52 protein-coding genes and 5 tRNA genes (2 of these 57 only partly in view) are annotated in these 56518 nt (G+C 71.8%); 21 read left to right on the top strand and 36 right to left on the bottom strand.

Annotation, left to right across the window (positions count from 1 at the left end; genetic code table 11):
• From JNO44_RS29840 to JNO44_RS29830, 3 genes are all read left to right on the top strand, one after another.
• Positions 1-834 carry the 3' portion of a purine-cytosine permease family protein gene (locus JNO44_RS29840; protein WP_205366819.1) on the top strand. The gene continues 660 nt to the left of window position 1, outside the view, so 834 of the gene's 1494 nt are visible here — the last part of the coding sequence; its start codon lies beyond the left edge, outside the window; the stop codon is at positions 832-834.
• A gap of 92 nt (positions 835-926) precedes the next feature.
• Positions 927-1931, top strand: a complete 1005-nt coding sequence (locus tag JNO44_RS29835; protein ID WP_205366818.1) for an LLM class flavin-dependent oxidoreductase — start codon at positions 927-929, stop codon at positions 1929-1931.
• A 60-nt stretch (positions 1932-1991) separates the two neighbouring features.
• Positions 1992-3764, top strand: a complete 1773-nt coding sequence (locus JNO44_RS29830) for an ankyrin repeat domain-containing protein (RefSeq protein ID WP_205366817.1) — start codon at positions 1992-1994, stop codon at positions 3762-3764.
• Positions 3765-3861: 97 nt separating this feature from the next.
• On the opposite strand, the gene JNO44_RS29825 is transcribed toward JNO44_RS29830, so the two are convergent.
• From JNO44_RS29825 to JNO44_RS29810, 4 genes are all read right to left on the bottom strand, one after another.
• The gene (locus tag JNO44_RS29825; RefSeq protein WP_073447679.1) at positions 3862-5280 is read right to left on the bottom strand and encodes a sugar porter family MFS transporter; all 1419 of its coding nucleotides are present in this window, start codon (positions 5278-5280) and stop codon (positions 3862-3864) included.
• A 256-nt stretch (positions 5281-5536) separates the two neighbouring features.
• A complete protein-coding gene (locus JNO44_RS29820; protein ID WP_205366816.1) occupies positions 5537-9229 on the bottom strand; it encodes a chromosome segregation SMC family protein in 3693 nt (1230 codons plus the stop codon).
• A gap of 437 nt (positions 9230-9666) precedes the next feature.
• Positions 9667-9870: a hypothetical protein gene (locus tag JNO44_RS29815; RefSeq protein WP_039632428.1), complete on the bottom strand. Its 204-nt coding sequence runs from the start codon at positions 9868-9870 to the stop codon at positions 9667-9669.
• 382 nt (positions 9871-10252) lie between these two features.
• Positions 10253-10534: an acylphosphatase gene (locus tag JNO44_RS29810; RefSeq protein ID WP_205366815.1), complete on the bottom strand. Its 282-nt coding sequence runs from the start codon at positions 10532-10534 to the stop codon at positions 10253-10255.
• Positions 10535-10665: 131 nt separating this feature from the next.
• On the opposite strand from JNO44_RS29810, the gene JNO44_RS29805 reads away from it, so the two are divergent.
• The gene (locus tag JNO44_RS29805; protein WP_205366814.1) at positions 10666-11613 is read left to right on the top strand and encodes a CAP domain-containing protein; all 948 of its coding nucleotides are present in this window, start codon (positions 10666-10668) and stop codon (positions 11611-11613) included.
• A 28-nt stretch (positions 11614-11641) separates the two neighbouring features.
• Here the strand turns inward: JNO44_RS29805 and mutM are convergent, their stop codons facing one another.
• The 9 genes from mutM to JNO44_RS29760 all read right to left on the bottom strand — a co-directional run bounded on the left by mutM (position 11642) and on the right by JNO44_RS29760 (position 21836).
• Complete coding sequence (mutM, locus tag JNO44_RS29800; protein WP_039632434.1) at positions 11642-12589, bottom strand: bifunctional DNA-formamidopyrimidine glycosylase/DNA-(apurinic or apyrimidinic site) lyase; 948 nt, start codon at positions 12587-12589, stop codon at positions 11642-11644.
• Between the two features lie 122 nt (positions 12590-12711).
• The gene (gene rnc / locus JNO44_RS29795; RefSeq protein WP_205366813.1) at positions 12712-13560 is read right to left on the bottom strand and encodes a ribonuclease III; all 849 of its coding nucleotides are present in this window, start codon (positions 13558-13560) and stop codon (positions 12712-12714) included.
• 7 nt (positions 13561-13567) lie between these two features.
• Positions 13568-13741 (bottom strand): 50S ribosomal protein L32, encoded by a 174-nt coding sequence (gene rpmF / locus JNO44_RS29790; protein WP_016578620.1) that lies wholly within the window; start codon positions 13739-13741, stop codon positions 13568-13570.
• Between the two features lie 2 nt (positions 13742-13743).
• Positions 13744-14331 (bottom strand): YceD family protein, encoded by a 588-nt coding sequence (locus JNO44_RS29785; protein ID WP_229921331.1) that lies wholly within the window; start codon positions 14329-14331, stop codon positions 13744-13746.
• Between the two features lie 199 nt (positions 14332-14530).
• Complete coding sequence (locus JNO44_RS29780; protein ID WP_205366812.1) at positions 14531-15628, bottom strand: cell division initiation protein; 1098 nt, start codon at positions 15626-15628, stop codon at positions 14531-14533.
• Positions 15629-15756: 128 nt separating this feature from the next.
• Positions 15757-16269 (bottom strand): pantetheine-phosphate adenylyltransferase, encoded by a 513-nt coding sequence (gene coaD, locus JNO44_RS29775; RefSeq protein ID WP_039632444.1) that lies wholly within the window; start codon positions 16267-16269, stop codon positions 15757-15759.
• Positions 16266-16865 carry a 16S rRNA (guanine(966)-N(2))-methyltransferase RsmD gene (rsmD, locus tag JNO44_RS29770; protein ID WP_039632446.1) on the bottom strand — a complete coding sequence of 200 codons (600 nt, stop codon included), beginning with the start codon at positions 16863-16865 and terminating at the stop codon, positions 16266-16268. Before rsmD ends, coaD begins: the two co-directional genes overlap by 4 nt.
• 175 nt (positions 16866-17040) lie before the next feature.
• A complete protein-coding gene (locus JNO44_RS29765) occupies positions 17041-20028 on the bottom strand; it encodes a helicase-related protein (protein WP_205366811.1) in 2988 nt (995 codons plus the stop codon).
• A 107-nt stretch (positions 20029-20135) separates the two neighbouring features.
• Positions 20136-21836, bottom strand: a complete 1701-nt coding sequence (locus tag JNO44_RS29760; RefSeq protein WP_420882702.1) for a DAK2 domain-containing protein — start codon at positions 21834-21836, stop codon at positions 20136-20138.
• Positions 21837-22042: 206 nt separating this feature from the next.
• Here JNO44_RS29760 and rpmB point away from each other — a divergent pair, with 206 nt between their 5' ends.
• Positions 22043-22228, top strand: a complete 186-nt coding sequence (gene rpmB / locus JNO44_RS29755) for a 50S ribosomal protein L28 (protein ID WP_043266286.1) — start codon at positions 22043-22045, stop codon at positions 22226-22228.
• Positions 22229-22366: 138 nt separating this feature from the next.
• Here rpmB and thiD read toward each other — a convergent pair whose 3' ends face one another.
• Complete coding sequence (gene thiD / locus JNO44_RS29750; protein ID WP_205366810.1) at positions 22367-23185, bottom strand: bifunctional hydroxymethylpyrimidine kinase/phosphomethylpyrimidine kinase; 819 nt, start codon at positions 23183-23185, stop codon at positions 22367-22369.
• 9 nt (positions 23186-23194) lie between these two features.
• Positions 23195-24163, bottom strand: coding sequence for a thiamine-phosphate kinase (locus tag JNO44_RS29745; protein WP_073447670.1), 969 nt, complete (start codon positions 24161-24163; stop codon positions 23195-23197).
• Between the two features lie 157 nt (positions 24164-24320).
• Between JNO44_RS29745 and JNO44_RS29740 the strand changes: the two genes are divergently transcribed.
• Together JNO44_RS29740 and JNO44_RS29735 are read left to right on the top strand one after the other, a co-directional pair.
• Positions 24321-24554 (top strand): Lrp/AsnC family transcriptional regulator, encoded by a 234-nt coding sequence (locus JNO44_RS29740; RefSeq protein ID WP_039632455.1) that lies wholly within the window; start codon positions 24321-24323, stop codon positions 24552-24554.
• Positions 24555-24563: 9 nt separating this feature from the next.
• Positions 24564-25058, top strand: a complete 495-nt coding sequence (locus JNO44_RS29735; protein ID WP_205366809.1) for a DUF3515 domain-containing protein — start codon at positions 24564-24566, stop codon at positions 25056-25058.
• A gap of 201 nt (positions 25059-25259) precedes the next feature.
• Here the strand turns inward: JNO44_RS29735 and JNO44_RS29730 are convergent, their stop codons facing one another.
• From JNO44_RS29730 to JNO44_RS29720, 3 genes are all read right to left on the bottom strand, one after another.
• Complete coding sequence (locus JNO44_RS29730) at positions 25260-26396, bottom strand: D-alanine--D-alanine ligase family protein (protein ID WP_205366808.1); 1137 nt, start codon at positions 26394-26396, stop codon at positions 25260-25262.
• 94 nt (positions 26397-26490) lie between these two features.
• Positions 26491-27492, bottom strand: a complete 1002-nt coding sequence (locus tag JNO44_RS29725) for an NAD(P)H-dependent glycerol-3-phosphate dehydrogenase (RefSeq protein WP_073447667.1) — start codon at positions 27490-27492, stop codon at positions 26491-26493.
• Positions 27489-28355 carry a lysophospholipid acyltransferase family protein gene (locus tag JNO44_RS29720; protein WP_205366807.1) on the bottom strand — a complete coding sequence of 289 codons (867 nt, stop codon included), beginning with the start codon at positions 28353-28355 and terminating at the stop codon, positions 27489-27491. The genes JNO44_RS29725 and JNO44_RS29720 overlap by 4 nt, the downstream gene beginning before the upstream one ends.
• Positions 28356-28495: 140 nt before the next feature.
• Here JNO44_RS29720 and cofC point away from each other — a divergent pair, with 140 nt between their 5' ends.
• Positions 28496-29263 (top strand): 2-phospho-L-lactate guanylyltransferase, encoded by a 768-nt coding sequence (gene cofC / locus JNO44_RS29715; protein ID WP_328285870.1) that lies wholly within the window; start codon positions 28496-28498, stop codon positions 29261-29263.
• Here cofC and JNO44_RS29710 read toward each other — a convergent pair.
• The 5 genes from JNO44_RS29710 to leuC form a co-directional block, all read right to left on the bottom strand.
• Positions 29244-29447 (bottom strand): hypothetical protein, encoded by a 204-nt coding sequence (locus tag JNO44_RS29710; protein ID WP_039632464.1) that lies wholly within the window; start codon positions 29445-29447, stop codon positions 29244-29246. The two genes, cofC and JNO44_RS29710, sit on opposite strands and share 20 nt — an antisense overlap.
• 100 nt (positions 29448-29547) lie before the next feature.
• On the bottom strand, positions 29548-30207 hold the full coding sequence (locus tag JNO44_RS29705; RefSeq protein ID WP_067346674.1) for an HU family DNA-binding protein: 660 nt from the start codon (positions 30205-30207) through the stop codon (positions 29548-29550).
• Positions 30208-30332: 125 nt separating this feature from the next.
• Complete coding sequence (locus tag JNO44_RS29700; RefSeq protein ID WP_039632468.1) at positions 30333-30578, bottom strand: SCO5555 family protein; 246 nt, start codon at positions 30576-30578, stop codon at positions 30333-30335.
• 136 nt (positions 30579-30714) lie between these two features.
• The gene (gene leuD, locus JNO44_RS29695; protein WP_205366806.1) at positions 30715-31308 is read right to left on the bottom strand and encodes a 3-isopropylmalate dehydratase small subunit; all 594 of its coding nucleotides are present in this window, start codon (positions 31306-31308) and stop codon (positions 30715-30717) included.
• Between the two features lie 3 nt (positions 31309-31311).
• Positions 31312-32745: a 3-isopropylmalate dehydratase large subunit gene (leuC, locus tag JNO44_RS29690; RefSeq protein WP_205366805.1), complete on the bottom strand. Its 1434-nt coding sequence runs from the start codon at positions 32743-32745 to the stop codon at positions 31312-31314.
• A 173-nt stretch (positions 32746-32918) separates the two neighbouring features.
• On the opposite strand from leuC, the gene ndgR reads away from it, so the two are divergent.
• A complete protein-coding gene (ndgR, locus tag JNO44_RS29685) occupies positions 32919-33638 on the top strand; it encodes an IclR family transcriptional regulator NdgR (RefSeq protein ID WP_018541140.1) in 720 nt (239 codons plus the stop codon).
• A gap of 212 nt (positions 33639-33850) precedes the next feature.
• On the opposite strand, the gene JNO44_RS29680 is transcribed toward ndgR, so the two are convergent.
• From JNO44_RS29680 to JNO44_RS29640, 9 genes are all read right to left on the bottom strand, one after another.
• A tRNA-Glu gene (locus tag JNO44_RS29680) sits at positions 33851-33923 on the bottom strand.
• Positions 33924-33944: 21 nt separating this feature from the next.
• Positions 33945-34016 (bottom strand) — tRNA-Gln (locus JNO44_RS29675).
• 16 nt (positions 34017-34032) lie between these two features.
• Positions 34033-34105, bottom strand: a tRNA-Glu gene (locus JNO44_RS29670).
• A 62-nt stretch (positions 34106-34167) separates the two neighbouring features.
• Positions 34168-34240 (bottom strand) — tRNA-Glu (locus JNO44_RS29665).
• Positions 34241-34261: 21 nt separating this feature from the next.
• Positions 34262-34333, bottom strand: a tRNA-Gln gene (locus tag JNO44_RS29660).
• Between the two features lie 90 nt (positions 34334-34423).
• Positions 34424-35149 (bottom strand): HAD family hydrolase, encoded by a 726-nt coding sequence (locus JNO44_RS29655; protein WP_205366804.1) that lies wholly within the window; start codon positions 35147-35149, stop codon positions 34424-34426.
• A gap of 203 nt (positions 35150-35352) precedes the next feature.
• On the bottom strand, positions 35353-36843 hold the full coding sequence (gene gltX, locus JNO44_RS29650) for a glutamate--tRNA ligase (RefSeq protein ID WP_205366803.1): 1491 nt from the start codon (positions 36841-36843) through the stop codon (positions 35353-35355).
• The gene (locus JNO44_RS29645; protein WP_039632480.1) at positions 36836-37597 is read right to left on the bottom strand and encodes a fumarylacetoacetate hydrolase family protein; all 762 of its coding nucleotides are present in this window, start codon (positions 37595-37597) and stop codon (positions 36836-36838) included. Before JNO44_RS29645 ends, gltX begins: the two co-directional genes overlap by 8 nt.
• A gap of 81 nt (positions 37598-37678) precedes the next feature.
• On the bottom strand, positions 37679-37864 hold the full coding sequence (locus tag JNO44_RS29640) for a hypothetical protein (protein WP_039632482.1): 186 nt from the start codon (positions 37862-37864) through the stop codon (positions 37679-37681).
• A gap of 597 nt (positions 37865-38461) precedes the next feature.
• Between JNO44_RS29640 and JNO44_RS29635 the strand changes: the two genes are divergently transcribed.
• From JNO44_RS29635 to JNO44_RS29600, 8 genes are all read left to right on the top strand, one after another.
• On the top strand, positions 38462-42073 hold the full coding sequence (locus JNO44_RS29635; protein ID WP_205366802.1) for a sensor histidine kinase: 3612 nt from the start codon (positions 38462-38464) through the stop codon (positions 42071-42073).
• A 9-nt stretch (positions 42074-42082) separates the two neighbouring features.
• Complete coding sequence (locus JNO44_RS29630) at positions 42083-42496, top strand: roadblock/LC7 domain-containing protein (RefSeq protein ID WP_039632486.1); 414 nt, start codon at positions 42083-42085, stop codon at positions 42494-42496.
• A 113-nt stretch (positions 42497-42609) separates the two neighbouring features.
• The gene (locus JNO44_RS29625) at positions 42610-43020 is read left to right on the top strand and encodes a DUF742 domain-containing protein (protein ID WP_039632488.1); all 411 of its coding nucleotides are present in this window, start codon (positions 42610-42612) and stop codon (positions 43018-43020) included.
• Positions 43001-43594 carry a GTP-binding protein gene (locus tag JNO44_RS29620; RefSeq protein WP_205366801.1) on the top strand — a complete coding sequence of 198 codons (594 nt, stop codon included), beginning with the start codon at positions 43001-43003 and terminating at the stop codon, positions 43592-43594. Before JNO44_RS29625 ends, JNO44_RS29620 begins: the two co-directional genes overlap by 20 nt.
• 400 nt (positions 43595-43994) lie before the next feature.
• Positions 43995-47081 (top strand): sensor histidine kinase, encoded by a 3087-nt coding sequence (locus tag JNO44_RS29615; protein WP_205366800.1) that lies wholly within the window; start codon positions 43995-43997, stop codon positions 47079-47081.
• Positions 47082-47091: 10 nt separating this feature from the next.
• On the top strand, positions 47092-47505 hold the full coding sequence (locus JNO44_RS29610) for a roadblock/LC7 domain-containing protein (RefSeq protein WP_018542541.1): 414 nt from the start codon (positions 47092-47094) through the stop codon (positions 47503-47505).
• Positions 47506-47589: 84 nt separating this feature from the next.
• Complete coding sequence (locus JNO44_RS29605; protein ID WP_073447657.1) at positions 47590-48225, top strand: DUF742 domain-containing protein; 636 nt, start codon at positions 47590-47592, stop codon at positions 48223-48225.
• Positions 48206-48784 (top strand): GTP-binding protein, encoded by a 579-nt coding sequence (locus JNO44_RS29600; RefSeq protein WP_073447656.1) that lies wholly within the window; start codon positions 48206-48208, stop codon positions 48782-48784. The genes JNO44_RS29605 and JNO44_RS29600 overlap by 20 nt, the downstream gene beginning before the upstream one ends.
• A gap of 199 nt (positions 48785-48983) precedes the next feature.
• Here JNO44_RS29600 and JNO44_RS43780 read toward each other — a convergent pair whose 3' ends face one another.
• The gene (locus JNO44_RS43780; RefSeq protein ID WP_240167708.1) at positions 48984-49472 is read right to left on the bottom strand and encodes a DAK2 domain-containing protein; all 489 of its coding nucleotides are present in this window, start codon (positions 49470-49472) and stop codon (positions 48984-48986) included.
• Between the two features lie 145 nt (positions 49473-49617).
• On the opposite strand from JNO44_RS43780, the gene JNO44_RS29590 reads away from it, so the two are divergent.
• The gene (locus tag JNO44_RS29590; RefSeq protein WP_420882701.1) at positions 49618-50115 is read left to right on the top strand and encodes an MFS transporter; all 498 of its coding nucleotides are present in this window, start codon (positions 49618-49620) and stop codon (positions 50113-50115) included.
• Positions 50116-50216: 101 nt separating this feature from the next.
• On the opposite strand, the gene JNO44_RS29585 is transcribed toward JNO44_RS29590, so the two are convergent.
• From JNO44_RS29585 to JNO44_RS29575, 3 genes are all read right to left on the bottom strand, one after another.
• Positions 50217-50429, bottom strand: coding sequence for an acyl-CoA carboxylase epsilon subunit (locus JNO44_RS29585; RefSeq protein WP_073447655.1), 213 nt, complete (start codon positions 50427-50429; stop codon positions 50217-50219).
• A 44-nt stretch (positions 50430-50473) separates the two neighbouring features.
• Complete coding sequence (locus tag JNO44_RS29580) at positions 50474-52057, bottom strand: acyl-CoA carboxylase subunit beta (RefSeq protein WP_205366799.1); 1584 nt, start codon at positions 52055-52057, stop codon at positions 50474-50476.
• A gap of 217 nt (positions 52058-52274) precedes the next feature.
• Positions 52275-54710, bottom strand: a complete 2436-nt coding sequence (locus JNO44_RS29575; RefSeq protein ID WP_205366798.1) for a polysaccharide lyase 8 family protein — start codon at positions 54708-54710, stop codon at positions 52275-52277.
• A 257-nt stretch (positions 54711-54967) separates the two neighbouring features.
• Between JNO44_RS29575 and JNO44_RS29570 the strand changes: the two genes are divergently transcribed.
• The 3 genes from JNO44_RS29570 to JNO44_RS43770 form a co-directional block, all read left to right on the top strand.
• On the top strand, positions 54968-55591 hold the full coding sequence (locus JNO44_RS29570) for a YceI family protein (protein WP_205366797.1): 624 nt from the start codon (positions 54968-54970) through the stop codon (positions 55589-55591).
• Positions 55592-55811: 220 nt separating this feature from the next.
• On the top strand, positions 55812-56186 hold the full coding sequence (locus JNO44_RS43775) for a hypothetical protein (protein WP_240167707.1): 375 nt from the start codon (positions 55812-55814) through the stop codon (positions 56184-56186).
• Positions 56187-56239: 53 nt separating this feature from the next.
• A protein-coding gene (locus tag JNO44_RS43770) for a hypothetical protein (protein WP_240167706.1) crosses the window boundary here: on the top strand, positions 56240-56518 show its 5' portion. It continues 282 nt past the right edge of the window; 279 of the gene's 561 nt are visible here — the first part of the coding sequence; the start codon lies at positions 56240-56242; its stop codon lies beyond the right edge, outside the window.

Raw genomic sequence — 56518 nt, 5'->3', positions numbered from 1 at the left:
GCGGGCATCGGCACCATCGCGGCCGGCGGTCTCAGCTGGGTGCCCACCGGTCCGGACTTCGCGCGCTACCTGCCGCACTCCGCCTCCGGCAAGAAGATCGTCGGCACCACCGTCTCGGGTGCCGCCCTGGTGCTGGTCCCGATGGTGGTCATGGGCGGCGTGATGGCCGTCTCCAACCCGGAGCTGGCCAACCAGAACACCGACCCGATGTCCTTCCTGGGCCAGGTGCTGCCGTCGGCCATCGCGATCCCGTACCTGATCACCGCGCTGATCGGCATGATGCTGATCAACAGCCTGTCGATGTACTCCGCGGGCTTCACCGCGCAGACCATGGGCGTCAAGCTGCCGCGCGCCCTGGCGGTCAGCATCAACGCCGCGATCAGCCTGATCGGCGGGCTGTTCATGATGCTGGTGGCCAAGGACTTCGTGGGCCAGTTCATCGCCTTCCTGACGCTGCTCGCGGTCTCCTTCTCCGCCTGGATCGGCGTCTACGCCATCGACATGCTCCGCCGCCGCAAGAAGGCGGTCCGCTACCACGCGGAGAGCCTGATGAACATCGACCGGACCAGCCGCTACTGGTACAAGGGCGGCTTCTGCTGGCAGGCCATGACGGCCTGGGCGGTCGCGCTGGTCGCGGGCCTGTGCTTCACCAAGGTGCAGTGGTTCACCGGCCCGCTGGCCGGCACCTGGATCGGCGAGAACGGCCTGGGCTGGGCGGCCACCATCCTGATCGCCGCGGTGATCTTCGCGGTCCTGCCTGCCGCCCCGGAGACCCCCGCCGCGGCGCCGGCCCCCGAGGTCGACGAGGAGCCGGCGACCGTCGAGGTCGGCTGACCCGCGGCCGGTTCCCGACCATGAACCTGGCGGTCTGACGTATCGTCAGCTACGGTCCCCTTCGCCACCTGCTCTGGCGAAGGGGACCTGCCATGTCTGCCGGCACCACCGCACCCACCACGGTCCTGCGCATCAACCTCGCCGGACCACCGGCCGCGCCCGCGGACCTCTCCGCCCGCTACCGGGCCGCCGTCGAGATGGCCCGGTACGCCGACGAGCACGGCCTGGGCATGATCCAGACCGAGGAGCACCACGCCACCGACAACGGCTGGATGCCCTCCCCGCTCGCCTTCGCGGGCGCCGTCCTCGGCACCACCCGCCGGATCGGCGTCACCGTCTCCGCCCTGATCACCCCCCTGCACGACCCGCTGCGGCTGGCCGAGGACATCGCGGTGCTCGATCTGCTCGGCGGCGGCCGGCTGGTCACCGTCGCCGGTCTCGGTTACCGGCCCGAGGAGTACGCGGCACACGGCAAGGAGTGGCGCGACCGCGGCGCCCTCCAGGACGAGGTGCTGCAAACACTGCTCAACGCCTGGACCGGCGAACCGTTCACCTACCAGGGGCGCACGGTCCAGGTCACCCCGCGCCCGTACTCCCGGCCGCATCCGCCGCTGCTCGTCGGGGGCGCCTCGCGGCCCGCGGCCCGGCGCGCGGCCCGCTTGGGACTGCCGCTCTTCCCCAGCGCCCACCTGCCGGAGCTGGAGCGCTACTACCACGAGCAGTGCGCCGCCGCCGGCACCGACGGCTGGGTGCTCCAACCGCCGCCGCGCACCTGTCTGCTGCACATCTCCGAGGATCCGGACCGGAGTTGGGCCGAGCACGGCGACCACCTGCTGTACGAGGCGCAGCGGTACGCGGCGTGGCAGTCCACCGGGAGCCGCTCCGCGGTGCGCTCCGCCGCGCGGGACGCCGCGGCGCTGCGCGCGGAGGGCGTGTACCGGATCGTCACGCCGGACGACTGCGTCGAACTGGCCCAAGAGGACGGCGCCCGGGGCACGTTGATCCTGCATCCGCTGTGCGGCGGGATGCCCGTCGAGGAGGGATGGCGGTCGCTGCGGCTGTTCGCGGAGAAGGTGCTGCCGCGGCTGACGGAGTGACGCGCGCCGGGCGGCGCGCGCGGCACGCCGATTGTCAGTGCCGGGTGCCACGATCGATGCATGAGCTTCTTCGACGGTCTGCCCGCGTCCCCTCCCCCACCCGAACCCCCTGACGAGACCTTGGAGTTGCGCGCCTACGCGCCCGCGGAGGACGAGGAGTTCGCGCCCTCGCACTGGTTCGTCCCGGCGCGGCTCCCGCAGGTCGCCGAGGCCGGCGCCGGCCCGGACGTGCGGATCGTGCTCACCGGCTGGGAGGTCTGGCCGCGGTCGGTGACGATGCGGCTGTCGCTCTTCCTGCGACGGATCCGACCCGGCGGCCGGACCTCGCCGTACGGCGGGCCGCGCGACGGGGCGCTGCGCTGCGGACTGCTGCTGGCCGACGGGCGGAAGGTCACCACGCTCGACGGCGCGCCACTGCCGACGGCCGGGCCGCCGCACCCGACGCTGCGGCTGGGCGGCGGCTCCGGCGGCGCCTTCCACTACGAACTGGAGCTGCACCTCTCGCAGTTGCCGCCCGCCGGCGCCACCCAACTCGTGGTCGAGTGGCCGGACGAGCAGGTCCCCGAGACGGTGACGGTCTTCGACGCCGGGCCGCTGCGGGCGGCGGCCGGCGAGGCGCTGGAGATCTGGCCGGACGCCGCCCCACCGGCCCCACCTGCCCCACCTGCCCCACCTGCCCCACCTGCCCCACCTGCCCCACCGACGACGGGTGAGGAATCGCGGGGGTTCCTCACCGCCGGCCCGGGCCCGGCGGAGATCCTGGCCCCGCCGCCCGAGTCCGAGCCGCAGCCGTGGTCCCCGCCCGACCCGCACCCCGCGCGCGGCGACTGGGAGCTGCTGGCCCCGTTCCACTGGCGGGACACCGCGCTGGTGCTGGCCCGGCTGGCCAACGGCGCCGATCCGCAGGCCCTCGTGCCGGGCCACCCCCAGGAGACCCCGCTGCACCTGGCCGCGGCCCACGGCTCCCCCGAGTCCGTCGCCGCACTCCTCGACCGCGGCGCAGCGGTGGACGCACCGGACGCACAGGGCTGCACCCCGCTGTGGCACGCCGTCTGCCACGGCGCCGAGGAGAACGCCGCGCTGCTGCTGCAGGCCGGCGCCGACGCCTGGAGCCCGCAGGTCGCCGGCCGCTCCCCCGGCCGTCTGGCGCTGACCTGTGCCCTGGCCCCGCTGTTCGCCGGTCTGCCGGGAGCGGTGCCGCTGACGCCCGAGGAGCGCGCCGCGCAGCGGGCGGCGGACGAGCAGGCGGCGGTGTTCCGGGGAGCGCACACCGACGGCGCCTCGGTGGCGTTCGTGGTGGGGATCGACGAGGCGGAGGCGGTCCGGCGGCTGGGCCGGGACCCGCGCGACTGCCCGGTGCTCGCCCCGGACGCCGACGCGGACCCCGACGCCACCGGCCCCTACGGCTTCGACGCGCACGACGCCGAGGAGTCCCACCGCCGGGTGGGGGTGACGGGGGTGCCCGGCGGCTGTGTGCTGCGCCAACCGTCCTCGTACCTGCTGAGCACCGACCGGCTGCTGGACGCCCTCTCCGTCGGCACCGCCGCCTACGGCCTGTACGTCAACCCCGCCGGCGGCACCTTCGGCACCCTCTCCCGCGACGGCCGCACCGCGCTAACCGAGGAGATCGGCCTCCCACCGTACGGGGACGAGCCCGAGGGGCACTGGCACTACCGCTTCTGGAGCTGGTCCCGGCCGAAGGGCATGTACGGCGCGAACGAGCTGGGGTACGCCGCCGCCACGGCCGGCCTGCGGGTGACGGACCCGGCACCGGTGACCGGCCCACCCCGCCGCTGGGTGGAGATACCCGACGGCAGCGGACTCCTTGGCTAGGGCCCCCGCGGTGCGTCCGGCCGGGAAAACCACCGCTGCCCCGGCTCGGGTGAGCCGGGGCAGCAGCGAGAACTGAGGAGAGGGCTGGCGGGGGGGGTTAGCCCATCTCCTCCAACGCCTTGCCCTTGGTCTCCTTCACGAACTTGAGCACGAAGGGGATCGAGAGCAGAGCGAAGACCGCGTAGATCACGTAGGTGCCGGACAGGTTCCAGTCCGAGAGGCTGGGGAAGCTGGCCGTGATCGCCCAGTTGGCGATCCACTGCGCGGAGGCGGCGACGCCCAGCGCGGCGGCACGGATCTTGTTGGGGAACATCTCGCCGAGGAGGACCCAGACCACGACGCCCCAGGAGAGCGCGAAGAAGAGGACGAAGCCGTGCGCGGCGATCAGCGCCACGGTGCCCTCGGCGGACGGCAGGGTGCCGGCCGCGGTCTTGGCGGAGAAGGCCCACGCCTCCAGGGCGAGCGCGATGGCCATACCGGCGGAGCCGATCAGCGCCAGCGGGCGGCGGCCGATCCGGTCGACGAAGATCATCGCGATCACGGTACCGACGATGTTGATGATCGAGGTGGTGAAGCTGTAGAAGAACGAGCCCTCCGGGTTGATGCCGACCGACTGCCACAGCGTCGAGGAGTAGTAGAAGGCGACGTTGATGCCGACCAGCTGCTGGAAGACGGAGAGGCCGATGCCCACCCAGACGATCGGCAGGAAGCCGCCCTTGCCGCCGAGCAGGTCCTTGAAGGTCGACTTGTGCTCGCGGCGCATCGCGTCCTGGATCTCGGTGACCCGGGCGTCGAGGTCCACCGTGTGGCCCTCGACCTCGCCGAGCACCTCCTTGGCGCGGTCGAGCTTGCCGGCGGAGATCAGGAAGCGCGGCGACTCGGGGATCGCGAAGGAGAGCAGGCCGTACAGGATCGCGGGGATGACCATCACGCCGAGCATCCACTGCCAGGCTTCCAGGCCGGCGATCTTGCCGCGCTGCTCACCGTTGGCGAGGTTGAGGATGCCCCAGTTCACGAGCTGGGAGATGGCGATGCCGATGACGATGGCGGCCTGCTGGAAGGAGCCGAGCCGGCCACGGTAGGCGGGCGGCGAGACCTCGGCGATGTAGGCCGGGCCGATGACCGAGGCCATACCGATCGCGATGCCGCCCAGGACGCGCCACACCGCCAGGTCCCACAGCGCGAACGGCAGCGCGGAGCCGATGGCGCTGATGGTGAAGAGCACCGCGGCGATCTGCATGACCCGGATCCGGCCGATCCGGTCGGCGATCCGGCCGGCGGTGGCGGCGCCGATGGCGCAGCCGATCAGGGCGATGGCGATCACCTGCGCGAGGCCGGCGGACCCGACGTCGTAGCGGCTGCGGATCGCCTCGACGGCGCCGTTGATGACGGAGCTGTCGTAGCCGAAGAGAAAGCCGCCCATCGCGGCAGCCGCGGTGATGAAGATGACATGGCCGAGGTGGTCCGGCTGGGCCTTGCGGCCTTCCGGGACCGTCGGCTGCGCGGTGCTGGTCAACGTGAACTCCAGTGGCCCGGCTGCGCTGCCGGGCGTAGGGGGCTGGCCCTACAAGTGGTGCACACGTTGGAGGTACCCACCACTTGAAGGTAAAAGCAACGTTGCAGAGACTATGCCTTTAAGTTTCGAAGTCAATACCTCAAAGCTGACGTCTTTCTCACCCAACCACCGCACGCTTCATTCAAGTTCTGAATTGATCTTCAGGGGGTGCAGAAGGGCGGGTTCACGGACCCGCCGCGACGGGCCGCCGAACGGCTCAGCGCAGCCGCTGGCTGATCACCTTCGAGACGCCGTCGCCCTGCATCGACACGCCGTAGAGCGCGTCGGCGACCTCCATCGTCCGTTTCTGGTGCGTGATCACGATCAGCTGGGAGCTCTCCTGGAGCTCCTCCATGATCCGGATCAGTCGCTGCAGATTGGTGTCGTCCAGCGCCGCCTCGACCTCGTCCATCACATAGAACGGGCTGGGCCGCGCCTTGAAGATCGACACCAGCAGCGCCACCGCGGTCAGCGACCGCTCACCGCCCGACAGCAGCGAGAGCCGCTTGACCTTCTTCCCCGGCGGCCGCGCCTCCACGTCCACGCCGGTCGCCAGCATGTCGTCCGGGTTCGTCAGCACCAGCCGGCCCTCGCCGCCCGGGAAGAGGCGCGCGAAGACACCCTCGAACTCCCGCGCGGTGTCGTGGTACGCCTCGGTGAAGACCTGCTCGACCCGCTCGTCGACCTCCTTGACCACCCGCAGCAGGTCGGCCCGGGTCTTCTTCAAGTCTTCAAGCTGCTCGCTGAGGAACTGATGCCGCTCCTCCAACGCCGCGAATTCCTCCAGCGCGAGCGGGTTCACCTTGCCGAGCTGCTGGTACGCCCGCTCGGCTGCCTTGAGCCGCTTCTCCTGCGCGGCCCGGACGTACGGCACCGGCTGGTTCCGCGGGTGCTCGCCCGCGGCCGAGCCGCTGTCGGCCGCAGTGTCGGGCAGCGCCTCGCCCTCGGCCGCCGGGGACGGCGGGACCGGCTGATCGGGACCGTACTCCGCCACCAACGCGGCCGGCTCCACCCCCAGCTCCTCCAGCGCCCGGCCCTCCAACTGCTCGATCCGCAGCCGCTTCTCCGCGCCGAGCACCTCGCCCCGGTGCACCGAATCGGTCAGCTTGTCCAGCTCCGACGTCAGCTCCCGGCCCTGCTCGCGCTCGGCCGCCAGCGTCCGCTCCCGCGCGTCCTTGGCCCGTTCCGCGGCGGCCCGTTCCTCCTCGGCCCGGAGCACCGACACCTCGACGTGCGCCAGCAGTTGCCGCGCGCCCGAGGCCACCGCCCCGGCCACCGCCGCCTCGTGGCGCAGCCGGGCGCGCCGCCGTTCGGCGCGCGCCCGCGCCTCGCGCTCGGCCCGCGCCGCCCGGTCCAGCGAGTCCGCCCGCCCGGCGAGCGCCTTGACCCGCTCCTCGTGCGTCCGCGCCTGGAGCCGGGCCTCCATCTCCGTCTGCCGGGCGTTGGCCCCGTCGGCGGCCAGCCGGTCGCGTACGGAGGTGTCGGGCTCCTCGTCGTCCGTGCCCGGGTCCTCCTCGGCCGCGGCGAGCCGCGCGGCCAGTTCCTCCGCCTCCTCGGTGGCCCGCGCCAGCGCCTCCTCGGCCCGGGCGGCGGCCGCGGCGGATCGTTCCGCCTCCCCGGCGGCGGCCCGAGCCTGCCCGGCGAGCCGCCCCAGGTCCCCGGCGACCTTCGACTTCTCCCGGTCGGCCGCGCGCCGCCGGGCGTCCAGCTCCTCGACCAGCGCCGCGCACTCGGTACGCCGCAGCTCCGCCGCGCGCCGCGCCTCGGTCAGCGCCTCGCAGCGGGCCGCCAGCTCCGTGAGCTCGGCCGCCGCCTCGTCGACGGACGCCTGGACCTCCAACAGGCTCGGTGCCCCCGCCGAACCGCCCTGGGCGAAGTGCGCCCCGAGCAGATCGCCCTCCGCGGTGACGGCGGTCAGCTCCGGCCGCGCCGCGAGCAGCTCCTCGGCCTCCGCCAGCGTCCCGACCACCACCACGTCGCGCAGCAGCCGCGCCACCGAGGCAGTCAACTCCCGCGGCCCGTGGACGAGTTCATGGGCGGGCCGGGGACCGCCGGCCGCCCCCGGCATCCCGGCCCCGCCGGCCCCGGCGACCGGCTCCCCGCCGGCCCGCTCGACGCCCTCCACCGCCGCCACCGGCACGGCCTCCTCGGCCTCCATGGCCCGGGCCGGCGCCGGCACCCGCGTCGGCCGGCTGCCGCCCAGCACCATCGCCGCCCGCCCCGCGTCCTCCTTGCGCAGCAGCCGCAGCGCCTCCACCGCGGCGGCCGGGTCGGTGACCGCGACCGCGTCCGCCGCGGCGCCGAGCGCGGCCGCCACCGGGACCTCGAAGCCCGGAGTGACGGTCAGCAGTTCGGCGGCCGGTCCGAGCACCCCGCCGATCCGGTCAGCGGCGGCCAGCAGCGCACCGGCGCCGTCCTTGCGGCGCAGCCCGAGGGCGAGCGCGTCGTGCCGGGCGGCGGTCGCGGCGCGCTCCCGCTCGGCCGCGGTCAGCGCCTCCCGCGCGGCGGTCAGCGCGGACTCGGCCGCCGCCAGCTCCCGTCGGGCCGCCTCGTACCGCCCAGTGATCTCCTCGTCGTCCGCGTCCAGCCCGTCGACCTCGGCCTTGAGCTGCTCGTACTCCTCCTGGGCCGCGACCGCCCGGGTCCGGGCGGCGTCCCGGGCCTCGGCCAGCCGGCCGATCTCCGCCTGCGCCGACCCGGCCCGGCCGCGGGCGGCGGTGACCTGCCCGGTCAGCCGGGCCAGCCCCTCGCGCCGGTCGGCCAGGGCGCGGGCGGCGTCCCGCAGGTGCCGCTCCTCGTCCGCCAACTGCCGCTCCAGCGCCGCCCGGTGCTCGACGGTGTCCTCCAGCGCCCGGCTCGCCGCCTCCAGCGCGGCGGTCAACTCCGCCTCCTGCTCGCGGATCCGGGCGGCCTCCCGCTCCATGTCCTCGGGGTCCCGGCCGCGCCGCTCCTCCGGCGGGGCCGCCGCGGCGCTGCGCACCCGGGCCTCGGCCAGCGAGACCGTGCCGCGCACCCGCTCGGCGAGCTGGGACAGCGCGTACCAGGTCTGCTGGGCCCGCTGCACCCGCGGGGCGAGGGCCCGCGCCTCCGCCTCCAACGCCGCCTCCCGCTGCTGGGCGGCGCGCAGCCGCTCCTCGACGGCCTCCTTGCGCTCCTTCAGCGCCGCCTCGTCGGCGATCTCGGCGGCGAGCGCCCGGCGCAGCGTGACGAGGTCGTCGGCGAGCAGCCGCAGCCGGGCGTCCCGCAGATCGGCCTGGATGACCGCGGCCCGCCGGGCGACCGCGGCCTGCCGCCCCAGCGGTTTGAGCTGCCGTCGCAGCTCGTCGGTCAGGTCCTGGACGCGGGCGAGATTGGCCTTCATCGCGTCCAGCTTCCGCAGCGCCTTCTCCTTGCGCTTGCGGTGCTTGAGCACGCCGGCCGCCTCCTCGATGAACGCCCGGCGGCCCATCGGATCGGCGTGCAGCACGGAATCGAGCTGTCCCTGGCCGACGATCACATGCATCTCGCGGCCGATTCCGGAATCCGAGAGGAGTTCCTGGATATCCAGCAACCGGCAGGTGTCGCCATTGATCTGGTACTCACTGCCGCCGTTCCGGAACATGATCCGGGTGAGGGTGACTTCGGCGTATTCGATGGGCAGCGCGCCGTCGGAATTGTCGATCGTCAGGGAGACCTCGGCGCGGCCGAGCGGCGGCCGCCCGGTCGTCCCGGCGAAGATGACGTCCTCCATCTTGCCGCCGCGCAGCGACTTGGCACCCTGCTCCCCCATGACCCACGACAGCGCGTCCACGACGTTGGACTTGCCGGAACCGTTGGGGCCCACGACGCAGGTGATGCCCGGTTCGAAACGGAGCGTCGTGGCGGAGGCGAAGGACTTGAAGCCTCGCAGGGTCAGACTCTTCAGATGCACGCCTTTGAACTCTACCGGCCGCTCCCCGCCACCTCTCCGCAACATTCCGGCAACCGACGCGGCCCGGTACGACCCCCGGGTATCGACCGCCGTTCCCCTCCCATTCACCGGGCAATGCAACCCGCCGGTTTCACCGGGTAAAGGGAGGGGCACATCATGCGGTAAGGACGGCACCGAGGGGCTGGGGATACACCGCGGGACGCAAGTGACCGGAGGCCGGCATGCCATCCGGCCAAAGCGGAAACAGCGTGCGGCGCAGGGGCGGGAGAATCACCGAGGACGGCACACGGAACGGGGGAACGACGAAGGGACGCCGAAGCGTCCCTTGTAGATCTTGCAGTGCAGATCTTGAAACATGCAGATCTTGAAGCGTGCAGATCTCGAAGCGTGCGGTGCCTCAAGCGGCTGGCGTGCAGCCCGTCCGACCCTGGTCGGGGTCAGGTGAGCGCGGGCTCCGCCTGGGGTACGTCGATGTCGAGCACCGAATCGTCGCGACGCGCGGCAGCGGAGAGCATGTCGTTCTCGGCCTGCATCCGAATGAGTTCGGATTCGAGGTCCTGGACGCGCTGCTGAAGCCGTCGCATCTCGGCGAGGACTCGGGGGTCGGAGCCGCCGACGTAACCGAGAAGCGCCTTTGCCATGATGGATGGTCCTCCACAATGAGTGACCGACCGAAGCGGTGTGGGTCGTGAGGGATTCGCACCCGCGGTGCTTGTCATTCTCCAGGTGTACTCAATGCCAAACAGCTAAGGTGCGCGGGGATTCCAGAGTCTCACCAAACGGATGGAGGGTCAACACGATCACGCCCCGTATCCTCGGGCACCTGAGAGTGTGTGGTCGCCAGGGCATGGCGCCCACTCTCCAGAAAGGTCCCGCGGGGCGTGGAGATCATCCGTACAGCGGCAGCCTTGCACGGGTCGGCCGAGTTGGCAACCACCAGGGCTTATCTCCTGTAAGCAGCTCACGAAGGCACACCCGCGGGAGCGCCCGGCGTGGCCGTCCGGGCGGCGCTTTCCAGGGCGATCAGCGGATCTCGAAGCCGTCGTAGCCGCCCCGCGGCGTGGCCCAAATCTCAGTGACACCGTTGACGTCCCCGGGCGTGTCCCCGGTGCGGAGCCACTCCAGCAACGCCTCGCAGCGGTCCTTCGGCCCCTCGGCGACGACCTGGACGCGTCCGTCGCCGAGATTGACCGCGAAACCGGCGAGCCCGCCGATGCGCAAAGCGTTCGCTCGGGTGAACCAGCGGAACCCAACTCCCTGGACCCGCCCCCGTACCCACGCGGTCATCCGCACTTCCTCTTCCATGTGTGCACGTTAACCGGCCAATTGCTCAGCAAGCACATCCGCCCCGTACGTCATGGCGTACAGTCCCCCGACAGCGAGGGCTCACCCTTTCGGGTGAGTCACGTGACGCTGCACGGAAGGAACTTGTGCGGATGGGCCGCCATCGACGCTCTGCTCCCCACGCTCCGGAACGCCCTCGTACGGGGCCTGTTGACGGACCGACGGATGTGGCCGCGCCCGCCGGACACCGCGGCCATCGCGCGGCCCGCCGGACCGCACCGGTGCGCACCGGACTGCTCGGAGCCTCCGCCGCGGTGGCGATGGGCGCGGTGGCGGTCGCGTCCGGACTCGTCCCCGGCGGCGGCCGGTTCGAGGTGGGCGGCAGCGGCCGCGCCGACCGGGTCCGTGCCGGTGTGCTGCCGGACGCCCGGCCGCAGGAGAGCTCCACCGCGCCGGCGCCCGCACCGACGGACGCGGCGGGCCGGGGCGAGGGGACCGGCGCGTCCCGGGGCGCCGGACGGGCTCCCTCCACCACGGCTCCGCCCTCGCCCGGCGCCACGCCGTCGGCGTCCCGGACCGCCGCGCCCACGCCCCCACCGCCGTCCCCGGTGACCGGCGGGCGACCGTCCGCACAACCCACCGGCGGACCGAGCACCACCACGCCCCGGCCGACGGCGACCCCCACCGCCGGCCCGACCGTCGCCCCGACCGCCGGCGGCACCGAGGCCGCGGCCGAGGCCGAGGTGGTCTCGCTGGTCAATCAGGAACGTGCCAGGGCGGGCTGCTCGCCGGTCACCGCCAGCCGCGAACTGGCCGGTCTGGCCGAGCGGTTCAGCGACGACATGGCGCGGCGCGGGTTCTTCGGCCACACCGATCCGGACGGCCGCACGCCCTGGGACCGGGCCCTCGACCAGGGCATAGCGGACCTGGGCGGGGAGAACATCGCCCGGGGCCAGTCCGACGCACGGGCGGTGATGGCCTCCTGGATGGACGACCCCGAGCACCGCGCCAACATCCTCAACTGCGAGTACAGGACCCTCGGGGTCGGCGCCCACTTCGGTCCGGGCGGCCCGTGGTGGGCCCAGGAGTTCGGCTTCTGAGCCGGGTGCCGCCGGCCACCGGGTCGGCTCAGTGCGGCCGCGGCGGGCGCTGGCAGCGCGGGCAGAAGTAGCTGGACCGGTTCATCCAGGGACGGCGCCGGATGGGCGTGCCGCAGCGGCGGCAGGGCTCGTCCTCACGGCCGTAGGCGTCCAGGGCCCGCTCGAAGTAGCCGGACTCGCCGTTGACGTTGACGTAGAGGCTGTCGAAGCTGGTGCCGCCGACGGCCAGCGCGGCGGTCATCACGTCCCGGACGTGCCCGAGCAGTTCGGCGGTGCGGGGCCGGGTGAAGGTGGCGGTCGGCCGGTCGTAGTGGAGCCGGGAGCGCCACAGCGCCTCGTCGGCGTAGATGTTGCCGACGCCGCTGATCAGGGTCTGGTCGAGCAGCGCACGCTTGATCGTGGTCCGGCGGCGGCGCAGCGCGTCGTGGAAGGCGGCGTCGTCGAAGGCCGGGTCAAGCGGGTCCCGGGCGATGTGCGCGATCACGTCGGGCAGCAGGTCGGGGTCGCCGGGCACGGTGTCGTGCAGCGAGAGGCCGCCGAAGGTGCGTTGGTCGACGAAGCGCAGTTCGGTGCCGGCGGCCTCGGCGGGGGTGTCGGCGTCGGTGAAGCGGATCCGGATCCGCAGGTGCTTCTCGTCGGGGGCGTCCTGCGGCTGGACCAGCAGCTGTCCGCTCATGCCGAGGTGGGCGAGGATCGCCAGTCCGTGGGTGACGGACGGGGTGACGACCGGGGCGATGCCCTCGGCCGCGCTCTGGGCGGCCGGGCCGCCGCCGGTCACCGGGAGCCAGAGGTACTTGCCGCGGCGGCGGGCCGGGCCGACCCGCAGCCCGGTGAGCCGGGCGGCGAAGTCCTCCGCGCCGGCGGTGTGCCGGCGGATGGCGCGCGGGTGGCGGACCTCGACCGTGTCGATGGTGCGGCCGCTGACCCAGCGCGCAAGGCCGCGGCGGACGACTTCGACCTCGGGCAGCTCGGGCACGGGCGCTCCTCACGTTCCTCGCGGAAAGGGGGAAAACAAGGCGGAGTCAGGGGACTCCGGAAAGACCTCTGACCCCTCCCGGGCGGCCGTGTGGCCACCCGGGAGGGGTCAGAAGCGGTGGTTCAGTGTGTCGGCGACGGGGTGTCGCCGGAAGCCTGAGCCGGGTCGTCGCCTTCCGGCGCCTTCCCTGCCGCCTCGTCCGCCGCGGCGCGGATCGCGCGCCATGCGGACTCGGCCGCCTGCTGCTCGGCCTCCTTCTTGCTGCGGCCGGTGCCGGTGCCGTACGAGACACCACCGACGCGGGCAGCAGCAGTAAAGGTCTTCTCGTGGTCCGGGCCGGTCTCGGTGACCAGATATTCCGGGACCCCGAGGCCCTCGGTCGCGGTGAGCTCCTGGAGACTTGTCTTCCAGTCCAGGCCGGCGCCCAGGCTGGAGGACTTCTCGATGAGCGGGTCGAAGAGCCGGTGTACCAGCTCGCCGGCCGCGTCGAGGCCCTGGTCGAGATAGACCGCGCCGATCACCGCTTCCAGGGTGTCGGCGAGGATGGACGCCTTGTCCCGGCCGCCCGTGCCCTCTTCGCCCCGTCCGAGGCGGATGAAGGCGCCGAGGTCGAGGCCGCGGCCCACCTCGGCGAGCGCCCGCGAGTTGACCACCGCGGCCCGCAACTTGGCCAGCTGGCCTTCCGGCAGGTCGGGGTGGATGCGGTACAGCGTGTCCGTGACCACCAGGCCGAGGACCGAATCCCCGAGGAATTCGAGCCGCTCGTTGGTGGGCAGACCGCCGTTCTCGTAGGCGTACGAGCGATGCGTCAGCGCACGCACCAGAAGGGCGGACTCAAGTGTGTACCCGAGCCGCCCTTCCAGAAGCGAGAGGGACGAGGCCGTGTCCGCCGGTGCCGTTTCCTCACCGCGCTTGCGGGGTGAGGAAGGGCCGTCTTCTTCCTTCTTCGGGCTAGACACAGTGCCTGTCACCAGCCGCTCAGACCGCGATGACCTGGCGCTTGTTGTAGGTGCCGCAGCTCGGGCACGCGATGTGCTGCTGCTTCGGCTCCTGGCAGCGCTCGCACGCAACCAGGGTGGGGACCGCAGCCTTCCACTGCGACCGGCGGTGGCGCGTGTTGCTGCGCGACATCTTCCGCTTCGGAACAGCCACGGCTACTTCTCCTGAGGTTCATCCCCGCCGTCGCGGGGTTCATTGTCCATCTCGTGGTCCTGGTTGGACCCGACGAGTTCCTGCAGTGCCGCCCAGCGCATGTCGACGGCGTCGTGGTGGTGGTCCGGGTCGTCCGCCAGCCGCGCTCCGCAATCGGAACACAGGCCCGGGCAGTCCTCCCGGCACACCGGCTGCAGCGGCAGTGCAAGCACCACCGCGTCCCGCAGCACGGGTTCGAGGTCGAACAGATCGTCCTCGATGTAGAACGTGTCCTCCTCGTCCTCGGCGTCGTCGCCGGACTCAGCAGTCCGGACGTCGGCGTCGGGGTAGGCGAACAGTTCCTGGAAGTCCGCTTCGAGCACTCGCTCTAGCGGCTCCAGACACCTTACGCACTCCCCCTTCACGGTCGCACGGGCGGTACCTGTGACAAGCACCCCGTCCATGACCGCTTCCAGGCGGAGGTCGAGCTCGATCGGCTCGCCCTCGGGCGCTCCGATGATCTCGTTGCCGAGGTCCGCGGGGGCCTCGACGGAGCGGGAGAGCCGCTTGAGCGTGCCGGGACGACGGCCCAGCTCGCGTGTGTCGAACACGAGCGGGGAACGGTGGTCGAGGCGGGCGTTGATGGCTTTCCTGCTTTCTGTACTGCGGTATCAGCCGCCCACGGCCGGTATCCGACGTGCGGGCAGCAGTGATCGCGGGCATACACGCGACCGAACAGCCAGGATACTGGACGGCCCCCGATAGGCCCAATCCGCCCCGTCGCCCCTCGGCCACGGAGGCCGGCGGTGCCTAGTGGCGGCCCTCTTCGTACTGCCGCAGCTGGTCGAGGTTGATCAGACTGGTGTCGAAGAGGCTGGTCTCGTCCAGGGCGGCGGGCTGGGTGCCGGGGGCCTGGGGAACGTGCTGGGGCTGCTGGGGCAGCTGCGACGGCTGGTAGCCGACGCCCGCGTCATAGCCCTGCTGCGGCACCTGGCCGGCCGACTGCTGCCAGTCGTAGCCGTAGAGGTCCTGGTGCTGGGCGTAGGGGACCTGCTCGGTGTGCTGCTGGTAGGAGTAGCCGTCCGACTGCTGGTAGGCGACGGCCTGGCCGTCGTAGTAGCCGGGCTGCGGGTCGTGGATCGTCTCCTGGGGCACCGCCTGCGGGGCCTCCTGAAGCGGGGTGACGCCCGCCAGGCCGGCGAGGTAGTCCGCGTCGGCCTGCGGCGGGGCGGCAGTGTGCGGGTCGCTCTGGGCGGCGAGGTGGTCGGCGAGCTCGTCGATCGGGCGGGCGCCCTGGAGCTTGTCCCGGCCGCGGCCGACCGCCTCCAGGGTCTTGGTCAGGACGGCCTGAAAGGCACCGAACTTGGCGTCCACATAGGTGTCGGCGCGCTGCTTGAGGGTTTCCGGGTCGGCGCTGCGCTCGGGGGCCTCGACGTCCTCGTGGCCCATTTCGTCGAGGCCGGGGCCGCGACCGAGCAGCTTCTCCCGGCCGCGGTCGACCGCGCCGATGGTCTTGGTGAGCACGACCTCGAAGTTGGCGAGCTTGCTGTCGACGTAGTCGTCGGCCTGGATGCGGATCTCCTCGGCCTCCTGGCGGGCCTCGGCCAGGACGCGGTCCGCCTCGTCCTGGGCCCGTCGGACCACCTCGGTGTCCGAGATCAGCGAACCGCGCTGGCTGTGCGCGGACTCGATGATCCGCTCGGCCTCGGCGCGGGCCTCCTCCACCATCTGCTCGCGCCCGCCGAGGAGTTCCTGCGCCTGGGCCAGGGAACCGGGCAGCGCGCCGCGCACTTCCTCCAGCATGGCGAGCAGCTCGGCGCGGTTGACCACGCACGAGGCCGACATGGGCACGGACCGGGCGCTGCCGACGGCTGCGACGATGTCGTCGAGCTTCTTCTGGACGTCCACCTTGGACTCGCCACTCTCTGCAGGATGGTAGGGACGGAACGGGACGACTGTACGGCCAGGATCCCCCGCCCCGACACCTGCTGACGAACCGTCAGAACAGGGTCGGTCCTACCGCACCGGGTGCCGGGTCACGGCTTCTTGCGGAGCCGTTCGGTCAGTGCCTCCAGGACGAACGGCGGAACCAGGTGGGAGACGTCGCCGCCCCAGGCCGCGACCTCCTTGACCAGGCTGGAGGAGAGGAAGCTGTAGGTGGGGTTGGTCGGCACGAAGAGCGTCTCCACCCCGGAGAGGCCGTTGTTCATCTGGGCCATCTGGAGTTCGTAGTCGAAGTCGCTGACCGCGCGCAGGCCCTTGACGATGGCCGGGATGTCGCGCTGCTTGCAGAAGTCGACGAGCAGGCCGTGGAACGCCTCGACCTCGACGTTGCCGTAATCGGCGGTGGCCCGCCGGATCAGGTCGATCCGCTCCTCGACCGTGAACAGGCCCTGCTTGGACTGGTTGATCATGACGGCGACATGGACGACGTCGTACAGCTTGGAGGCCCGGGCGATGATGTCCAGGTGCCCGTTGGTGATGGGGTCGAAGGACCCCGGACAGACGGCGCGGCGCAACTTCGTCTCCTCGCTCTCCGGTCCGTTCATGACAGGGTTGCTGACGTCGGTTCGGCGGAAGCCGAAGCGGCGCGACCGTACCAAAGCGTCCCCTCGCCGTAGCGACGGGCCCTGATCGCTTCGAATCCGTCCGGCCAGGTGAACGTGCCGCCCCGGGTACTCCGCTCCACGGTGACGAGTGCCTCCGCGGCAAGCCACCCCTGACCACGGAGTGTGAGCAGAATCTCGCGGAGTTCGGCGTCGCCGACCGCGTACGGCGGGTCCAGGAAGACGACGTCGTACGGCTCGCCGGGGGCCGGGGTCGCGGCGGTCTGCTCGGCCTTGCCGGGGCGGACCTCCGCGCCGGGCAGGCCGACCGCCTTGACGTTCTCCCGGATGGTGCGGACGGCGCGGGGATCGGCCTCGACCAGCAGGACGTGCGCGGCGCCGCGGGAGAGCGCCTCCAGGCCGACCGCGCCGGAACCGCCGTAGAGGTCGAGCACCCGGGCACCGGCCAGCGGGCCGTCGAGCGACTCCCAGGTGGAGAACATGCCCTCGCGCGCGCGGTCGGAGGTCGGGCGGGTGCCGTTGCCCGGTGGTACGGCGAGGCGGCGGCCGCCGGCCTTACCGGCGATCACGCGGGTCATGGGCCCGTCCTTACGTTGAGCGTGGTCGGAGAGGGGCGGGGCCCGGTGGACTCCGCTCTCCCACGATATGTCCGTCCCCCGCGGGGCGGGTCCGCCCCCGGCACCGCCCGACCGTGATCGTTCTCACGGGCCGGGTGCGCTCGGCCGATGCCCACGGCTCGACCTTTGTCCGGATTCAGCCCTTGTCCAGATAGCTCTCCCGTTCGTCGTCCAACAGGGCGGACAGCGCGGTCCGCAGTTCGGGGCAGCCGGCCAGCTCCGGGTCGGCGGCGACCAGGGCGGTGGCCTCCTCACGGGCCGCGGTGATCACCTCCTCGTCGTCGATGACCGCGAGCATCCGCAGTGAGGAGCGGACGCCGGACTGCGCCTGGCCCAGGACGTCGCCCTCGCGCCGCTGTTCCAGGTCGATGCGGGAGAGTTCGAAGCCGTCGAGGGTGGCGGCGACCGCGGCGAGCCGGGCGCGGGCCGGGCTGGCCTCGGGCATCTCGCTGACCAGCAGGCACAGGCCGGGCGCCGCGCCACGGCCGACCCGGCCGCGGAGCTGGTGGAGCTGGGAGACGCCGAAGCGGTCCGCGTCCATGATCACCATGACGGTGGCGTTGGGGACGTTGACGCCGACCTCGATGACCGTGGTGGCGACCAGCACGTCCAACTCGCCGGCGGCGAACCGGCGCATCACGTCGTCCTTGTCGTCCGGGGCCATCCGGCCGTGCAGCACCGCCACCCGCAGGCCGGCGAGCGGGCCCTTGCCCAGTTGCTCGGCGATGTCGAGGACGGCCAGCGGGGGGCGCTTCTCGGCCAGGTCCTCCGGTGAACTCGGCTGCGCCGCCGGGTCCTTGGCCTTCTTCCCCTTGGGCGCGGGGGCCTCCTCGTCGTCGCCGATCCGCGGGCAGACCACATACGCCTGGTGGCCGGCGGCCACCTCCTCGCGGACCCGCTCCCAGGCGCGGGCGAGGAAGTGCGGCTTGTCCTTGGCGGGCACCACATGGCTGGCGATCGGCGAGCGGCCGGCGGGGAGCTGGTCCAGCACCGAGGTCTCCAGATCGCCGAAGACGGTCATGGCGACCGTCCGCGGAATCGGCGTCGCGGTCATCACCAGCAGGTGCGGCGGTTGCTTGCCCTTGGAGCGCAGGGCGTCGCGCTGCTCGACACCGAAGCGGTGCTGCTCGTCGACGACCACCAGGCCCAGGTCCTGGAACTGCACCACGTCCTCGATCAGCGCATGCGTCCCGATCACGACGCCGGCCTCGCCGGTGACCAGGTCGAGCAGCGCCTGCCGGCGGGCCGCGGCGCCCATCGAACCGGTCAGCAGCACCACCTTGGTGCCCTGCTCCGCGCCGCCCAGCATGCCGCCCTCGGCCAAGTCGCCCATCATCTCGGTGACGGAGCGGTGGTGCTGCTGGGCCAGCACCTCGGTGGGGGCGAGCATCGCCGCCTGGCCACCGCTGTCGACGACGCCGAGCATGGCGCGCAGCGCGACCATGGTGTTGTGGGTGACCGTGAAGTGGTCGGTCACATAGGCGTGGGAGGGGTGCGCGACGCTGATGCACTGGACGGGCCTGCGGCCGACGTGCTCGACGGCCAGGACGGTGCGCCGGAAGGCGTCGCCGCCGGCCCCTTCCTCCGGGACCGCGACCGTGACGTCGTGACCGCCGCCGGCCGCCGGGGCGCTGCGGGCCGTGCCGCCCAGGGAGCGCGCCAGCCAGGCGAGGTCGGCGGCCAACGGGGCCGGGGCGGCGCGGAAGACCCGGACGGCACCGTCGGCGCCGAGGGGTTCGCCCCCGGCGTCCAACAGGCCGGCGAGCAGCGCCCGGCGGTCCTTGACGGGGGCGTTGCGGTAGGCGTCGGGGACGGCGCGGCCGGCCGGCGCGGCACCGCCCGCGCCCACGGTGCGGCCCAGCTCGTACGCGTCGAGCGGGCGCGGGCCGCCGTCGTCGAGGTCCACCGGGGTGGCCGGGGCGATCGACCAGCGCGGCCGGCCGTCGCCGTCCAGCAGGTCGGCCCGCAGCGCGCGGGTGGTCAGCACCCGCTCCCCCGTGGCCCGGGACGAGACGATCCACAGGTGCTCGTCGTCGCACTCGACGGTGCTGCCGTCGGACAGCACCAACCGCCACACCTCCCGCTCGCCCTGCGGGAACACCCCGTCCACCAGGGCGGTCCCGCCGCTGGGCACCACCACTTCGGTGCCCGGCGCCATCTCTCCCATGGGGCGGAAGCCGCGCGGGGTGAGCACCAGGGCGTCCAGCGGCTGGGCCTTGCCGGAGCCGACCTCGCCCTGGAGGAGGCGGTGCATCGGGTGCTCGGTCGCCAGGTCGTCGAAGATCTCCCGGCTGACCTTGGTCTGACCCTCGGTGAGCGTGAAGGGCAGCCGGGCGTCGAACGCGTCGAGGATGCCGCCGGGGGTCAACCTCCGTGGTACGGCGGGGAGTTGGGAGTCGGCGAAGCGGCGGCGGGCGAGCGCGACCTGCAGGACGAACGCCTCGTCCCACTTCAGCCGGGCCCGGGCGTCGGCGATGTCGGCCTTGGTGCCGGGGCGGTGGATCTTCAGCAGCGCCTCGGTGAGCGGGATCAGGGCGCGGCCCTCGCGCAGCCCCGGGGGCAGCGGGTCCACCGCGTCCTGGGCGCTGGGCAGCACCGCGTCCACCGCCTTGGCGATCTTCCAGGAGGCCATCTGCTGGCACGCCGGGTAGATCGGCATGAGCTGATTGGCGAAGGCGTCGACGGCGCCGTTGTCGGCGTCCCGGTCGAGGAGTTCGTATTCGGGGTGGGCCAGTTGGAGCTTACGGTTGAAGACCGAGACCTTGCCCGCGAACATCGCGCGCCTCCCGGGCAGCAGGTCCTTGTGCGGCTTGTGGATGCCCTTGCCGAAGAAGACCAGCTGGAGGCGGCCGCTGCCGTCCGTGAGCGTCACCTCCAGCCGCTGTCCGCGGCCGTGGTTGAAGGTGAGGACGCGGGCGTCGGCGACCTGGGCGACGACCGTGACGTGCTCGTCCAGCGGCAGGTCGGAGAGCCGGGTCAGCTCACCACGCTCGGCATAGCGCCGCGGATAGTGGTGCAGCAGATCGCCGACCGTTTCCAGGCCGAGGTGTTCGGCCAGGACCTTCGCGGTGGTGCCGCCGAGGATTTTCTTCAGGGGTTCGTCGAGCGCTGCCACGCGTTCCATTGCACACCACGCCACTGACAACGAGCCACCGACGCCGCTTTCCGCGGCCGGAATTCCGGAACCGGACGGCATTCCGGGCGGCCTTCTCGATACCCCGGTACGGCGCGCTATTCCACGCCGATCAACAGCGGCGCCGCGTATTCGCCGCCTTCGTAGACGACGGTGTCCACCGCGAGATGGCGTTCGCGCACATGCCGCTCCAGCCGTTCGCCGAGTGCCTCGGGGACGTCCGCGCCGAGGACCAGGGTGACCAGTTCGCCGCCGGCGGAGAGCATCCGGTCGAGCACCGTCATCGCGGTGCGGGCCAGGTCGGGCCCGATCACCGCGACATCGCCGTCGATCAGGCCGAGCACGTCGCCGGCCTGGCAGACCCCGGCCATCGTCCAGGACTGGTGCTCGGCGACGGCCAGCTCGGCGTAGCGGGTGGCGCCGGCCGCCGCGGTCATCGCGACCACGTCCTCGTCGAAGCTGCGGCCCGGCTCGTGCACCGCCAGCGCGGCGAGGCCCTGGACGGCGGAGCGGGTGGGGATGACGGCGACCCGTACACCCTCGGCCCGGGCCTGTTCGGCGGCGGCCGCCGCGGTGTGCCGCAGCTCGGGGTCGTTGGGCAGCAGCATCACCTCGCGGGCGCGGGCCTGCCGGATCGCCTGGACCAGTTCGCCGCTGGCCGGCGGCTCCCCGGGGCGTACCGTCACCGCCGTCGCACCGGCCTCGGTGCAGAGTCCGGCGAGCCCGGCGCCCGGCACCACCGCGACGACGGCCCGGGCCGCCAGCGCGGGCTCCTTGCCCCGGGGGCCCGCGCCGAAGTGGGTGATCCGGATCCGGTACGGCCGGCCGGCCTCGATGCCGGCCTCCACCGCGGCCCCGGCGTCGTCGACGTGCACATGGACGTTCCACAGGCCGTCCCCACCGACCACCACCAGCGAGTCGCCGAGCCGGTCGAGCCGGGCCCGCAGCCGGGCCACCTCGGCGTCCCCTGCCTCCAGCAGGTAGATCACCTCGAAGGCGGGCCCGCCGGCATGCGGGTCGGCACAGCCCTCCGCCGTCGCGTCCCCCACGCCCGCCACCGCGCAGCCGAACGGCTCGGGCGGCGGGCCGCCGGCCCGTACGGCGACGGGGACCGCGGTGACCTCCCCGGACAGGGCGTCGGCGAGCGCACCCAACAGGGCCACCAGCCCGCAGCCGCCGGCGTCCACCACCCCCGCCTTTCCCAGCACCGCGAGCTGGCCGGGCGTGGCCTCCAGCGCCTCGGCCGCGCCCCGGTGGGCGGCCCGGGCGACCTCCGCGACCCCGGTGGCCCCGCCGGCGGTCCGCTCGGCGGCGCCGGCCGCGGCGGTCGCCACGGTCAGCACGGTGCCCTCCACGGGGTGCGCGACCGCCTCGTAGGCCGCCGTCGCGGCCCGGCGCAGCGCCCGCCGCAGTGCCTCCGCGGCGCCCGTCTCCCCGGCCGGGGCGGCGACCAGCACCTGGGCCATGCCGCGCAGCAGCTGGGCCAGGATGGTGCCGGAGTTGCCGCGCGCCCCGATGAGGGCGCCGTGCGCCATCGCGCCCACGGCGTCGGCGAGCGCGGGCGCGGTGCCGGCGGAACCGTGGCCGTCGAAGGCGGCCTCGACCGCGCGGGCGGCCGATTCCAGCGTCAGGTAGAGGTTGGTGCCGGTGTCGCCGTCGGCGACCGGGTAGACGTTGATCGCGTCGATCCGCTCGCGTTCCCGTCCGAGCGCCTCCAGGGCCAACCCGCACCAGGTGCGGACGGCGACGGCGTCGAGCGGGTAGGGCACGTCGTCCTCCTGGAGGGTCGCGGGATGCACCCGCACAGTAGTCGCGGTCCGGTGGGGAGGCCGGGGCGGGGGCCGGAGGGTGCGTGATAGTTTCGTCCAGAGGGAGCGGCCGTTGTATGCTGCTCCGGTTGCCCGATGAAAATCGGGCCATTCCTCTCCTGTCGGCGCCGGCACGGCTATGCACTCGGTCCGACAGGCTCTCACCGTAAGTGCATCTGAAGTCTTTGGAGTGACCCGTGGCTGCCAACTGCGACGTCTGCGGCAAGGGGCCGGGCTTCGGCAAGAGTGTCTCGCACTCGCACCGCCGCACCAACCGTCGTTGGAACCCCAACATCCAGACGGTTCGTGCAGTGGTCGGGCGCACGCCGAAGAAGCTGAACGCCTGCACCTCGTGCATCAAGGCCGGCAAGGTCTCGCGCTGACGACTTAGCCGTAGCGCAGCCCCTCCGGTTGCTTATGGAGCCGGTCCACCTCGGTGGGCCGGCTTCTGCCATTGCTCCCGGAAACCGCCGTTGCTCCGGTGAGCCCGGGGAGCACCGCGGCCGGCGCCCGCCCCGTGGTCAGTTCCCGCCGTGCAGCCGCCACCCGTGGTCGACGGGTCCGATGCCCGCGCCCAGCCGGAAGCCGGCCGCGATGGCGCCGGTGACGTACTCCTTCGCCGCCGCGGCGGCCTGCGGGACGGTGTCCCCCTGGGCGAGCCGGGCGGCCAGGGCGCTGGCGAGGGTGCATCCGGTGCCGTGGGTGTGCCGGTTGTCGTGACGGGGGGCGCGCAGCCAGTGCTCCTGGCTGCCGTCGGTGAGCAGATCCACCGCGTCGCCGGCCGCGTCCGCCGCGTCGGACGGCAGGTGGCCGCCCTTGATGAGCACCCAGCGCGGCCCGCACGTCAGGATCGCGTCGGCGGCCCGGCGCATCCCGTCCGCGGTGTGCACCCGTATACCGGTGAGCTGTGTCACCTCGTCGAGGTTGGGGGTGGCGACCGTCGCGGTGGGCAGCAGCTTGCTGCGGACCGCGTCCAGCGCGGAGGCGGCGAGCAGGGCGTCGCCGTGCTTGGAGACGCCGACGGGGTCGATCACGACCGGGACGGTGAGCTCGGCGAGCAGTTCCGCGACGGTTTCCACGAGCGCGGCCGAGGAGAGCATCCCGGTCTTCACGGCCTGGACGCCGATGTCGTCGACGACGCTGCGGAACTGGGCGCGCACCGCCTCGACGGGCAGTTCCCACGCGCCCTGGACGCCCAGGGAGTTCTGGGCGGTGACGGCGGTGAGCACGCTCATGCCGTGGGTGCCCAGCGCCAGCATCGTCTTCAGGTCGGCCTGGATGCCCGCACCGCCGCCGGAGTCGGAGCCGGCGACGGTCAGCACGCGGGGAGGTGTCTGCATGCCGCGAATCTACTCGGCGTCCCCGTTGTCGCCGAAGTGGTCCCAGCCGGCCTTGGCCCAGGGGGCGCCGTCCACCGTCACCTGGGGCAGCGCCGAGGGGTTGAGGACCTCGCCGATCACCTTCCAGCGGGCGGGCAGCTTCACGTCGGGCGGGAAGGTGGCCACGATGGCGTGGTCCTCGCCGCCGTTGAGCACCCACTGCATCGGGTCCACGCCGACCGCCGTGCCGATGTCGGACATCTGCGAGGGGATGTCGATGTTGGCCGAGCGCAGGTCGATGCGGACCTTGCTGGCCTCGGCGATGTGCCCGAGGTCGGCGACGAGGCCGTCGCTGACGTCGGTCATGGCGGTGGCGCCGAGCCCCGCGGCGGCCGGGCCGGCGTGGTAGGGCGGTTCGGGACGGCGGTGGGCCTCCACAAAGGCGCGCGGGGAGCGGAAGCCGCGGGTGAGCACCGCGTGGCCGGCGGCGGACCAGCCGAGCCAGCCGGTGACCGCGACCACGTCGCCGGGCTGGGCGCCGGCCCGGGTCACCGGCTCCTGGTTGCGCAGGTCGCCGAGGGCGGTGATGGCAACGGTGATGGTGTCGCCGCGGACGACGTCCCCGCCGACCACCGCGGCGCCGGCCACCTGGCATTCGTCGCGCAGCCCGTCCATCAGCTCGGTGGCCCAGGTCGCGGGGAGTTCGGCGGGGACGACCAGGCCGAGCAGGATCGCGGTGGGCACCGCGCCCATCGCCGCGATGTCGGCGAGGTTCTGCGCGGCGGCCTTGCGGCCCACGTCGTAGGCGGTGGACCAGTCGCGGCGGAAGTGCCGTCCTTCGAGGAGAATGTCGGTACTGGCGACGACCCTGCGGTCCGGCGCGGTGACCACCGCGGCGTCGTCCCCCGGCCCGATCCGTACGGCGGGAGTGGAGGTGAGCCGGGAGGTGAGCTCTCTGATAAGCCCGAACTCCCCCAGCTCGCCCACGGTGCCCTTCATGCTGTTGCCCTTCCCATGTGTACGGACGGTCCGTACGTGGCTGACGACTGCGCCGCGCTGGCCCTGTTCACCGCGCGGGTCTCCCCGCTCCGCTCGGTGACGCGGTACCGTGGCGTCCCTTCTTCCCACATGATCCTCGTAGCCGCCTGGAGGTTCCGTGGTACAGGCTTACATCCTGATCCAGACCGAGGTCGGCAGAGCCTCGGCGGTGGCGGAGGTGATCGCGAAGATCCCCGGCGTGCTGACGGCCGAGGATGTGACCGGCCCCTATGACGTCATCGTGCGCGCGCAGGCGGACACTGTCGATGAGCTGGGCCGCATGGTGGTCGCGAAGGTCCAGCAAGTGGAAGGCATCACGCGGACGCTCACCTGCCCGGTGGTCCATATCTAGCTCCCCCGTATGCTCGGCCGGGTGATACGCGCGAGACACCGGTACCTGGCCGCCCTGCCCCTGCTCGTCACGGTGTCCGCGGTGGCGGGTTGTTCGTCCGCCCCGGAGGTGGCCGCGCCGTCCCCGACGGATGAGGCCGCACAACACTGCCGGGCACTCCACCGGGACCTGCCACGGACCGTGGACGGGCTGGAACGGGGTACCGCCGAGCCGGTCTCGGACTTCACTGCCATATGGGGCGATCCTGCCGTGGTGCTGCGCTGCGGGGTGCCCAAGCCGGAGGTGCTCAGGCACGGGAGTGAACATTACAACCCCAACCCCGACTCGGCGGAAGTCGACGGCGTCGAGTGGCTCTTCGAGAAGCAGGACGACGGCTACCGCTTCACGACGGTGCTGCGGAAGGTCTACGTCGAGGTGACCGTGCCGGGGAAGTACGCCCCGGAGGTCAACGTGCTGCCCGATCTCGCGAGCGCGGTGGGGAAGGCCATCCCGGCCGGGATCTAGCCGGCGCGCACCCAGCGGGCCCGTACCGCGGTGCCCGCGCGGCCGTCCGCCCCGGCGGCGTACCGACCGCCACCGCCACGGACCACTGCAGTCGCCGCACCCGGCCGCACACCGGAATACCGCCCACCCCGGCCGCGTTGGGCCCCGCAAGGGGCGCACCCGTCCCCTAGGGGATCCGTTCGCCCGCCCCCCGGGGGCCGTTCAGCGCAGCCCCGTGGAGCGTCCCAGGGCCGCCTGCAGCAGCCGGTCGATGAGTTCCGGGTAGCTGACGCCGCTCTCCTGCCACATCCGCGGGTACATCGAGATGGGCGTGAAGCCGGGCAGCGTGTTGATCTCGTTGATCACGAACTCGCCGTTGTCCTGGAGGAAGAAGTCCGCGCGGACCAGGCCCTCGCAGGACGCCGCCTCGAAGGCCGCGATCGCCAGTTCCTGGATCTCGGCGGCCTGCCCGGGGGTCAGCGGCGCCGGCACGATGCCGGCGGCCGAGTCGATGTACTTGGCCTCGAAGTCGTAGAAGTCGTGGGCGGTGACCGGCGGGATCTCGGCCGGGACGCTGGCCCGCGGGCCGTCCTCGAACTCCAGCACCCCGCACTCGATCTCCCGGCCGCGCAGCAGCGACTCCACGATAATCTTGGGGTCGTGGCGCCGCGCCTCCTCGATCGCCTCGTCGAGCCCGGCCAGGTCGTCGACCTTGCTGATGCCCATCGACGAGCCGGCCCGGGCGGGCTTCACGAACAGCGGCCAGCCGTGCTCCCCGGCGAAGTCCACGATCTTCCTGCGGGCCGCCGCGGGGTCGTTCTCCCACTCGCGCGGGCGGATGACCTCGTACGGGCCGACCGGCAGCCCGAAGGAGGTGAACACCCGCTTCATGTAGTCCTTGTCCTGGCCGACGGCCGAGGCGAGCACGCCGGAGCCGACGTAGGGCACCCCGGACAGCTCCAGCAGGCCCTGGAGCGTGCCGTCCTCGCCGTACGGGCCGTGCAGCACGGGGAAGACGACGTCGACCTCGCCGAGCGCCTTGGGGACCGCTCCCGGCTCGCTGTAGACGACCTCACGGGAGGTGGGGTCGGCGGAGAGCACCACCGTGCCGTCGCCGCCCTCGGCGAGGTCGGCCACGCTGGGCAGCGTCCGGTCCGTGATCGCCATCCGCGCGGGATCGTCGGCGGTCAGCGCCCAGCGTCCGTCGGGCGTGATGCCGATGGGCAGCACGTCGTACTTGTCGCGGTCGATGGCGGCCAGCACGGCTCCGGCGGTGACCACGGAGATGGCGTGCTCGGAGCTGCGGCCGCCGAACACGACGGCGACGCGGGGCTTGTGGGAGGAAGTCTCGCTGCTCATATCGGCTTGAGGGTACCTGCTGGTAGGGGCCGCGGCAGTGCTGCTGCGGCCATCGGTGGCCCGGCGGGGCGGGGGCGGGGTGACGAGCGGGCGGTCAGTGGCGCTCGGGCTTGGCGCTGCGGGACATCAGCTCCTTGAGGGCCACCAGCGGCGGCTTGCCCTCGTGGACGATCTCCACCACGGTCTCGGTGAGCGGCATGTCGACGCCGTGCCGGCGGGCCAGATCCAGCACGGACTCGCAGGACTTGACGCCCTCCGCGGTCTGCTTGGTGACCGCGATGGTCTCCGCCAGGGACATGCCGCGGCCGAGGTTGGTGCCGAAGGTGTTGTTGCGGGAGAGCGGCGAGGAGCAGGTGGCGACGAGGTCGCCCATGCCGGCCAGGCCCGCGAAGGTGTGCGCGTCGGCGCCCATCGCCAGGCCGAGCCGGGTGGTCTCGGCGAGCCCGCGGGTGATCAGGGACGCCTTGGCGTTGTCGCCCAGGCCCATGCCGGTGGCGATGCCGACCGCGAGCGCGATGACGTTCTTGACCGCGCCGCCCAGTTCGCAGCCCACCACGTCGGTGTTGGTGTACGGGCGGAAGTACGCGGTGTGGCAGGCGGTCTGCAGGCGCTGGGCGACGGACTCGTCGGCGCAGGCCACGACGGCCGCGGCGGGCTGCCGGGCGGCGACCTCCTTGGCGAGGTTGGGGCCGGTCAGCACCGCGACGCGTTCCGCGGGGACCTTGGCGACCTCCTCGATGACCTCGCTCATGCGCTTGGCGGTGCCCAGTTCGACGCCCTTCATCAGCGAGACCAGGACCGTGTCGGAGGGCAGCAGGGGCGCCCACTCGGCGAGGTTGGCGCGCAGCGTCTGGGAGGGCACGGCGAGGACGGTGAAGTCCGCGCCCCGGGCGGCCTCGGCGGGGTCGGTGGTGGCCCGTACGCCCGCGGGCAGTTCGACGCCCGGCAGGTAGTCCGGGTTGGTGCGGCCGGTGTTGATGGCGTCGACGAGGGTCGCTCTGCGCCCCCACAGGGTCACCTCGCATCCCGCGTCGGCGAGCACCATCGCGAATGCGGTGCCCCAGGACCCCGTGCCGAAGACGGCGCAGCGCGTCACTTGCCTTCATCCTCCTGTGCCTGCGAGTTGCTTCGGACCTGCTGCGAGGGGGCGGCCGACTCGGCCGGTTCCAGGACGGCGTCGCCGGTCCGGGCCGCCTCGGCGGCCGCGGCTGCCCGGGCGGCCTCGCGGGCGGCCCGCCGCTCCCTGGCGATTTCCTTGCGGTAGTCGAACGGTTCGGCCGGCGCGGTCTCGCCGCGGATGCCCGCCAGCTCCGCGGTGATGGCGGCCATGATCTTCTCGGTCACGGCGCGCAGCACCTCGGCGGTGGGCTCCTGACCGTAGAACTCGCTGAGGTCGACCGGCGGACCGGCCTTGACCCGCAGCGTCTTGCGCGGGAAGAGCTGGAGCTTCTTCTCCTTGGCGTAGGGCGGCATCGCCTCGTTGGCGCCCCACTGGGCGACGGGGATGACCGGGGCCTTGGTCAGCAGGGCGACCCGGGCGGCGCCGGTCTTGCCCTGCATCGGCCACTGCGCGGGGTCACGGGTGAGGGTGCCCTCGGGGTAGAAGGCGACGCATTCGCCCTTCTCGATGGCGTTCACGGCGGCCCGGAAGGCGGTGGCCGCGTCGGTGGTTTCGCGGTAGACCGGGATCTGTCCCGTTCCGCGCATCATCAGGCCGACAAAGCCGCTCTTGAAGAGTCCGGCCTTGGCGAGGAATCGGGGGACCCGCCCGGTGTTGTACTGATAGTGCGCATAGGAGAGCGGATCAAGATACGAGTTGTGGTTGACCGCGGTAATAAAACCGCCGTCGGCCGGAATGTGCTCCATTCCCCGCCAGTCCCGCTTGAACAGAACCAAGAGCGGCGGTTTGCAGATGACCGCGGCCAAGCGGTACCAGAAGCCGATTCTGCGGCGGGACACTGGGACACCCTCCTTGTGGGACCTGCGAAGCTGCTGCGAGCCGGCAGCCGCACAAGTGTCGCCCCGAGTACCCGCTATGTCGAGAACACCGTAACCCCGCCACTCCGGAAAGGTTCCGGCGGCAGGTGAGAATGATCCCGATGCGAAGAGACGGAGCGGATGTGGGCTGGAGCCTCGTAGTGCCGCTGAAACCGCTGGTGCGGGCCAAGAGCAGGCTCTCCGTGGCCGCCGGCGAGGAGTTCCGGCCGAAGTTGGCGCTGGCATTCGCGCTGGACACCGTGGCCGCCGCGCTGGCCTGCGCGGACGTGCGCGATGTGGCGGTTGTCACGGACGATCCGGTGGCCGGGGAGCACTTGGCGGCACTGGGGGCGCGCATCGTGCCGGACGCTCCGGCCAACGGACTGAATGCCGCACTGGCCCATGGCGCGGCCGTGGTAAGGGCCCGGCGACCCGGTGCACCGGTCGCCGCACTGAACGCCGATCTCCCGGCGCTCCGCCCGGCCGAGCTGGCGACGGTGCTCCATTCCGCCGCGCTATTTCCGCGGGCATTTCTCGCGGATGCGGCGGAAATCGGGACAACACTTCTGTCGGCGACTTCCGGTACGGAATTGGACCCGGCTTTCGGCGGCCCCTCCCGGGCCCGTCACCTGGCCTCCGGGGCGCATGAGATCGCCGCGCCGGACGTGCCGTCGGTGCGCCACGACGTGGACACCGGGGAGGACCTGCGGGCCGCGCTGGCCCTGGGGGTCGGCCCGCACACCGCGCGGCAGGCCCCGCGGGTGCCGGGCTGGGCGGAGTGGGCGACCGTGCTGAGCGCGCCGGGCCGCGCCGGCGTCCTCGGCGCCGGGGATCTGTCGGGCGCTCCGGCCGGCGTGGTGCCGCCCCAGGTCAGAGCGTCTGGAGCGTGACGAGGACGATCCGCCGGGCGTCACCCTCGCCGGTGACCTCGATGCGCACCCGCTGACCGGGGCGCAGCAGGAGCAGGCCGCCTGCGTCGAAGGCCGCCGCGTCGAAGGACAGCGGGGTCCCGTCGTCCAGCAGCACGCTGCCGGAGCGGGTCGTCTCGTCGTAGGTGTACGCGGTGGCCTGCATGGGGCAAGGGTAGACGGCGGCCCTGGTGGGCACGCACCGCGGGCCGGGCTCCCCGGAGGGAGACCGGCCCGGCGCCTGGCGTTGGGGTGCCGCCGTGGAATTACCGCTTGCGGGCAGTGGTCTTCTTGGCGGTGGTCTTGCGCGCCGTGGCCTTCTTGGCAGGGGCCTTCTTCGCCGTGGCCTTCTTGGCCGGTGCGGTCTTCTTCGCCGTGGCCTTCTTCGCGGTGGTCTTCTTCGCCGCGGTGGCCTTCTTCGCCGCGGCGGCCTTCTTCGCGGGCGCCGCCTTCTTCGCCGTGGTCTTCTTCGCGGTGACCTTCTTCGCGGTGGTCTTCTTCGCCGCGGCCTTCTTCGCCGGCGCCGCCTTCTTGGCAGCGGCCTTCTTGGCGACGGCCTTCTTCGCCGCGGCCTTCTTGATGGCGGCACCGCCGGTCAGGCTGCCCTTGGGCGCCTTCTTGACGGCGACCTCGCCACCCTTGGGGAGCTTCTTCGAGCCGCTCACCAGGTCCTTGAAGCCCTGACCGGCGCGGAAACGGGGCACCGAGGTCTTCTTGACCCGCACCCGCTCACCCGTCTGCGGGTTGCGCGCGTAACGGGCCGGGCGGTCCACCTTCTCGAACGAGCCGAAACCGGTGACCGAAACGCGGTCGCCCGCGACAACTGCACGGACGACTGCGTCCAGTACGGCGTCCACCGCGTCCGCGGCGTTCTGGCGGCCACCGAGCTTGTCGGCAATGGCTTCTACGAGCTGCGCCTTGTTCACGTCTTCCCCTTCGGAGACATTGCTGGAACGAAAGTTTCCAAGCTTTTTCGCACGTTAGGCAGATATATACCGCAAATCAAACACGAAACGGGCTAATCACCCTTGTGCCGCAACGGACTCGACCTTCACGGACTTCCATCGGCATGCACATCTTCGGGATAACGACCTTCGTCAAGGTCGCTCATGAACCACTCCAGACGCCTTGCCGCGTCCGCAAGATCGTGTTTAGCCGCGGCCGTGATGACGAGCAGCTTCCGGGTCAGCGCCATCCGTACGCCCTCCGGGACTTGCAGTGTCCGCACCCTTGCGTGTGCGTCCTTGAGTCGGTCGGCGACGAAACCGTAGAGCTTGAGTTGGTCGTCGCGTTCCATGCGCTAATTGTGCCATCTGCGGCGAGTTGTCGCTTCACGGGGCCTCAACGCCCGGCTCCACAAGCCGATGCGCCCCCTGCCAACTGCACAGGGGGCGCATCGTACGCAATAAGTCTTTGAGCCATAAAACCCGAGGTCAGACCTCGATGGTACGCGGTTTGAACGAGGGCCTGTTCGCCTCGTAGTCGGCGATGGCGGACTCCTCCCGAAGGGTGAGGCTGATGTCGTCCAGACCCTCCAGCAACCGCCAACGAGCGTTCTCGTCCAGCTCGAAGCCGGCGGTGACGCCCTCGGCACGGACCTCGCGGTTGACCAGGTCGACCGTCACCTCGGCGGTCGGGTCGGACTCCACCAGCTTCTGCAGCCGGTCCACGGTCTCCTGCGGCAGGACCACCGTCAGCAGGCCGTTCTTGAGGGAGTTGCCGCGGAAGATGTCCGCGAACCGCGAGGAGATGACGGCCTTGAAGCCGTAGTTCTGCAGCGCCCAGACGGCGTGCTCGCGCGAGGAGCCGGTGCCGAAGTCGGGCCCCGCGACCAGGACGGTCGCGCCCTTGTACGTCTCCTGGTTGAGGACGAACTCCGGGTCCTTGCGCCACGCCTCGAACAGCCCGTCCTCGAAGCCGTCGCGGGTGACCTTCTTCAGCCAGTGGGCGGGGATGATCTGGTCGGTGTCGACGTTGCTGCGGCGCAGCGGAACGGCCCGGCCGGTGTGGGTGGTGAAAGCTTCCATGGTTCAGACTCCCGCGGGCGTAGCGACGTCGGACTGGCCGGCCAGGTCGGCCGGTGAGGCCAGATGGCCGAGAACCGCCGTTGCGGCGGCGACCTGCGGGGAGACCAGGTGGGTGCGGCCGCCCTTGCCCTGCCGGCCCTCGAAGTTGCGGTTGGAGGTGGACGCGGAGCGCTCACCGGGCGCCAGCTGGTCGGGGTTCATGCCCAGGCACATCGAGCAGCCCGCGTGCCGCCATTCGGCGCCGGCCGCGGTGAAGACCTTGTCCAGCCCCTCCTCGACGGCCTGCAGCGCGACCCGCACCGAGCCGGGGACGATCAGCACCCGCACCCCGTCCGCGACCTTGCGGCCCTCCAGGATCGAGGCCGCCGAGCGCAGGTCCTCGATGCGGCCGTTGGTGCACGAACCTACGAAGACGGTGTCCACGGAGATCTCGCGGAGCGGTTGACCGGCCGTCAACCCCATGTATTCCAGGGCCCTTTCGGCGGCGTGCCGCTCCGAGGGGTCCTCGTACGAAGCCGGGTCGGGGACGTTCGCCGAAAGGGGCGCACCCTGGCCGGGGTTGGTGCCCCAGGTGACGAACGGCGCCAGCGAGGCGGCGTCGATGACGACCTCGGTGTCGAACACCGCGTCGTCGTCGGTGCGCAGCGTCTTCCAGTACGCCACGGCGGCGTCCCAGTCCTCGCCCTCGGGAGCGTGGTCGCGGCCCTGGAGGTAGTCGAAGGTGGTCTGGTCGGGGGCGATCATGCCGGCCCGGGCGCCCGCCTCGATCGACATGTTGCAGATGGTCATCCGGGCTTCCATCGACAGCTTCTCGATGGCCGAGCCGCGGTACTCGATGACATAGCCCTGGCCGCCGCCGGTGCCGATCTTGGCGATGATCGCCAGGATCAGGTCCTTGGCGGTGACGCCGTCGGGCAACTCGCCGTCCACGGTGATCGCCATGGTCCTGAACGGCGCCATCGGCAGCGTCTGGGTGGCCAGGACGTGCTCGACCTGGCTGGTGCCGATGCCGAACGCCAGCGCGCCGAACGCGCCGTGGGTGGAGGTGTGGCTGTCACCGCAGACGACGGTGGTGCCGGGCTGGGTCAGCCCCAACTGCGGCCCCACGACGTGGACGACACCCTGCTCGACGTCGCCCAGCGGGTGCAGCCGGACGCCGAACTCCGCGCAGTTCTTGCGCAGGGTCTCCAGCTGCGTGCGCGAGACCGGGTCGGCGATCGGCTTGTCGATGTCGAGGGTCGGGGTGTTGTGGTCTTCGGTGGCGATGGTCAGGTCCGTCCGCCGCACCTGGCGGCCGGCCTTGCGGAGGCCGTCGAACGCCTGCGGGCTGGTGACCTCGTGCAGCAGGTGCAGATCGATGAAGAGGAGGTCGGGCTCGCCTTCCGCGCGCCGGACGACGTGGTCGTCCCAGACCTTCTCCGCGAGTGTCCGTCCCATCGCTTTCCCTCCGGCCGGCCACTGTGCCGGCCTTGCTCGTCTGTGCGCGGTGACCCGCTCATATCCCCTGCGGGCCTGACGCCGGGCCCTGGTCGAGGGCCGCATCTACAGAGTGACGACTTCCATGGAAAATTGAACTTGCGTTTCACACTGTGAGACGCGAGTATCGTTGCATGGACAACTCTAGCGGCGTCGGCGTTCTCGACAAGGCAGCTCTGGTTTTGAGCGCTCTGGAGTCCGGTCCGGCCACCCTCGCCGGGCTGGTCGCGGCGACCGGGCTCGCACGACCCACGGCCCACCGGCTGGCCGTGGCACTGGAACACCACCGGATGGTGGCGAGGGACATGCAGGGCCGGTTCATCCTGGGCCCACGGCTCTCCGAGCTGGCCGCGGCGGCCGGCGAGGACCGCCTGCTGGCAACGGCCGGACCGGTGCTCACGCACCTGCGCGATGTGACGGGCGAGAGCGCCCAGCTCTATCGCCGCCAGGGCGACATGCGGATCTGCGTGGCGGCGGCGGAACGGCTGTCCGGACTGCGGGACACCGTCCCGGTGGGCTCCACACTGACCATGAAGGCCGGCTCCTCCGCCCAGATCCTGATGGCCTGGGAGGAGCCGGAGCGGCTGCACCGGGGCCTCCAGGGCGCCCGCTTCACCGCCACCGCGCTGTCCGGCGTACGACGCCGCGGCTGGGCCCAGTCGATCGGCGAGCGGGAGCCGGGCGTGGCCTCGGTCTCCGCGCCCGTCCGTGGCCCCTCCAACCGCGTGGTGGCCGCCGTCTCCGTCTCCGGTCCGATCGAGCGCCTGACCCGCCACCCCGGCCGGATGCACGCCCAGGCCGTCATCGACGCCGCCGCCCGCCTCTCCGAGGGCCTGCGCCGCAACGGCGGCTGAGCCCCGCCGGCCGGCCCCGCTCCCCCGCGGCGGCCGGCCGGCGCACTCCCCGGCGCGCCACCCCGCTCGCCCAACTGCCCGTCCGCCGCGGGCCGCCACCCCCGCCGAGCGCCAACCGCCCTGCTGCACAAGGCCGTTGGGCACCGACCAGAGTTGCCATACGGGAACAGCAGAAAGGCCCTCCGCGTGACGCGGAGGGCCTTTCTTCGATGTACCCCCGACCGGATTCGAACCGGCGCTACCGCCTTGAGAGGGCGGCGTGCTAGGCCGCTACACAACGGGGGCCTTGCAGATGAGCTCTGCGAGCTGGCCTACCTGGACTCGAACCAAGACTAACTGAACCAGAATCAGTCGTGCTGCCAATTACACCATAGGCCATGGTGGTGTAGACCAGTACCCCCGACCGGATTCGAACCGGCGCTACCGCCTTGAGAGGGCGGCGTGCTAGGCCGCTACACAACGGGGGCCCTAGCGATCCTGCGTGAGTGACAGTGGGTGCGACCCGGACTGCCTCCCCGAGAAGGATCTGTACCCCCGACCGGATTCGAACCGGCGCTACCGCCTTGAGAGGGCGGCGTGCTAGGCCGCTACACAACGGGGGCCTTGCAGATGAGCTCTGCGAGCTGGCCTACCTGGACTCGAACCAAGACTAACTGAACCAGAATCAGTCGTGCTGCCAATTACACCATAGGCCATCAAAGTGCAACCCCCGGTGGGGGGCCTTGCCTTGATCTGCGCTTTCCGGTCCGGGCCTTTCGGCCCTCTCGGGCGGCGCAGGAAGAACATTACCTGATCGCGGAGGGTGCTCCAAAACCGATAACCCCGCGCACCAACTCGGGGAGCTCGGCCAGCCCTCGGATCCGGCGCACCCCCGGCGGCGGCTGCTCCTCGGCACCCGCGCGATCCAGCCACACGGCCGCCAGGCCGGCGTCCCGGGCGCCCAGGCCGTCGACGTCGAGGCGGTCGCCCACGTAGAGCACCTCGGCCGGTGGCAGCCCGAGGGATGCGCAGGCTCCCCGGAACGCCTCCGGGGCGGGCTTGGCGTATCCCAGGCCGTCGGCGCACAGCACCGCCTCGAAGTGCTCGCGGATGCCCAGGGTGGTCAGCTTGCGCTCCTGGTTGGCGGTGGAGGAGTTCGAGAGCACGGCCTGGCGCACCAGGGGGGCCAGTGACTCCAGGGCCGGCACGGAGTCCGGGAAGAGCTCCCAGGACGCCTCGTAGTGGGCGAGGTAGCGGGCGAACCAGGCGTCCGCCTCCGTGTCGCTCAGCGGGGCGCCCAGGAACGTCCGGGCGCGGGCCCTGCGGTGCTCCAGGAAGCCCAGCTCGCCCGCGAGGAAGCGGGCGAACTCGGTCTCCATCGCGCGCTGCCAGCGGGCCAGCGCCGCCGCCTCGCCGCCGTACGCGGCCAGCAGTCCCTCGGCCCGCAGGTGGCGCAGCACGCCGGCGCGGTCGGACCCGGTGTAGTCGAAGAGGGTGTCGTCGATGTCCCAGAGGACGGCACGCAGGGGCATGCCGGGAATCTAACGGGCGGTGGGCGGGGCGAGGCAAGGGGGAATGCCGGGCCGGGTGGGTGGGAGAAAGCTGCGCCGGGTGGGTGGGAGAAAGCTGCGCCGGGTGGGTGGGAGAAAGCTGCGCCGGGTGGGATGGGGAAGAAAGGGGGCGGGCCCGGAAGCGTGGTCGCTTCCGGGCCCGGGGTTCCTCGGGTGCGGTCGGGTCAGGCGGTCAGCTTGGCCAGGGCCGCGTCGATGCGGGCGAGGGTGCGCTCCTTGCCGAGGATCTCCAGGGACTCGAAGAGGGGGAGACCGACGGTGCGGCCGGTGACGGCCACCCGGACCGGGGCCTGGGCCTTGCCGAGCTTGAGGCCGTGCTGCTCGCCGGCGGCGAGGACGGCCTGCTTGAGGGGCTCGGGGCCGGCGGTCCAGTCGGCGGACTCCAGGTTGGCGCGGGCGGTGGTGAGCAGGGCCACCGGGTCGCCCTTCATGGCCTTGGTCCAGGACGCCTCGTCGTCGACCGGCTCGGTGCGGAAGAGGAAGTCGACGTTGGCGGTGATCTCGGAGAGGACGGTCAGGCGGGTCTGGGCGTGCGGGGCGATCGCCTGCCACGCGGCCTGGTCGAAGTCCGCGGGCTCCCAGTTGGCGAAGGGGGCCTTCAGCCAGGGCTCGCAGGCCGCGGTGAAGTCCTTCACGTCGAGCCGGCGGATGTGCTCGGCGTTGATCGCCTCGGCCTTCTTGAGGTCGAAGCGGGCCGGGTTGGCGTTGACGTCCGCGATGTCGAACTTCTCGATCATCTCGGGGATGGTGAAGATGTCCTGGTCCGCGGAGAACGACCAGCCCAGCAGGGACAGGTAGTTCAGCAGGCCCTCGGGGAGGAAGCCGCGCTCCCGGTAGAGGTTGAGGTTGGCCTGGGGGTCGCGCTTGGAGAGCTTCTTGTTGCCCTCGCCCATGACGTAGGGCAGGTGGCCGAACTCGGGGACGGCCGAGGCGACGCCCAGCTCGATCAGGGCCCGGTAGAGGGCGATCTGGCGGGGGGTGGAGGAGAGCAGGTCCTCGCCGCGCAGGACGTGGGTGATGCCCATCAGGGCGTCGTCGACCGGGTTGACGAGGGTGTAGAGCGGGGCCCCGTTGGCGCGGACGATGCCGTAGTCCGGGACGTTCTCCGGGGTGAAGGTCAGTTCGCCGCGGACCAGGTCGGTGAAGGTGATGGGCGCGTCGGGCATCCGGAAGCGGACGATCGAGGCGCGGCCCTCGGCCTCGTAGGCGGCCTTCTGCTCGGCCGTCAGCTCGCGGCAGGTGCCGTCGTAGCCGGAGGGCCTGCCGGCCGCGCGGGCGGCCTCGCGGCGGGCGTCGAGCTCTTCGGTGGTGCAGTAGCAGTGGTAGGCGTGGCCGGCGGCGAGCAGCTTCTCGGCGACGTCCTTGTAGAGGTCCATCCGCTGCGACTGGCGGTAGGGGGCGTGCGGGCCGCCGACCTCGGGGCCCTCGTCCCAGTCGAAGCCGAGCCAGTGGAACGAGTCCAGCAGCTGGTTGTAGGACTCCTCGGAGTCGCGGGCCGCGTCGGTGTCCTCGATGCGGAAGACCAGCTGGCCGCCGGTGTGCCGGGCGTAGGCCCAGTTGAACAGGGCGGTACGGACCAGGCCGACGTGCGGGTTGCCGGTCGGGGAGGGACAGAAACGTACGCGGACGGGGGTTCCGGGGGTCGCGTTAGCCACGCTTGATCACCTTGTTGGTGAGAGTGCCGATGCCTTCGATGGTGACGGCGACCACGTCGCCGACGTTGAGCGGGCCGACCCCGGCCGGGGTGCCCGTGAGGACGACGTCGCCGGGGAGCAGCGTCATGGCCTCGGTGATGTGGACGATCAGGTCCTCGATCGGGCGGACCATCTCGCTGGTGCGGCCGAGCTGGCGCTGTTCGCCGTTGACCGTGCACTGGATGGTGAGGTCGCTCGGGTCGAGGTCCGTCTCGATCCAGGGGCCCAGGGGGCAGGAGCTGTCGAAGCCCTTGGCCCGGGCCCACTGCTTCTCGCGGCGCTGGACGTCGCGCGCGGTGACGTCGTTGGCGCAGGTGTAGCCGAGGATGACGTCCTTGACCCGCTCGCGGGGCACCTCGCGGCACATCCGGCCGATGACGACGGCCAGCTCCGCTTCGTGGTGCAGCTCCTGGGAGAAGGAGGGGTAGGTGATGGGGTCGCCGGACCCGATCACCGACGTCGACGGTTTGAAGAAGGTGACCGGCGTGTCCGGGACCTCGTTGCCCAGTTCGGCGGCGTGTTCGGCGTAGTTGCGGCCGATCGCCACGACCTTGTTGGGGAGGACCGGCGGCAACAGCCGCACCTTGTCGAGGGGGACCTTTTGGCCCGAGCGCTCGAATTCCGCGAACGGATGCCCCTTGATGACGTCGAGTTCGTCTCCTTCGAGAACGCCGAAGCCGACGTTGCCGTCGATGGAGAATCTGGCGATGCGCACGGGTTGCCGCTGCCCCTCATGATCATTGGCCGGAGTTGACACTCCAGGCTATCGCGGGGGCCTGTACGCATCGCCGTCCATTCAGGCCGTGACGTCCTGCTTCGGGAGATCGTTCAAGACGGTACGGCGCGGGTTGGCGGTCTGGCGGGGCAGGTCGACGGTGTGCTCCGGGGCCTCCAGGGTGCCGAGCTCCTCGGCGTCCGCCAGATGGGCCAGGGTGGTGCGCCGCGGGTTGGCTATGTTGCGGAACATCATCGTCGTCTTCACTGCGGTATGCCTCGCGTCTGGTCGGGAAGAGTTGCCGAACGTTGCATTTCTGCGCGTTGTCGTTTTACGCAACTGTGTAAAGCGTCAGGCTAAGCGCGCTATTCCCTGCGGATCAGCGGGAAAGTCGGCGATCTTCCTGTGAGTTTCCTCACGAAGGGTGTGACATATGCCGCATTTCCCTTGATCAACATCCATGGTCGAAACGGACATTGCCGGATTGAACCGCATGTTCCGCTCCTGATCACCCCACCTGGGACAAGGGGTGAGGGCGGTCAACTCGCGGGTAAAAGTCCGAAATAGTGCGGGCCGTCTTCTACCGTTCGTAACGCATTCCGTACATTGCGTCACCCATGTCACGGTGACCGGCTCCGCTCTTGTTGGAGATCCGGCACTGTGCTGGAATTCCACGGACCGCCGCACTTTTCGCCGGCGCGCAGAGGCGCGAAGGAGCGCCGCGCGGTGGTGCCGCTCCCTCGGCCAGAGGGGATGGCCCGCCGGTCATCACGACCGCCACGGGGGACTTCGCGGTCCCCCTTCGACTCGACACCGTCCCGCCGTTGGCGCGGTGGGACGCCTGGTCCAGAGGTTGCGACGCTAGTGCAGGGACGTTTCAAGAGGGATGGCAACGCTGCGGCGGACCCGGAGCTGCGCGGCGGGACAGACCGCGGCCAGACTCCGGGTGATGACGCCGCGGACGGCGGCAAGCCCAAGAACAGCCCCAGCGGGCCCGGCAGTCGAATAGCGCTGCGCAACTGGCGCATCAGCACCCGGCTCGTCTCGCTGCTCGCGCTCCCCGTCGTCGCCGCGACGACCCTGGGCGCACTGCGCGTCAACACCGAGCTGGACAACATCGACCAGCTCGACAAGATGCAGCTGCTCACCGAGATGACCCGGCAGGCAACCGAGCTGGCCGACGCCCTCCAGGTCGAGCGCGACAAGTCGGCCGGCCCGCTGGCCGGCACCGGCAACGTCAAGGACGACGCCAGCGTGGTGGCCCCGCGCGAGGCCACCGACCGCGCCAAGGTCTCCTTCAACCAGGCCACCGGCGACATCAAGCCCGACGACGCCACCATGGCCGGCGTCCGGGCCACCGTCCTGGAGATCGGCCGCCAGCTCAACACCCTCAACGAGATCCGCGCCAACGCCTACAAGGACGACAACAACGTCGCGCGGACCGTCACCGACTACAACCAGCTGATCGCCTCCCTGCTGGACCTCTCGCAGGACATGGCGCAGGCCACCAGCAACCCGGAGATGATCCGCAACACCCGTGCCCTGGCGGCGTTCTCCTCCGCCAAGGAGTACGCGTCGATCCAGCGCGCCCTGGTCAGCGCCGGTCTGGCGCACTCGGGCGGCCCGCAGCTCTCCGCCAACGACCGGCAGGCCGGCCGCAGCGCCGAGGACAACGAGAAGGCCGCCCGGGACCGCTTCTCCCAGATCTACAACGGCAACGCCGGCGCCCTCACCCGCGGTCTGGACGGCAACAACGACGAGATCAAGGCCGCGTACGCGTTCGCGCACCGGGCCTTCGCCAGCACGAACGGCATCCGCAGCCAGGAGTACAAGTACCTGGACTGGTACGACTCCGACACCGTCAAGATCGACGAGATGTCGCGGATCGAGACCTCGCTGCTCTCCGAGATGGAGCAGAAGTCCCGCGAGCTGCGCAACGCCGCGACCCAGGACGCGATCCTCAACGGTGCGGTGATCCTGCTGGTCCTCGGCGTCTCGCTGGTCGGCGCGTTCGTCGTGGCCCGCTCCATGGTCCGCTCGCTGCGCCGGCTCCAGGACACCGCGCAGAAGGTCGCCCAGGACCGACTGCCGGAGCTGGTCAAGCAGCTGTCCGAGTCCGACCCGCAGGACGTGGACACCTCCGTCGAGTCGGTCGGTGTGCACAGCCGGGACGAGATCGGCCGGGTGGCCGCGGCCTTCGACGACGTGCACCGCGAGGCGGTCCGGCTGGCGTCCGAGCAGGCGCTGCTGCGGGGCAACGTCAACGCGATGTTCACCAACCTCTCGCGCCGCTCCCAGGGCCTGATCCAGCGTCAGCTCTCGCTGATCTCCGAACTGGAGTCCCGCGAGGCCGACCCGGACCAGCTCTCCTCGCTCTTCAAGCTCGACCACCTCGCCACCCGCATGCGCCGTAACGGCGAGAACCTCCTCGTCCTCGCGGGTGAGGAGCCGGGCCGCCGGTGGACTCGTCCGGTGCCGCTGGTCGACGTCCTGCGGGCCGCCGCCTCCGAGGTGGAGCAGTACGAGCGGATCGAGCTGAACGCGGTCCCGCAGACCGAGGTCGCCGGCCGGGTCGTCAACGACCTCGTGCACCTGCTCGCCGAGCTGCTGGAGAACGCGACCTCGTTCTCCTCGCCGCAGACCAAGGTCAAGGTGACCGGCCACGCGCTGCCCGACGGCCGCGTCCTGGTCGAGATCCACGACACCGGCATCGGCCTCTCCCCCGAGGACCTGTCGGCGATCAACGAGCGGCTGGCCAGCCCGCCGACCGTGGACGTCTCGGTGTCCCGGCGGATGGGCCTGTTCGTGGTCGGCCGGCTGTCCCTGCGGCACGGCATCCGCATCCAGCTCCGGCCGTCCGACTCCGGCGGCACCACCGCGCTGGTCATGCTGCCGGTCGACGTCGCCCAGGGCGGCAAGAAGCCGGCACCCAGCACCGCCAAGAGCCCCGGGGAGGGCAGCGGCGCGCCCAGCAGCCGACTGGCCGGACTGCAGCCGCGCGGCCAGGTCGGCTCCGGCCCCGGCGGGCGGCCCGCGCTGCCCGGCCGCGGTGGCCCGGGCGGCGGCACGAACGCCTTCGGCTCGCCGGCTCCCGGCGGCCGTACCGCACCGTCCGCGCCGGGTCTGGGCGGTGACGCCGCCGGGGCGCGGCCCGCACTGCCGGTCCGCGGCACGGAGGCGGGCCTCGGTGCCGAGGACGGCCGCACCCCCACCGTGGCGCCGCCCGCCGGCCTGCCCGGACGCGAGGAGCGGCCGCAGCTGCCGACCCGGAACGCGGCGGGCGAACTGCCGGGCAGCGGGGCCGGAACGGCTCCCGCGGACGCCGGGCAGACGGGCGACGCGCCCCTGGGCGTGCGCCGGGACCGCGGTACCAACGACGACTGGCCGATGGCGCCCCGCGAGGCGCAGGACCGGCCGCGGGGCCACGAGGAGCCGGAGACCACCGGCACCTTCCGGCGGCCCGCGCCGGCCGCCGGCCCCGGTGACACCGCCGCGTTCGCGCGGCCCGACTTCGGCGGACCGCGGCCCGGCGCGGGTCGGGACGGTGCGGGACGGGACAGTGCTCCGGCTCCGGCCGCGGGCCGCGAGCCGACCTGGGCGGGCGGCGACACCGGCGACACCGGGCAGTTCCCGCAGCCGGACGCCGACGCCGGGCACTTCGAGACCACCGGACAGTTCCCGCGGCCCGACGCCGACACCGGGCACTTCGAGACCACCGGACAGTTCCCGCGGCCCGACGCCGACACCGGACAGTTCGAGACCACCGGACAGTTCCCGCGGCCCGACGCCGACACCGGGCACTTCGAGACCACCGGACAGTTCCCGCGCCCCGCGAACGGGCGCGCGGAGCCGGCCGGGCAGGTCCGGCAGCCGGACGCCGGACGGGCCCCGGCGGGCGAGGACCCGCTCGGCGATCCGCTGAGCGGTCCGCTCCGCGGCGACCCGCTCGGCACCACGGACGCCCGCCCCGTCGACGACCGCACGCCGATCTTCGACACCATCGAGTCCAACTGGTTCAACACTCCGGCGGCGGCCGCCGCCGGTGTGCCGCCGCTGCCGCGCCGCGACGGTGGCCAGGACGGCGCCGCGCCGGGTGACACGCCCGCCGGCGGCGTGCCGGCCGCCGGTGCGCCGGCGGGCGGTGCCGCCCGCGAGGGCGCCCCGGCCGACGCCGGCGCACAGTGGCGAACCTCGCCGAACGACGAGACGTGGCGGCAGGCGGAGCAGATCCGCCAGCCGGCCTCGGGCGGGGTCACCACGTCCGGGCTGCCCCGCCGGGTGCCGCGCGCCAATCTCGTCGCCGGCACCGCGCAGCAGCAAGCCCCGCAGGGCGGTCCGCAGGTCTCCCGCGCGCCCAGCGACGTGCGCGGCCGGCTGACCAATCTCCGCCGGGGCATCCAGCAGGGCCGGCAGGCCGGGACGTCGTCCACCGGCAACCACGGCATTGTCGATCCCACTCACCAGCAGGAGCGTTAGTTGAGTCCGATGAGCCAGGCGGCGCAGAATCTGAACTGGTTGATCACCAACTTCGTGGACAACACCCCCGGGGTGTCCCACACGGTGGTGGTCTCCGCGGACGGACTGCTCCTCGCGATGTCCGAGGGGTTCCCTCGTGACCGCGCCGACCAGTTGGCGGCGGTGGCCTCCGGCCTGACGTCCCTGACCTCGGGTGCCTCCCGCATCTTCGAGGGCGGGACGGTCAACCAGACCGTGGTGGAGATGGAGCGCGGCTTCCTCTTCATCATGTCCGTCTCCGACGGATCGTCGCTGGCCGTACTGGCGCACCCGGAGTGCGACATCGGCCTCGTCGGCTACGAGATGGCCCTGCTGGTCGACCGTGCGGGCACCGTCCTGACGCCCGATCTCCGTGCGGAACTCCAGGGCAGTCTGCTGAACTGAGTGCGCGCGGCGTCCGCAGCGCCGCACCGCACCCGGTAACCCCTCATCCATCCACGCCGTACCCCCCACCGGCCCAACCCGACGACACGTCAGTTGTCCCGTCCGGAGGACCCATGACCCCGCCGCCCCATACTTCCGGCCCGTACGGCGCCTACAGCCCAGCGCCGTACGGGAGCGAAGGTGACCAGCCGCTGGTGCGCCCGTACGCCATGACCGGAGGCCGGACCCGGCCGCGCTACCAGCTCGCCATAGAGGCACTGGTCAGCACCACGGCCGACCCGTCCCAGCTGCCCGGCCTGCTCCCCGAGCACCAGCGGATCTGCCACCTGTGCCGCGAGGTGAAGTCGGTGGCCGAGGTCTCCGCGCTGCTGCACATCCCGCTCGGTGTGGCGCGCATCCTGGTGGCCGACCTGGCGGAGGCCGGGATGGTGGCGATCCACCAGCCGGGCGGCAGCGGCGAGGCGGGCGGCACGCCGGACGTGACCCTGCTGGAGAGGGTGCTCAGTGGACTTCGCAAGCTCTGACGGCGGCACCGCACCGAGCCCGGCCCGCTCCACCACCTCGGCGAAGATCGTGGTGGCGGGCGGCTTCGGCGTGGGCAAGACCACGTTCGTCGGCGCGGTCTCGGAGATCAACCCGCTGCGCACGGAGGCCGTGATGACCTCCGCGTCGGCGGGGATCGACGACCTCAGCCACGTCCAGGACAAGACGACCACGACCGTGGCGATGGACTTCGGCCGGATCACCCTGGACGAGGACCTGATCCTGTACCTGTTCGGTACGCCGGGCCAGGACCGCTTCTGGTTCATGTGGGACGACCTGGTCCGCGGCGCCATCGGCGCGGTGGTCCTCGTCGACACCCGGCGACTGGCCGACTGCTTCCCGGCCGTCGACTACTTCGAGAACAGCGGCCTGCCCTTCGTCATCGCCCTCAACGGCTTCGAGGGACACCAGCCCCACACCCCGGACGAGGTCCGGGAGGCGCTCCAGATCGGGCCGGGGACCCCGATCATCACCACCGACGCGCGGCACCGCACGGAGGCCAAGAGCGCGCTGATCACGCTCGTGGAGCACGCGCTGATGGCGCGCCTGCAGTAGTGACGGCCGGACGGCCCGCCCGCTATCCGGCGTGGGCCGTACGGCAGTGGTCACCGGGGGGCCATCACCCCTGCCCTGGTGCGGTTCCCGCTGTCCGGGCGGTGATCTGTGTCCTTCGACACGCCCGTCCAGGGCTTCATAACGTTTCGACAGTGAATCGGCCGGCCTTCGACACCGCGCGCGCATGACCGGCTTCGCTGCGCTCACATTTCTCTCGCCTTTTGCCGCGCCTCGCCCTTAACGCCCCTTTTATCTGGCGCTTTTCCAGAGCCGCTTCGGCTCTGTCCGGTGTTTGGAACGCACAGCCCTGACGTGCTGAAATTCGCTGAACTCCGGAGTAGTAACGCCCAGAAGAAACGGCACTGCAATCCCGTGCCGTCGCCGAGAGGTTGTTGGTCGAGTGAGGCGAAGCACGACGAGCCCCGAGCCGCAGGAAACGCGGCGGGGCAACTTCACGCCGCCACCACGCGAGAGTGGCGCACCGGCTTCCGACGCTTCCGAGAGTCCGGTCGCGAAGCCTCCGGTCAGCGGCGGCAAGTACTCCCCGCGCAACTGGCGCGTGGCCACCCGCCTGAACGCCATTCTGCTGATCCCGGTCCTGGTCGCCCTGGTCTTCGGCGGGCTGCGGGTCAACAATTCCTTCGGTACCTGGCAGGACGCCCAGAACGCCGAGAACACCGCGAAGCTCGTGCGCGCCGCGCTTTCCTACAGCAACGCGCTCATCGACGAGCGGGACCGCACCGCCGCCCCGCTCCTCAAGGGCCGGCAGGACGACCCGGTCGTCCAGGAGGCGCGGGACGCGACCGACACGGCCGCGCAGGCGTTCCACGAGGCCGCCAAGAACATGCCGGACGAGCCGGGCCTCAAGCGCCGGATGGCACTGTTCCAGAAGACCGAGCCCAAGCTGGCGCAGCTGCGGCAGGTCGCCTTCACCTCCAAGCTCACGGGCGTGCAGACCGAAGAGGGCTACGTCGAGATCCAGCACCCGCTGATGGAGTTCGCCAACGAACTCGGTCTCGGCACCGGCAACATCACCTCCTACGGGCGCACCGTGTACGCGGTCGCACTGGCGAAGGCCGCCGAGTCGCTGACCCGCTCCATCGGCACCCACCTCCTGGTCGACCCGGCGTCCCCGCAGGGCGGCAAGGAGCACAAGCTCCAGCTGACCGCGTTCGCGTCGTACCGCTACCTGGAGGGCATCGCCATCGGCGAGTACACCTCCGGCGGTACGCCCGACGACGTGGCGCGGCTGAAGTCGGACGCCGGCAAGCTCCAGCAGGCTGCGCAGCAGCAGATCGCCCGCGCGAAGTCGCAGGCGCAGGCGGCCGGCCAGACGTTCCACGCCCCGCCGTCGCCGGACCAGATGAGCGCCCTGATAGCCTCCGGCGCCTCGCCGGACGCGCTGGCCCTCAAGGGCGTCACCCCGGACGTGTTCTTCCAGGCCGCCACCGGCAAGTTCGACATGTACCGGGGCATCGAGAAGGACCTGGCCGACAAGGCGGTGAACGAGGCCGCGCAGATCTCCTCGGACGCCAAGTGGTCCACCTTCCAGGACGCCGCCATCGTGCTGGCCGCGCTGATCATCGCGTTCGTGGTGGCCGGGCTGATGGCTCGCCGGATGAGCCGCAACATGCGGGAGCTGCGCAACGCGGCCTTCGGCGTCGCCGAGCAGCGGCTGCCGATGCTGGTCGACCAGCTCTCCCGCACCGACCCGGGCCGGGTCGACACCCGCGTGGCGCCGATCCCGATCGCCACCACCGACGAGATCGGCGAGGTCGCCCGCGCCTTCGACCAGGTGCACCGCGAGGCGGTCCGGCTGGCCGCCGAGCAGGCGCTGCTGCGGGGCAACGTCAACGCGATCTTCACCAACCTCTCCAGCCGCAACCAGGGCCTGATCGAGCGCCAGTTGGAGCTGATCACCCACCTGGAGAACAACGAGGCCGACCCGGACCAGCTGGAGAACCTCTTCCGGCTCGACCACCTCGCGACGCGCATGCGCCGCAACGGAGAGAACCTCCTGATCCTCGCGGGCGAGGAGCCGGGCCGCCGGTGGAACCAGCCGGTGCCGCTGATCGACGTGCTGCGGGCGGCGACGTCCGAGGTCGAGTCGTACGAGCGGGTCGAGCTCAGCGGGGTCCCGGAGAGCGAGATCCACGGCACCGCCGTGACCGACCTCATCCACCTGCTGTCCGAGCTGCTGGAGAACGCCACCACGTTCTCCTCGCCGCAGACCAAGGTGAAGGTGGCCGCGACCCGGCTGCCCGACGGCCGGATCATGATCGAGATCCACGACAAGGGCATCGGGCTGACCCCCGAGGACTTCGCGGACATCAACCACAAGCTGGCCAACCCGCCGAGCGTGGACGCCGCGATCTCCCAGCGGATGGGCCTGTTCGTGGTCGGTCGGCTGGCCGACCGGCACGGGATCCGGGTCCAGCTGCGCCCCTCGGGCGAGCAGGCCGGCACCACGTCGCTGGTCATGCTGCCGGACGCGATCACCCACGGCGGTGGCGGCGACGAGCAGTTCGACGACACCTTCACCGTCTCCCGGATCGTCCCCGAGCACCAGCAGGCGATGTACGACGACGGTCACCGCACCGCCGCCGAACTGGGCTTCGACGACGGCTTCCACGGGCACCCCGGTGCCCCGGCCGGGCTGGACCCGGTGGGCCGCTCCCTGCTGCGCGAGGAGCGCCGGGCCGCCCTGGAGGCCCAGACGGCCGCCGGGCACCCCGCGCCCGAACCGGTCGACAACCGGCCGCTGTTCCGCGACGAGCTGCCCGTCGACGGCCACCACGAGCACCCCGCGTCCTATGCGGAGCCTGGCCTGCCGCTGTACGACGACCGCTCCTTCGGCGGCGAGGCGTTCGGCGACCCGACGTTCCCGGAGACCACCGGCCAGTACCCCTACGTCCCGCAGGACGGGGGCCAGTTCGACGGCTGGGCCGAACCGCCTGCGCACGAGGGCCACTTCGGAACCGAAGCGGAATCTGACCGGAATCCACCTGCCGCTCCCGCTGATGCGTCTGAGCGCGTAACATTCGAGCGTCCCGGCCCTACCGAGAGCGCGATCCACTCGCTGACCGACGCTGGCCTTCCGCGCCGCGGAGCCAGCTCGCCGCACGGTCAGCAGGAGCCCGCACCGGAGACCGGCCAGGACGAAGGCTCCGTCTGGCGCAGCGAGAACGACGATCGCTGGCAGCGGGCGGGGCGACTGCGCCAGCCGACGGCGGGCGGGGTCACCGCTTCCGGCCTCCCCCGACGGGTGCCCAAGGCCAATTTGGTCGAGGGCACCGCGGAGCAGAGCGCGCAGGGCGGCCCCCAGGTCTCCCGCGCTCCGGAGGATGTCCGCGGCAGGCTGAGCAATCTGCGCCGCGGTGTCCAGCAGGGGCGTAGCGCCGGCACCGGCACGGATCCCTCCTCGGGGGTCCCCCAGAATGACCAACAGGGCTTCGGCCCCGGCAGCACCTACGATCAGGAGCGTTAGTGTGAGCCCGATGAGCCAGGCGGCGCAGAATCTGAACTGGTTGATCACCAACTTCGTGGAGAACACCCCCGGGGTGTCCCACACGGTCGTGGTCTCCGCGGACGGTCTCCTCCTCGCCATGTCCGAGGGGTTCCCTCGTGACAGAGCCGATCAGCTGGCGGCGGTGGCCTCCGGCCTGACGTCGCTGACCTCCGGCGCGTCCCGCATCTTCGAGGGCGGGAGCGTCAACCAGACCGTGGTGGAGATGGAGCGCGGCTTCCTCTTCATCATGTCCGTCTCCGACGGATCGTCGCTGGCCGTACTGGCGCACCCGGAGTGCGACATCGGCCTCGTCGGCTACGAGATGGCCCTGCTGGTCGACCGTGCGGGCACCGTCCTGACGCCCGATCTGCGCGCAGAACTGCAGGGCAGCCTTCTCAACTAGCAGACAGGCAGTGCGTTTCCCGCCACCGCACCATAGGGTTCGGTGGCGCGACCGGCGTCAGACAGGCAAGTTGGAGGAGGAGACGTGGCAACGCCCCCGAACGGCTACCCGTATGGATCCGGACAGCAGTCCGGTCCCCAGGGCGAGACCCATCACAACCGCTTCAACTTCCCGTCTGCGCCCAGCCGCAGGCCGCAGCGGCCCCAGCCGCCGCAGCAGCCGCAGCGTCCCGCTCAGCAGCAGGGCCCGTACGGTTCCCGGCCCTACGGGCCCCCGCCGTCCGAGCCCTCGCCGTACGACCAGCCGCAGGCGCCGCGCATCCAGCCGGTGCAGCCGCCGCGGCCGAGGCCCGAGCCCACCGCCCCCACCGGGGGCGCGAACAACCCGCTCGTGCGGCCGTACGCGATGACCGGAGGCCGGACCCGGCCGCGCTACCAGCTCGCCATCGAGGCGCTGGTCAGCACGACCGCCGACCCCGCGAAGCTGCAGGGCCAGCTGCCGGAGCACCAACGCATCTGCCACCTCTGCCGTGAGATCAAATCAGTGGCCGAGATCTCGGCCCTCCTCTCCATCCCCCTCGGCGTCGCCCGGATCCTCGTCGCCGACCTGGCGGAGGCCGGACTCGTCGCCATCCATCAGCCCGGCGGGGACGAGACCGCCGGCGGACAGCCAGATGTGACACTGCTCGAAAGGGTGCTCAGTGGACTTCGCAAGCTCTAGCGGTGCAGCCCGCTCCACCACCTCGGCGAAGATCGTGGTGGCGGGCGGCTTCGGCGTGGGCAAGACCACGTTCGTCGGGGCCGTCTCAGAGATCAACCCGCTGCGCACCGAAGCCGTGATGACCTCCGCATCGGCGGGCATCGACGACCTCACGCACGCACCGGACAAGACGACCACGACCGTGGCCATGGACTTCGGCCGGATCACCCTGGACCAGGACCTGATCCTCTACCTGTTCGGCACGCCCGGCCAGGACCGCTTCTGGTTCATGTGGGACGACCTGGTCCGCGGCGCCATCGGCGCGGTGGTCCTCGTCGACACCCGACGGCTCGCCGACTGCTTCCCGGCCGTCGACTACTTCGAGAACAGCGGCCTGCCCTTCGTCATCGCCCTCAACGGCTTCGACGGGCACCAGCCCTACACCCCGGACGAGGTCCGGGAGGCGCTCCAGATCGGCCCGGACGCGCCGATCATCACCACCGACGCGCGGCACCGCAGCGAGGCCAAGAGCGCGCTCATCACGCTCGTGGAGCACGCGCTGATGGCCCGGCTGCGCTGACGTCCTTCCGGCGCGGGTCCGTATCGGTCCCCGCCGGACACGCGGCCTCGGCGCCGCATCGCGAAAGGCCCCCGCACACCTGCCAGGTGCGGGGGCCTTCGCATGCGTGTCGTGACTGGCGGCCGGCAGTCAGCGGTCAGCGGTCAGCGGTCAGCGGTCAGCGGTCAGCGGTCAGCGGTCAGCGGTCAGCGGTCAGCGGTCAGCGCAGGGTTCCGCCGATCGCGGTCAGGAGCAGCGCGAGGGAGACCGCGCCGGCGTCCGGGTGGCCGTGGCCGAGCACTCCCATGCGGGCCGCGCGGCCGCGGGCCGGGGTGAGGCGGGCGGTGTCCGCGGCGGCCCGGGTGGCGGCCTCCGCCGCGGTCCGCCACGCCGTGGGCAGGCCGTCGGCGGCGCGGGCGCGCAGCTCCCGCCGGAACGGGTCCAGGGCGTCCAGCAGGGTCTTCTCCCCCACCTCGGCGCCGCCGAGTTCGCCGACGGCCCGCTGGGCGGCGTCCGCCGCGTCGGCATGCAGCGCCGCCGTCACGGGCAGTCCCCCGTCGGGGGGTGTGTCGTCCCGTAGGGGTTGCGGAGCGGCGTCCCGTACGGGTCCGTCCCCGCCCGGCGTACCGGTGGGCGGGCCGGCGGGCACGACCGCCCGCGCGCCGGGCTGCGCATCAGTCCGCGCGTCGATCTGCGCGTCGGTCCGCACGTTGGGCTGCCCATCGGCCGGCGCGTCGGGCCGTGCGTCAGATGCCGTTGCCGCGGCAGGTGTTACGGCCTGCGCGGCTTCGGCTACCCGCTCTTCGCGTTCGGCTTCCTGGTCTGGGTCACCGCCGTCGCGCCGGCGGTGACGGATGGGCACCGCGGTCGGCTGGTTCTACGTCGCGTTCACTGGCGGCCTGCCCACCCTCGGCTCGGTCGTCGCCGGCGCCACCAACCCGTGGTGCGGCCCGTTCGGCACCCTCTGGATCGCCCTCGGGATCATCGTCCTGGGCGGCGCCTGCTGCCTGTTCGGGGGCGCGAGCGCACCGGTTTCGCCCGGCTCGCGCCGCCCGGGGTCGCCGTCGGCTGCCTCGTCCGTGTCATCAACACCGCGCCGGAGCCCGGACAACAAGGGCGGCGCGATGGCGCTGCTCAACCTGGGCGCGGGGGGTGCGGCGTTCGTCGGGCCGGCGATCGTCGCTGTCTTCCTCGGACCGCTGGGGCCCGGCGGGGTGGTCGTCGTCTTCGCCGGGTTGTACGTCGTGGCGGCGGGGTTGACGTGGTGGTTGACGGTGCCGGGGGAAGCGGGGACGCCCGCGGCGGCCGAGGTGCCCGCGGGTTCCACCGAGGTGGTGGCGGCGCGGAGTTGAGGATTCCGCCGGGCCCGGCGGTGCCGGTGCGGATACGCCGAGGCGGCGGCCCCCACACCTCGGGTGGGAGCCGCCGCCTCGGCGCGAACGTTCGTACCGGGTCAGCGCTGCCAGCTGGTGGCGCCGTGGAAGCCCATCTGGCGCTCCAGTCGGCGCCAGCGGGCGGCGGTGGAGCGCGGGCCGGTGGTGGCCGAGGGGCGGTGGGCGGCGCGGGCCAGGAGGACGGCGGTCAGGGCGGCGAGTTCCTCCTCGCTGGCCTGACCCTTCTCGACGCGGATGGGAGCGGCGGCGGCACTGCGCTGGGCAGCATTCACAGCGGTCTCGATTCTCCGTGGACGGATGAGGGGGTGGCGGTGGACTACTGCGGCGGGTTGCCGTGCTTGCGGGCCGGGAGGTCCGCGTGCTTGGTGCGCAGCATTTCCAGGGCGCGGATGAGGGTGTGGCGGGTCTCGGCGGGGTCGATGACGTCGTCGACCAGGCCGCGCTCGGCCGCGTAGTAGGGGTGCATCAGCTCGGACTTGTACTCCTTGACCATGCGGGTGCGCATGGCGTCGGAGTCGTCGGCCTCGGCGATCTGCTTGCGGAAGATGACGTTGGCGGCGCCCTCGGCGCCCATCACGGCGATCTCGTTGGTGGGCCAGGCATACGTCAGGTCGGCACCGATGGACTGGGAGTCCATGACGATGTAGGCGCCGCCGTACGCCTTGCGCAGCACGATGGAGATGCGCGGCACGGTGGCGTTGCAGTACGCGTAGAGCAGCTTGGCGCCGTGCCGGATGATGCCGCCGTGCTCCTGGTCGACGCCGGGCAGGAAGCCGGGGACGTCCAGCAGCGTGACGAGCGGGATGTTGAACGCGTCGCACATCTGGACGAAGCGGGCGGCCTTCTCGGACGCCTCGATGTCCAGGACGCCGGCCAGCGACTGCGGCTGGTTGGCGATGATGCCCACCACCCGGCCGTCGAAGCGGCTCAGCGCGCAGATGATGTTGGTGGCCCAGCGCTCGTGGATCTCCAGGTACTCGCCGTCGTCGACGATCTCCTCGATGACCTTGCGCATGTCATAGGGGCGGTTGCCGTCGGCCGGGACGAGGTCCAGCAGCGCGTCCCCGGAGCGGTCGGCGGGGTCCTCGCAGGCCACCACCGGCGGGTTCTCCCGGTTGTTGGCCGGCAGCAGGGAGAGCAGGTAGCGGACCTCTTCGAGGCAGGTGACCTCGTCGTCGTAGGCGAAGTGCGCCACCCCGGAGGTCTCGGCGTGCACGTCCGCACCGCCCAGGCCGTTCTGGGTGATCTCCTCACCGGTCACCGCACGGACCACGTCGGGGCCGGTGATGAACATCTGCGAGGTGTCCCGGACCATGAACACGAAGTCGGTCAGGGCCGGCGAGTAGGCCGCGCCACCGGCGCACGGGCCGAGCATGACGCTTATCTGCGGGATGACGCCGGACGCCTTGGTGTTGCGCTGGAAGATCCCGCCGTACCCGGCCAGCGCCGAGACGCCCTCCTGGATGCGGGCACCGGCGCCGTCGTTGAGGGAGACCAGGGGGGCACCGGCCTGGATGGCCATGTCCATGATCTTGTGGATCTTCGTGGCGTGGGCCTCACCCAGCGCGCCGCCGAAGATCCGGAAGTCGTGTGCGTAGACGAAGACGGTCCGGCCGTGGACCGTGCCCCAACCCGTGATCACACCGTCCGTGTACGGCTTCTTGGCCTCCAGGCCGAAGCCGGTGGCGCGGTGCCGACGCAGCGGCTCGACCTCGTTGAAGGAACCCTCGTCCAGCAGCAGGTCGATCCGCTCGCGCGCCGTCAGCTTGCCCTTGGCACGCTGCGCTTCGGTGGCTCGCTCGCTGGGGCCTCGCCGCACCTGCTCACGGATCGCGTGCAGTTCGGCGACGCGCCCGCGGGCATCGTTGGCGCCGGCGGGCACATCTTCGACAGTGGTCATGTATCGACGGTACGTGGGCGAGGCCCCCTACACCGATGTCGGTTTCGTACAACGTCGGACGCGATTTCGTGGGCAGGCAGTACAGAACCCCGCTGTCCGAGGCCCGAGGACCGAGCTGTGGCGGGGTGGACGCGGTGTCCAGCGTCTGTACGGTGCCGACAAACGCCAGCCGGGTGATGTTGTGCCCGGTCGATGGTTTGACGCGGCCCGCGAGCGGTCAGTGCAGCAGCACCGTGCAGGTGTGGGTGGCACAGGCGGTGCCGGGCGTCAACCGCAACCGCAGGGTGTCGCCGGTGCCCCGCACCTCGACGGAAGGGTCGTGCCGGAGGACCGCGCGGACCGGCCGGGACCAGGTGATCCGGAGGGGATCGCCGGTGCGGGTGGGGGCGGCGGCGCACAGGGTGGCGGTGCGGCCGGTCCGGCCGGGGGCGCGCCGTTCCCGGATCAGCACGCTGGCGGGGCCGTCGGCGGCGAGCGGGCCTGCGGTGTCGGCCCGCCAGAAGTTGGCGGCGGTTACGCCGAGCGGGTCCACGGCGATCGCCTGGCGGTCGGGATCGTTGGCGAGGACGGTCAGCCAGTGCCGGTCGGCGGCGCGGGCGGCCAGGGCGCTCCGGGTGGCGCCGGGCATCAGGAGGTAGGCGTAGCCGGCGTCGGTGGGGTCGGTGCCGTGGTCGTGCCAGAGCGTGAGGTAGCGGCGGGTGTACGGGTCGGTGGTGGAGGTGGTGTTGATGTCGGACCAGCGACCGGTGCGGTCCTCGCGCAGGACGTGGAGGCGGGCGCCACCGGGCGATCCGGGAAAGACCCAGCCGCCGTGGCCCGCGAGGTGGGCCCAGTGGGCGCGGGGCAGGACGGTGGTGCGGCCGAGGGCGGTGGGCCGGCGGACGCCGTCGACGGTGAGGGCGGCGGTGCCCCGCTCCCCCAGGTTGCGGTTGTCGACGACGGTCTCGGCGGGGACGCCGTCGCGGGCGGTGATGCCGGCGCCGAGGCAGACCACGCAGTCGGCGAGGGCGAACCAGGATTTGCGGGCGGTGAGGGTGGAGGCCAGGCCGCGCAGGTCCTGGCCAAGGGCGGCGTAGCTGCCGTCGGTGGTGCCGCCGACCCAGCGGGCGGCGGGTTTGGGCTCGCCCCAGCCGCCGCCCTCGTTGTCGGCGAGCTGCTTGGTGGAGACGGTGGTGCCGGGGAGCCGGTAGGGGTCGACGGTGGGCCAGAAGGCGTCGGTGTACTGGTCGCCGGCCCGGCCCGCGGGCCACCAGTAGAGCATTCCGGAGCCGGTGTGCCAGCCGTGCCGGTTCTCGCCGTTGCCGTTCTCGTAGTGGGTGACGCGGTCGGAGGCCATGGCCAGGCCGGCTGTCCAGCCGGGGCGGCGGTGCACGGCGCGGTCCATGGCGGGAAAGAGGCGGTGGCCGACGGGTTCGGGGGCGGCGGGGGCGAGGCCGGCGTCGACGGCGGCGAGACGGGCGAGGTCGGCGACGGCGTACTGGCGGTCGGTGAGGATCGGCAGGGTGCGGTCGCGGGCGATCCAGCCCTTGATCATGGCGTGCCAGCGGTCGCGTTCGGCGGGGGCGGCGGCGTCGGCGAGCAGGGCGATGGCGGCGATCAGGGCGTGGCCGTGGCGGTGGTCGCTGTGCAGGAGGTGCCGTTCGTCGGCGCGCAGGTAACCGCGGCTGATGGCGCGCCCGTTGACGCTGTCCATGACCAGGCCGTCGTGGAGCAGCGGGGCGTAGGCGTGCTCGACGCTGTCGAGGATGATCTGCCGGTTGGGGTCGGTGACCTCCCAGGTGGAGCCGCGCAGCAGGGTGAAGAGGCGCCCCAGGCCGTCGAGGAGGACCGCGCCGTAGGTGCCGGAGTAGGCGACCCAGGTGTGCTGGACGAACGAACCGTCGGCGTGGAGGCCGTCGCCCTGGGTGGCGTAGGGGAAGACCGGGGAGAGGGCGTCGCGGGCCAGGGCGATCTTGGCGGGGGCGCGGCCGAGGACGCCGCGGAGGGCGACGACCCGGCAGAGGTCGACGCGGTTGGCGCCGGTGCTGGTGCCGGTGTAGGCGCCGAGCGCGCGGTCGGGGACGAAGTGGTCGACGGCGGCGAGGCAGCGGGTGCGGAGGGCGTCGCCGGCGCCGTCGGGGAGGTGCTCGTCGAGGACGGCGAGGGTGTCGAGCAGGAGTCTGGGGGTGCCGATCTGCCATTCCCACCAGTTGCCGTAGGGGGCGGTGGCGGGGTGGTAGACGGTGCGGTCGAGGTGGTCCAGGCCGGTGCGGACGGCGGTGGCGAGGTCGGGGTCGTCGGTGCGGCCGGTGCCGGGCTGCGCCCAGGCCAGCGCCATGGTGGCGAGGCGGCTGTAGCTGCGGGTGATGCCGGACGGCGGGTCGTAGGGGCTGTCCGGCCAGAGGGAGTCGGCGGCCGGACGCATGGTGCGGTGGAAGGTGCCGGCCAGGTCGCCGGTCTCCTGGAGTGCGGTGGCGTAGGGGGCGGCGGCGGGGTCGTAGCCGGTGCCGAGGGTGAGGTCGCACCAGCGGCGGCGGAGGGTGGTGTACGGGTCGGCGGGGGCGGCGGACGCCGGTGCGGCGGCGGTGCCGAGCGCGAGGGTCAGTGCGCCGGCACCGGAGGCGGCCAGGAAGCCGCGGCGCGACCAGGCGGACGGGGTGGCTGCGGGCGACATGGTCGCTCCTCTCCGTGGTGTCAACTGGGGTGTGGCGCTGCGCACTTGGGAGTTCCCGATGGTCTAGCACGGGGCCGCGCGGGGCGGCAATGACCGCGCGCCGGGGGCGCGAGTGCCACCCGTTCGAAGGAATCCCGGACCGGAACGGTTGAAAGTTGAACGAGATGCCGCTACGGTGAATCTCGTTGAACGTTAAACAATGCCGTCCGTTCGACCGCCGAGGCCCCCGCCCGCGCCCCGCCCCCCGAGGAGAAGTCATGTCCCTGTTCCGCAAGCGCACCGCCGCCCCCACCGCCGCTCCCGCTCCCGCCGCTGCCGCCGTGCTGGACGCAGACCCCGCGCTGGCCGCCCTGACCGGCGACTACACCATCGACCCGGCCCACAGCAGCATCGGCTTCACCGTCCGGCACGCCATGGTCACCAACGTCCGCGGCTCCTTCGGCGAGCACGAGGGCGTGCTGAAGCTGGACGGCGGCAACCCGGCCGCGTCCACCGCGCACATCGACGTCAAGATCGCCAGCATCGACACCGGTATCGCCGACCGCGACGGCCACCTCAAGAGCGCCGACTTCTTCGACGCCGAGCAGTTCCCCCTGATGACCTTCCGCTCCAACGCGGTCGAGCAGCTCGACAGCGAGACGTACCGCGTCACCGGCGACCTGACGATCAAGGACGTCACCCGCCCGCTCGCCATCGACTTGGAGTTCAACGGCGCCGCCACCGACGTCTACGGCGCCCAGCGCGTCGGCTTCGAGGGCAGCGCCGAGATCCTCCGCTCCCAGTGGGGCCTGACCTGGAACGCGGCCCTGGAGACCGGCGGCGTCATGGTCAGCGACAAGGTCAAGCTGACCTTCGACATCTCGGCGGTCAAGGCCGCCTGACACCCGGCAACGGCTATGCGAAGGGCCCCGGCAACACACGCCGCCGGGGCCCTCGCCGCTTTCCCGCTCGCGACGGAACGTTCCGGCAGCAAACCTCACGTGTTTCCTGGCGTTTGCACCTCGCCACGTTTCTCGGCTCAGCAATCTGGCACGGTTCACAGAACCACTGAGGGGCGGAACTCACGTGCGCGCACTGCGTGTTGGGCACATCAAGGATTCCTTGACGGAGGACTACTCCAACCTCATCGATCTGAACGACTATGCAGGCAGGCCGGAAAGGCAACGGCAACCAGCTTTTCTCAGTCGCGCCCTTGCTTCGCGCGCGGCTCAAGGCTTTACGGGCATTTCAGCCGAAGAAGCCGCGAAGGCAGTCGTTGATGGCTTTCACGACAACGGGATCGATGCGCTGGCGATCGACGGTGTGAATCGACGCCTAGTCTTGGTGCAGTCCAAGTGGGACCCTTCCGGCGACACCGGGCTCTCCCAAGGGGATGCCTTGAAGGTCCGAAGCGGGTGCAGCGATCTTTTCAACATGCGGTTTGATCGATTTTCTCCGGCACTCCAAGCACGCCAGGCTGAAATCTCTGCAGCGTAGAGAGTCGAGACTTCGTCGCACTAGATCGACAACAGGGGCGGCTTCGCCGCGACATGCCGCTTTCCCTGCGGAAGCAATATTCGGTCAAGCGAGGAGAGAATCCACCTGCAGAAACCGACGGGTGCACGGTCGAAGATGCACTGGTAGCGCTCGCGTGCGCCCACAACAATCCGCACTATTCCGTAATGGCGAAAAGCGCCGTTGGCCGGCTCTCCGAGAACACCGCGAGGGCCCCGTACGTCAACCTGTTCAACGGAGGAACTACCGCTCATCGCGTCTGGCGTTGCGTTCAAGTGATGCGCTCCGTAGAGAACGATCTGGCGAAACGTCGC

This window comes from Streptomyces noursei (assembly GCF_016917755.1).
GTDB lineage: Bacteria > Actinomycetota > Actinomycetes > Streptomycetales > Streptomycetaceae > Streptomyces > Streptomyces yunnanensis.
Note: the sequence above shows the minus strand (reverse complement) of the source record. Positions and strands in the feature narration are given on the sequence as shown.

Bases quoted from the DNA above. Each gene is read 5' to 3' on its own strand.
- JNO44_RS29835 (WP_205366818.1), top strand. From the start codon at position 927: ATGTCTGCCGGCACCACCGCACCCACCACGGTCCTGCGCATCAACCTC.
- JNO44_RS29830 (WP_205366817.1), top strand. From the start codon at position 1,992: ATGAGCTTCTTCGACGGTCTGCCCGCGTCCCCTCCCCCACCCGAACCC.
- JNO44_RS29815 (WP_039632428.1), bottom strand. From the start codon at position 9,870: ATGGCAAAGGCGCTTCTCGGTTACGTCGGCGGCTCCGACCCCCGAGTC.
- JNO44_RS29810 (WP_205366815.1), bottom strand. From the start codon at position 10,534: ATGGAAGAGGAAGTGCGGATGACCGCGTGGGTACGGGGGCGGGTCCAG.
- JNO44_RS29805 (WP_205366814.1), top strand. From the start codon at position 10,666: ATGGGCCGCCATCGACGCTCTGCTCCCCACGCTCCGGAACGCCCTCGT.
- coaD (WP_039632444.1), bottom strand. From the start codon at position 16,269: ATGAACGGACCGGAGAGCGAGGAGACGAAGTTGCGCCGCGCCGTCTGT.
- rsmD (WP_039632446.1), bottom strand. From the start codon at position 16,865: ATGACCCGCGTGATCGCCGGTAAGGCCGGCGGCCGCCGCCTCGCCGTA.
- JNO44_RS29765 (WP_205366811.1), bottom strand. From the start codon at position 20,028: ATGGAACGCGTGGCAGCGCTCGACGAACCCCTGAAGAAAATCCTCGGC.
- thiD (WP_205366810.1), bottom strand. From the start codon at position 23,185: ATGCAGACACCTCCCCGCGTGCTGACCGTCGCCGGCTCCGACTCCGGC.
- JNO44_RS29745 (WP_073447670.1), bottom strand. From the start codon at position 24,163: ATGAAGGGCACCGTGGGCGAGCTGGGGGAGTTCGGGCTTATCAGAGAG.
- JNO44_RS29735 (WP_205366809.1), top strand. From the start codon at position 24,564: ATGCTCGGCCGGGTGATACGCGCGAGACACCGGTACCTGGCCGCCCTG.
- JNO44_RS29730 (WP_205366808.1), bottom strand. From the start codon at position 26,396: ATGAGCAGCGAGACTTCCTCCCACAAGCCCCGCGTCGCCGTCGTGTTC.
- cofC (WP_328285870.1), top strand. From the start codon at position 28,496: ATGCGAAGAGACGGAGCGGATGTGGGCTGGAGCCTCGTAGTGCCGCTG.
- JNO44_RS29710 (WP_039632464.1), bottom strand. From the start codon at position 29,447: ATGCAGGCCACCGCGTACACCTACGACGAGACGACCCGCTCCGGCAGC.
- JNO44_RS29700 (WP_039632468.1), bottom strand. From the start codon at position 30,578: ATGGAACGCGACGACCAACTCAAGCTCTACGGTTTCGTCGCCGACCGA.
- leuD (WP_205366806.1), bottom strand. From the start codon at position 31,308: ATGGAAGCTTTCACCACCCACACCGGCCGGGCCGTTCCGCTGCGCCGC.
- leuC (WP_205366805.1), bottom strand. From the start codon at position 32,745: ATGGGACGGACACTCGCGGAGAAGGTCTGGGACGACCACGTCGTCCGG.
- ndgR (WP_018541140.1), top strand. From the start codon at position 32,919: ATGGACAACTCTAGCGGCGTCGGCGTTCTCGACAAGGCAGCTCTGGTT.
- JNO44_RS29655 (WP_205366804.1), bottom strand. From the start codon at position 35,149: ATGCCCCTGCGTGCCGTCCTCTGGGACATCGACGACACCCTCTTCGAC.
- JNO44_RS29630 (WP_039632486.1), top strand. From the start codon at position 42,083: ATGAGCCAGGCGGCGCAGAATCTGAACTGGTTGATCACCAACTTCGTG.
- JNO44_RS29625 (WP_039632488.1), top strand. From the start codon at position 42,610: ATGACCCCGCCGCCCCATACTTCCGGCCCGTACGGCGCCTACAGCCCA.
- JNO44_RS29610 (WP_018542541.1), top strand. From the start codon at position 47,092: ATGAGCCAGGCGGCGCAGAATCTGAACTGGTTGATCACCAACTTCGTG.
- JNO44_RS29590 (WP_420882701.1), top strand. From the start codon at position 49,618: ATGGGCACCGCGGTCGGCTGGTTCTACGTCGCGTTCACTGGCGGCCTG.
- JNO44_RS29580 (WP_205366799.1), bottom strand. From the start codon at position 52,057: ATGACCACTGTCGAAGATGTGCCCGCCGGCGCCAACGATGCCCGCGGG.
- JNO44_RS29575 (WP_205366798.1), bottom strand. From the start codon at position 54,710: ATGTCGCCCGCAGCCACCCCGTCCGCCTGGTCGCGCCGCGGCTTCCTG.
- JNO44_RS29570 (WP_205366797.1), top strand. From the start codon at position 54,968: ATGTCCCTGTTCCGCAAGCGCACCGCCGCCCCCACCGCCGCTCCCGCT.